The sequence below is a fragment of the Maribacter litoralis genome, from assembly GCF_003075045.1.
GTDB classification, from domain to species: Bacteria; Bacteroidota; Bacteroidia; order Flavobacteriales; family Flavobacteriaceae; genus Maribacter; species Maribacter litoralis.
Genome location: NZ_QCZD01000001.1, coordinates 1,095,760 through 1,153,430, shown reverse-complemented (window position 1 = coordinate 1,153,430; position 57,671 = coordinate 1,095,760). Strand labels below are relative to the sequence as shown.

58 protein-coding genes (2 of these 58 only partly in view) are annotated in these 57,671 nt (G+C 36.7%); 33 read left to right on the top strand and 25 right to left on the bottom strand.

The features are described from left to right. From DCS95_RS05175 to DCS95_RS05130, 9 genes are all read left to right on the top strand, one after another. Positions 1 to 683 carry the 3' portion of an SDR family NAD(P)-dependent oxidoreductase gene (locus DCS95_RS05175; RefSeq protein ID WP_116769732.1) on the top strand. 82 nt of this gene lie to the left of the window's left edge, so 683 of the gene's 765 nt are visible here — the last part of the coding sequence; its start codon lies off the left edge, out of view; the stop codon is at positions 681 to 683. A gap of 5 nt (positions 684 to 688) precedes the next feature. Continuing rightward, the gene (locus DCS95_RS05170) at positions 689 to 1,600 is read left to right on the top strand and encodes a helix-turn-helix domain-containing protein (protein WP_116770165.1); all 912 of its coding nucleotides are present in this window, start codon (positions 689 to 691) and stop codon (positions 1,598 to 1,600) included. Positions 1,601 to 1,650: 50 nt separating this feature from the next. After that, positions 1,651 to 2,679, top strand: a complete 1,029-nt coding sequence (locus tag DCS95_RS05165; protein WP_116769731.1) for an alpha/beta fold hydrolase — start codon at positions 1,651 to 1,653, stop codon at positions 2,677 to 2,679. A gap of 178 nt (positions 2,680 to 2,857) precedes the next feature. After that, entirely contained in the window at positions 2,858 to 3,298 is a 441-nt protein-coding gene (locus tag DCS95_RS05160) for a hotdog fold thioesterase (RefSeq protein WP_116769730.1), read from the top strand. A 217-nt stretch (positions 3,299 to 3,515) separates the two neighbouring features. Further along, positions 3,516 to 3,959, top strand: coding sequence for a class I SAM-dependent methyltransferase (locus tag DCS95_RS05150; RefSeq protein WP_244178387.1), 444 nt, complete (start codon positions 3,516 to 3,518; stop codon positions 3,957 to 3,959). Between the two features lie 1,227 nt (positions 3,960 to 5,186). Then, on the top strand, positions 5,187 to 5,531 hold the full coding sequence (locus DCS95_RS05140; RefSeq protein WP_116769728.1) for a single-stranded DNA-binding protein: 345 nt from the start codon (positions 5,187 to 5,189) through the stop codon (positions 5,529 to 5,531). Positions 5,532 to 5,607: 76 nt separating this feature from the next. Then, on the top strand, positions 5,608 to 5,811 hold the full coding sequence (locus DCS95_RS05135; RefSeq protein WP_244178386.1) for a DUF6876 family protein: 204 nt from the start codon (positions 5,608 to 5,610) through the stop codon (positions 5,809 to 5,811). Between the two features lie 221 nt (positions 5,812 to 6,032). Next, complete coding sequence (locus DCS95_RS20460) at positions 6,033 to 6,320, top strand: transposase (RefSeq protein WP_239986604.1); 288 nt, start codon at positions 6,033 to 6,035, stop codon at positions 6,318 to 6,320. Then, positions 6,218 to 7,213, top strand: a complete 996-nt coding sequence (locus DCS95_RS05130; RefSeq protein ID WP_244178407.1) for an IS3 family transposase — start codon at positions 6,218 to 6,220, stop codon at positions 7,211 to 7,213. Before DCS95_RS20460 ends, DCS95_RS05130 begins: the two co-directional genes overlap by 103 nt. A 175-nt stretch (positions 7,214 to 7,388) precedes the next feature. On the opposite strand, the gene DCS95_RS05120 is transcribed toward DCS95_RS05130, so the two are convergent. After that, complete coding sequence (locus DCS95_RS05120) at positions 7,389 to 8,621, bottom strand: site-specific integrase (protein ID WP_116769725.1); 1,233 nt, start codon at positions 8,619 to 8,621, stop codon at positions 7,389 to 7,391. A gap of 122 nt (positions 8,622 to 8,743) precedes the next feature. Between DCS95_RS05120 and DCS95_RS20630 the strand changes: the two genes are divergently transcribed. The 6 genes from DCS95_RS20630 to DCS95_RS05090 all read left to right on the top strand — a co-directional run bounded on the left by DCS95_RS20630 (position 8,744) and on the right by DCS95_RS05090 (position 14,722). Continuing rightward, entirely contained in the window at positions 8,744 to 8,989 is a 246-nt protein-coding gene (locus tag DCS95_RS20630; RefSeq protein ID WP_341865175.1) for a DUF6876 family protein, read from the top strand. A 12-nt stretch (positions 8,990 to 9,001) separates the two neighbouring features. Then, on the top strand, positions 9,002 to 9,199 hold the full coding sequence (locus DCS95_RS05110) for a hypothetical protein (RefSeq protein ID WP_116769724.1): 198 nt from the start codon (positions 9,002 to 9,004) through the stop codon (positions 9,197 to 9,199). Between the two features lie 432 nt (positions 9,200 to 9,631). Next, on the top strand, positions 9,632 to 10,012 hold the full coding sequence (locus DCS95_RS05105) for a BfmA/BtgA family mobilization protein (protein ID WP_116770164.1): 381 nt from the start codon (positions 9,632 to 9,634) through the stop codon (positions 10,010 to 10,012). Between the two features lie 11 nt (positions 10,013 to 10,023). Then, a complete protein-coding gene (mobB, locus tag DCS95_RS05100) occupies positions 10,024 to 11,055 on the top strand; it encodes a MobB family relaxase (protein ID WP_116769723.1) in 1,032 nt (343 codons plus the stop codon). A 5-nt stretch (positions 11,056 to 11,060) separates the two neighbouring features. Then, positions 11,061 to 12,641 (top strand): type IV secretory system conjugative DNA transfer family protein, encoded by a 1,581-nt coding sequence (locus DCS95_RS05095; RefSeq protein WP_116769722.1) that lies wholly within the window; start codon positions 11,061 to 11,063, stop codon positions 12,639 to 12,641. 110 nt (positions 12,642 to 12,751) lie between these two features. Further along, positions 12,752 to 14,722: an ATP-binding protein gene (locus DCS95_RS05090; RefSeq protein WP_116769721.1), complete on the top strand. Its 1,971-nt coding sequence runs from the start codon at positions 12,752 to 12,754 to the stop codon at positions 14,720 to 14,722. 25 nt (positions 14,723 to 14,747) lie between these two features. Here the strand turns inward: DCS95_RS05090 and DCS95_RS05085 are convergent, their stop codons facing one another. From DCS95_RS05085 to DCS95_RS20455, 3 genes are all read right to left on the bottom strand, one after another. Next, positions 14,748 to 16,313 carry a UvrD-helicase domain-containing protein gene (locus DCS95_RS05085; RefSeq protein WP_116769720.1) on the bottom strand — a complete coding sequence of 522 codons (1,566 nt, stop codon included), beginning with the start codon at positions 16,311 to 16,313 and terminating at the stop codon, positions 14,748 to 14,750. Positions 16,314 to 16,318: 5 nt separating this feature from the next. Beyond that, positions 16,319 to 18,199, bottom strand: coding sequence for an ATP-dependent nuclease (locus DCS95_RS05080; protein ID WP_116769719.1), 1,881 nt, complete (start codon positions 18,197 to 18,199; stop codon positions 16,319 to 16,321). A 72-nt stretch (positions 18,200 to 18,271) separates the two neighbouring features. Then, a complete protein-coding gene (locus DCS95_RS20455; RefSeq protein ID WP_244178385.1) occupies positions 18,272 to 19,459 on the bottom strand; it encodes a hypothetical protein in 1,188 nt (395 codons plus the stop codon). Positions 19,460 to 19,610: 151 nt separating this feature from the next. Here DCS95_RS20455 and DCS95_RS05070 point away from each other — a divergent pair, with 151 nt between their 5' ends. After that, positions 19,611 to 20,969, top strand: a complete 1,359-nt coding sequence (locus DCS95_RS05070) for an RNA-binding domain-containing protein (protein WP_116769718.1) — start codon at positions 19,611 to 19,613, stop codon at positions 20,967 to 20,969. 8 nt (positions 20,970 to 20,977) lie between these two features. On the opposite strand, the gene DCS95_RS05065 is transcribed toward DCS95_RS05070, so the two are convergent. The 9 genes from DCS95_RS05065 to DCS95_RS05025 are packed head-to-tail and all read right to left on the bottom strand — an operon-like array spanning position 20,978 to position 28,131. Beyond that, positions 20,978 to 21,349, bottom strand: a complete 372-nt coding sequence (locus DCS95_RS05065) for a hypothetical protein (protein WP_116769717.1) — start codon at positions 21,347 to 21,349, stop codon at positions 20,978 to 20,980. Positions 21,350 to 21,356: 7 nt separating this feature from the next. Further along, positions 21,357 to 22,187: a DUF4138 domain-containing protein gene (locus DCS95_RS05060; protein WP_116769716.1), complete on the bottom strand. Its 831-nt coding sequence runs from the start codon at positions 22,185 to 22,187 to the stop codon at positions 21,357 to 21,359. After that, positions 22,184 to 23,113 (bottom strand): conjugative transposon protein TraM, encoded by a 930-nt coding sequence (gene traM, locus DCS95_RS05055; RefSeq protein WP_116769715.1) that lies wholly within the window; start codon positions 23,111 to 23,113, stop codon positions 22,184 to 22,186. Before traM ends, DCS95_RS05060 begins: the two co-directional genes overlap by 4 nt. Beyond that, complete coding sequence (locus tag DCS95_RS05050; protein ID WP_116769714.1) at positions 23,110 to 23,718, bottom strand: conjugal transfer protein TraK; 609 nt, start codon at positions 23,716 to 23,718, stop codon at positions 23,110 to 23,112. Before DCS95_RS05050 ends, traM begins: the two co-directional genes overlap by 4 nt. Positions 23,719 to 23,738: 20 nt before the next feature. Then, complete coding sequence (locus tag DCS95_RS05045; protein ID WP_116769713.1) at positions 23,739 to 24,581, bottom strand: hypothetical protein; 843 nt, start codon at positions 24,579 to 24,581, stop codon at positions 23,739 to 23,741. Positions 24,582 to 24,583: 2 nt separating this feature from the next. Next, positions 24,584 to 25,165 (bottom strand): conjugal transfer protein, encoded by a 582-nt coding sequence (locus tag DCS95_RS05040; protein ID WP_116769712.1) that lies wholly within the window; start codon positions 25,163 to 25,165, stop codon positions 24,584 to 24,586. 4 nt (positions 25,166 to 25,169) lie between these two features. Continuing rightward, a complete protein-coding gene (locus tag DCS95_RS05035; RefSeq protein ID WP_116769711.1) occupies positions 25,170 to 27,572 on the bottom strand; it encodes a TraG family conjugative transposon ATPase in 2,403 nt (800 codons plus the stop codon). Beyond that, positions 27,565 to 27,843, bottom strand: a complete 279-nt coding sequence (locus tag DCS95_RS20450) for a hypothetical protein (RefSeq protein WP_116769710.1) — start codon at positions 27,841 to 27,843, stop codon at positions 27,565 to 27,567. Before DCS95_RS20450 ends, DCS95_RS05035 begins: the two co-directional genes overlap by 8 nt. Then, entirely contained in the window at positions 27,844 to 28,131 is a 288-nt protein-coding gene (locus DCS95_RS05025; RefSeq protein ID WP_073243663.1) for a hypothetical protein, read from the bottom strand. Between the two features lie 189 nt (positions 28,132 to 28,320). Here DCS95_RS05025 and DCS95_RS05020 point away from each other — a divergent pair, with 189 nt between their 5' ends. After that, a complete protein-coding gene (locus DCS95_RS05020; protein ID WP_116769709.1) occupies positions 28,321 to 28,953 on the top strand; it encodes an N-acetylmuramoyl-L-alanine amidase family protein in 633 nt (210 codons plus the stop codon). Between the two features lie 104 nt (positions 28,954 to 29,057). Here DCS95_RS05020 and DCS95_RS05015 read toward each other — a convergent pair whose 3' ends face one another. The 5 genes from DCS95_RS05015 to DCS95_RS04995 form a co-directional block, all read right to left on the bottom strand. Continuing rightward, complete coding sequence (locus DCS95_RS05015) at positions 29,058 to 29,720, bottom strand: P-loop NTPase family protein (protein WP_116769708.1); 663 nt, start codon at positions 29,718 to 29,720, stop codon at positions 29,058 to 29,060. Next, a complete protein-coding gene (locus DCS95_RS05010) occupies positions 29,704 to 30,456 on the bottom strand; it encodes a hypothetical protein (protein WP_116769707.1) in 753 nt (250 codons plus the stop codon). Before DCS95_RS05010 ends, DCS95_RS05015 begins: the two co-directional genes overlap by 17 nt. Positions 30,457 to 30,459: 3 nt before the next feature. Continuing rightward, on the bottom strand, positions 30,460 to 30,744 hold the full coding sequence (locus tag DCS95_RS05005; protein ID WP_116769706.1) for a helix-turn-helix domain-containing protein: 285 nt from the start codon (positions 30,742 to 30,744) through the stop codon (positions 30,460 to 30,462). Positions 30,745 to 31,027: 283 nt separating this feature from the next. Then, positions 31,028 to 31,867, bottom strand: coding sequence for an RteC domain-containing protein (locus tag DCS95_RS05000; protein WP_116769705.1), 840 nt, complete (start codon positions 31,865 to 31,867; stop codon positions 31,028 to 31,030). A 15-nt stretch (positions 31,868 to 31,882) separates the two neighbouring features. Continuing rightward, positions 31,883 to 34,285: an aminotransferase class I/II-fold pyridoxal phosphate-dependent enzyme gene (locus tag DCS95_RS04995; RefSeq protein WP_116769704.1), complete on the bottom strand. Its 2,403-nt coding sequence runs from the start codon at positions 34,283 to 34,285 to the stop codon at positions 31,883 to 31,885. Positions 34,286 to 34,486: 201 nt separating this feature from the next. Between DCS95_RS04995 and DCS95_RS04990 the strand changes: the two genes are divergently transcribed. The 5 genes from DCS95_RS04990 to DCS95_RS04970 all read left to right on the top strand — a co-directional run bounded on the left by DCS95_RS04990 (position 34,487) and on the right by DCS95_RS04970 (position 37,817). Beyond that, positions 34,487 to 34,894 carry a DUF7793 family protein gene (locus DCS95_RS04990; protein WP_116769703.1) on the top strand — a complete coding sequence of 136 codons (408 nt, stop codon included), beginning with the start codon at positions 34,487 to 34,489 and terminating at the stop codon, positions 34,892 to 34,894. A gap of 27 nt (positions 34,895 to 34,921) precedes the next feature. Next, entirely contained in the window at positions 34,922 to 35,848 is a 927-nt protein-coding gene (locus DCS95_RS04985) for a helix-turn-helix domain-containing protein (protein ID WP_116769702.1), read from the top strand. A gap of 90 nt (positions 35,849 to 35,938) precedes the next feature. Further along, on the top strand, positions 35,939 to 36,385 hold the full coding sequence (locus DCS95_RS04980) for a MauE/DoxX family redox-associated membrane protein (RefSeq protein WP_116769701.1): 447 nt from the start codon (positions 35,939 to 35,941) through the stop codon (positions 36,383 to 36,385). A gap of 509 nt (positions 36,386 to 36,894) precedes the next feature. After that, complete coding sequence (locus DCS95_RS20195; RefSeq protein ID WP_164674123.1) at positions 36,895 to 37,440, top strand: hypothetical protein; 546 nt, start codon at positions 36,895 to 36,897, stop codon at positions 37,438 to 37,440. 113 nt (positions 37,441 to 37,553) lie between these two features. Then, the gene (locus DCS95_RS04970; protein WP_116769699.1) at positions 37,554 to 37,817 is read left to right on the top strand and encodes a DUF6520 family protein; all 264 of its coding nucleotides are present in this window, start codon (positions 37,554 to 37,556) and stop codon (positions 37,815 to 37,817) included. A gap of 56 nt (positions 37,818 to 37,873) precedes the next feature. Here the strand turns inward: DCS95_RS04970 and DCS95_RS04965 are convergent, their stop codons facing one another. The 3 genes from DCS95_RS04965 to DCS95_RS04955 form a co-directional block, all read right to left on the bottom strand. Further along, complete coding sequence (locus tag DCS95_RS04965) at positions 37,874 to 39,898, bottom strand: zinc-dependent metalloprotease (protein WP_244178384.1); 2,025 nt, start codon at positions 39,896 to 39,898, stop codon at positions 37,874 to 37,876. A 277-nt stretch (positions 39,899 to 40,175) separates the two neighbouring features. Continuing rightward, complete coding sequence (locus DCS95_RS04960; RefSeq protein ID WP_116769697.1) at positions 40,176 to 41,585, bottom strand: RagB/SusD family nutrient uptake outer membrane protein; 1,410 nt, start codon at positions 41,583 to 41,585, stop codon at positions 40,176 to 40,178. A gap of 9 nt (positions 41,586 to 41,594) precedes the next feature. Continuing rightward, a complete protein-coding gene (locus DCS95_RS04955) occupies positions 41,595 to 44,648 on the bottom strand; it encodes a SusC/RagA family TonB-linked outer membrane protein (protein ID WP_244178383.1) in 3,054 nt (1,017 codons plus the stop codon). A 766-nt stretch (positions 44,649 to 45,414) separates the two neighbouring features. Here DCS95_RS04955 and DCS95_RS04950 point away from each other — a divergent pair. The 11 genes from DCS95_RS04950 to DCS95_RS04905 all read left to right on the top strand — a co-directional run bounded on the left by DCS95_RS04950 (position 45,415) and on the right by DCS95_RS04905 (position 52,388). Continuing rightward, entirely contained in the window at positions 45,415 to 45,672 is a 258-nt protein-coding gene (locus DCS95_RS04950; protein ID WP_116769696.1) for a helix-turn-helix domain-containing protein, read from the top strand. Positions 45,673 to 45,825: 153 nt separating this feature from the next. Then, positions 45,826 to 46,059 (top strand): helix-turn-helix domain-containing protein, encoded by a 234-nt coding sequence (locus DCS95_RS04945; RefSeq protein WP_164674122.1) that lies wholly within the window; start codon positions 45,826 to 45,828, stop codon positions 46,057 to 46,059. 61 nt (positions 46,060 to 46,120) lie between these two features. Then, positions 46,121 to 46,288 (top strand): hypothetical protein, encoded by a 168-nt coding sequence (locus DCS95_RS20190; protein WP_164674121.1) that lies wholly within the window; start codon positions 46,121 to 46,123, stop codon positions 46,286 to 46,288. Positions 46,289 to 46,328: 40 nt separating this feature from the next. Further along, positions 46,329 to 46,439, top strand: coding sequence for a hypothetical protein (locus tag DCS95_RS20675; RefSeq protein WP_425269153.1), 111 nt, complete (start codon positions 46,329 to 46,331; stop codon positions 46,437 to 46,439). Between the two features lie 1,653 nt (positions 46,440 to 48,092). Further along, the gene (locus tag DCS95_RS04935; protein WP_341865174.1) at positions 48,093 to 48,701 is read left to right on the top strand and encodes a Crp/Fnr family transcriptional regulator; all 609 of its coding nucleotides are present in this window, start codon (positions 48,093 to 48,095) and stop codon (positions 48,699 to 48,701) included. Between the two features lie 81 nt (positions 48,702 to 48,782). Then, positions 48,783 to 49,352, top strand: coding sequence for an NADPH-dependent FMN reductase (locus DCS95_RS04930; RefSeq protein WP_116769694.1), 570 nt, complete (start codon positions 48,783 to 48,785; stop codon positions 49,350 to 49,352). Between the two features lie 105 nt (positions 49,353 to 49,457). Continuing rightward, positions 49,458 to 50,186 (top strand): GNAT family N-acetyltransferase, encoded by a 729-nt coding sequence (locus DCS95_RS04925; RefSeq protein WP_116769693.1) that lies wholly within the window; start codon positions 49,458 to 49,460, stop codon positions 50,184 to 50,186. Between the two features lie 187 nt (positions 50,187 to 50,373). After that, complete coding sequence (locus DCS95_RS04920; RefSeq protein ID WP_116769692.1) at positions 50,374 to 50,994, top strand: hypothetical protein; 621 nt, start codon at positions 50,374 to 50,376, stop codon at positions 50,992 to 50,994. Positions 50,995 to 51,012: 18 nt separating this feature from the next. Then, positions 51,013 to 51,414 carry a DoxX family protein gene (locus DCS95_RS04915; protein WP_116769691.1) on the top strand — a complete coding sequence of 134 codons (402 nt, stop codon included), beginning with the start codon at positions 51,013 to 51,015 and terminating at the stop codon, positions 51,412 to 51,414. Between the two features lie 43 nt (positions 51,415 to 51,457). Then, positions 51,458 to 51,763 carry an antibiotic biosynthesis monooxygenase family protein gene (locus DCS95_RS04910; RefSeq protein WP_116769690.1) on the top strand — a complete coding sequence of 102 codons (306 nt, stop codon included), beginning with the start codon at positions 51,458 to 51,460 and terminating at the stop codon, positions 51,761 to 51,763. A 49-nt stretch (positions 51,764 to 51,812) separates the two neighbouring features. Next, positions 51,813 to 52,388 carry a Crp/Fnr family transcriptional regulator gene (locus DCS95_RS04905; RefSeq protein ID WP_116769689.1) on the top strand — a complete coding sequence of 192 codons (576 nt, stop codon included), beginning with the start codon at positions 51,813 to 51,815 and terminating at the stop codon, positions 52,386 to 52,388. A gap of 175 nt (positions 52,389 to 52,563) precedes the next feature. On the opposite strand, the gene DCS95_RS04900 is transcribed toward DCS95_RS04905, so the two are convergent. From DCS95_RS04900 to DCS95_RS04885, 4 genes are all read right to left on the bottom strand, one after another. Beyond that, positions 52,564 to 53,496 carry a PD40 domain-containing protein gene (locus DCS95_RS04900; RefSeq protein WP_116769688.1) on the bottom strand — a complete coding sequence of 311 codons (933 nt, stop codon included), beginning with the start codon at positions 53,494 to 53,496 and terminating at the stop codon, positions 52,564 to 52,566. After that, positions 53,489 to 55,012, bottom strand: coding sequence for a serine hydrolase domain-containing protein (locus tag DCS95_RS04895; RefSeq protein WP_116769687.1), 1,524 nt, complete (start codon positions 55,010 to 55,012; stop codon positions 53,489 to 53,491). Before DCS95_RS04895 ends, DCS95_RS04900 begins: the two co-directional genes overlap by 8 nt. 105 nt (positions 55,013 to 55,117) lie before the next feature. After that, entirely contained in the window at positions 55,118 to 56,206 is a 1,089-nt protein-coding gene (locus DCS95_RS04890; RefSeq protein ID WP_116769686.1) for an alpha/beta hydrolase family protein, read from the bottom strand. Between the two features lie 16 nt (positions 56,207 to 56,222). After that, on the bottom strand, positions 56,223 to 57,671 hold the end of the coding sequence (locus tag DCS95_RS04885) for an ABC transporter permease/M1 family aminopeptidase (protein ID WP_244178382.1). The gene runs 1,725 nt beyond the window's last position; 1,449 of the gene's 3,174 nt are visible here — the last part of the coding sequence; the start codon falls outside the window, past its right edge; the stop codon is at positions 56,223 to 56,225.

Genomic DNA, 57,671 nt, shown 5'->3' with positions numbered 1-57,671 from the left:
AAGGATTGGATGTGATACTAACCTATCACAGCAAACAAGAGGAAGTAGATAAAGTAGTTTCCGAAATCGAAGCAATGGGTAACAAAGCTTCATCTTTACAATTAGATGTTACTACATCAAATATTTTTGATAAATCCAAAGACGACATAAAAGCGATTTTGAAATCAAAATTTAAAACTACCCACTTTGATTATTTAATCAATAATGCTGGCGTTGGAGTTTATGCACCTTATGACAAAATCACAGACGCTCAATTGGAAAATATGTTCAAAATACACATAAATGCACCTTTCTTTCTTACTCAAAAATTAGCGTCACTACTCAATAATGGTGGTGGTATTGTAAATATTTCCTCAGGTTTAGCGAGGTTTACAACGCCTGGCTATTCTGCCTATGCAACAATGAAAGGTGGAATAGAAACATTGACAAAATATCAGGCAAAATTTTTTGGAGAAAGAAAAATTAGAGTCAATGTAATTGCACCAGGTGCGATAGAAACGGACTTTGGTGGTGGCGTTGTTAGAGATAATGCAGATTTAAATAATTATATTACGTCAACATCCGCTCTTGGCAGAGTTGGTTTGCCAGACGATATTGGAAGCGTAGTTGCGTTTTTGTGTACTGATGATGCCAAATGGGTAAATGCCCAACGCTTGGAGGTTTCTGGTGGTATAAATTTTTAAAAAAAATGCCAATACTTCATATAAAAAGCATTGCTGAATATCATAGACTAATGGAGTTGCCTAAACCGCAACATCCATTAGTTAGTGTTGTTAATTTTGAAGATATAAAACGGACGAACATAGCCACCAATTCAAGCATTACTTATGGATTTTATTCCATCGCATTAAAGCAAGTTTTCAATGGTAAAATGAAATATGGCCAACAAGAATACGATTTTGACGAAGGTGTTTTGGCATTCATTGCACCAAACCAAACCTTACGAATTGAGGTAGAGCAAGGTCTAGAATATAGTCATACAGGATGGTTACTTATTTTCCATCCCGATTTTTTATGGAATACAGCATTAGCAAACAAAATAAAAAAATACGACTATTTTGGTTACAAATTAACGGAAGCGTTACACCTATCTGACAAGGAAGAAACAATGCTTACTGGCATTATTCAGAACATCAATCAAGAATATAACTCGAATATTGATAAATTTAGTCAAGATGTTATTATCTCTCAATTAGAGTTGTTGCTTACCTATTCCGAACGTTTTTATCAAAGACAGTTTATCACTCGAAAAAAATCCAATCACACCATACTAGAACAATTTGAAAATCTTTTAAACGACTATTTTAAAAGAGAAGATTTAATAACTAGGGGACTACCTGCGGTTAAGAGCATATCCAGTTCGTTAAACCTATCACCTAATTATTTGAGTAGATTGCTAAAAACATTGACTGGAAAAAGTACGCAGGAATTTATCCACGAAAAGTTAATTCAATTGGCAAAAGAAAAACTTTCGACAACGGGATTATCTGTCAATGAAATTGCCTACGGATTAGGATTTGAACATCCTCAATCATTCGGAAAACTGTTCAAGAAAAAAACCGAATTGACACCTTTGGAATTTAGAAAAGCGTTTAACTGAAAAGTAATTCATAAACCACTACAGCTAACAAAGACGCATATAAAACATTCATGAAAACTACGATAAAATTAATACTGAAAATAATCAAATTGATTGGTAAAATTTTAGCTGGACTAATAATTCTTCTATTTATATCAGGATTGTGCTTCCGGTTATTTGGTTCAAAATCAGTTCCGCCAGGAAAATTAGTTGATGTCAATGGAACTAAACTTCATATAAGAGCAGAAGGTAAAAAAAATGATTTACCAAATCTTGTTCTTGAAGCAGGTGCAGGCGGTAATACAGATATGATGCATTGGATTGCAGAAGGGTTGAAGAATAAACTGCGAGTTATTCGTTATGATAGAGAAGGAAAATGGTTTAGCGAATCTAGCAAAGACAATATTACACCAGAATTTTATGCCAATCAATTACATCAATTACTTGAAAAAAGTGGCGAAAAGCCACCCTATATAATAGCAGGTCATTCTATGGGTGGTCCTTATAATCAAATATTCAGAGACCTATATCCTTATGAAGTAAAAGGAATGGTATTCTTAGATGCGAGTCATCCTGAACAATGGGAACGATTAGCACAAAAAGAGTTGTTTAGCAAAAGTCAAATAGTTCTAGTAAAAACTATTGCAATACTTGCTGATATGGGAATAGCAGGTGCTTACAATACAATATTTAAATCTGAACCTGAGAATGATGGCTTACCAAAAAACTGCCATATTCGCTCTCACAATCTTACTGCTTATTCAGGAAAAGTATTTCGTAGATACATTAAAGAAAATAACATAAATAATAAAATTCTTTTTAGAGCAGGTCAAACTAAAAGTTTAGATTCCTTACCTGTATTGGTCTTTACTGCAACCGAACAGTATAAGGAATCTCAAAAGGAAAAGTATAGAAGTGAAGGCATAGACCCAGATAAACAAATTGAAATATGGTTTAAAATGCAAAAAGAATTGAAAGAACTATCTACTAATGGGAAGCAATTTATTATTGATGCTAACCATGGTTCCATAATTACAAGAAAGGAAAATGCTGAAATAATTAATAAAGAAATACTATTAATGGCTGAAACTATTAAGTAGAAAAAAAACGTTTTACAAGCCGAGTTTAATTAATTGCTTGGTTATAGGCTACTTACGGAAATCCTCACAGACTTTTCTATCTGTGCTTTTTTGTTAACTTTAGTGCTTAAAACTCGTAACTAGTCTTATAAACAAGACTTTTATATTTAATCACATAAAAAAGTTTAGACAGAAAGAAATGATAGAGACAAACAAAGAGTTCATTAAACGAGTAATTGAAAAAGATATTCCTGTTCATAAATTTTTAGGGCTAAAATTGTTAGTCATAGAGAAAGGGTTTGTAAAAGTTAGTGTTCCTTTCAGAGATGAAGTTGTTGGAGATATAAGAAAAAATAGGTGGCACGGTGGAATTATTGCAACAATAATGGACTCTGTTGGTGGAATTGCAGGCGGAACTCATTTCAAATCTTTCGACGATAAATTAGCAACAATTGATTTAAGAATAGATTATCTAAAAGGAGCAGAAGCATCATCTATAATTGTAGAAGGTAAAATTGTTAGATTGGGAAATAGAATACTTGTGACCAAAATGAAAGCCTTCCAAAATGATGAATTAATTGCAGAAGGAAAAGGTGTATATAATTTTATACGAATTGATAGTTCATCGAAAAAAAAATGAACTTGAAAGAAATTTTGCAATTTTTAGAAAACAACAATCCAAATCTAAAAATCAACTTTGACTAGGAGGACTTCAAAGAGCCTTACCCTTGCGAACATTCTATTTTGAGAGTTGAAGGAGAATTAATTGACACAAATTCTATTTCCCAACAACTTAAAGGGAAAGGATTTAAAAGTGAAATATTACAAGACAAAATTTGTTTTTAAAATTTAAGAATATGTCAGAATTTTGGGAAGAAAACTTTGTTGATAAGCAAGAAATATGGGGATTTGAACCAGCTAAATCTGCTGAACTAACAAAAAATTTATTTATAGAAAAGTCAATAAATAATATACTTATTCCTAGAATAGGTTATGGACGAAATGCACAGATTTTCAAAGAAAACGGAATTAACGTTACTGGAATTGAAATTTCCAAAACAGCTATTGCTTTAGCTCAAAAACATTATGCTACTAATATAAATATATTTCACGGTTCCGTAACTGAAATGCCTTTTGACAATAAAGAATATGACGGGATATTTTGCTATGCACTAATTCATTTACTTAACAAAGAAGAAAGAACAAAACTGATAAGTGATTGCTACAATCAACTGACAAAAAACGGATATATGGTTTTTACGGCAATTACGAAAAATGCACCAAATTTTGGAAAAGGATAATTGATTGAAAAAGACCGTTATGAATTTCACAAATGAGCAAATATATTTTATTATGAAATAGAATCAGTACGAGCTGAATTTGAAAACTTTGGACTTTTAGAAATTATTGAAGTAAATGAAAACCAGCCAATGTTTTTCATAAAATGTCGAAAAGAATAAAATACTGACCACAAGCCGTGTATAATTAATTTGCTTGGTTCTAGCCTACTTACAAAAATCTTCACGGAATTCTATTCGATATGTATTCTCTAAATTAGTTGCTTAACACACGAAACTAAAGAAACGCGATACGAGATAGAAATCAGTTTTTATAATCCGGTCAGCACATTACCCTGCATTTTGCGAAAAGTTACATTTCGGGAAAAGAGCCGCACTCAAAAAAATCTTGGATACAACTTCAAAGATTCCGTTTTCCATTCTACTTGCCCACTACTCATTCACAAGAAAAACGGGAAGTGGTCAAACTCTAATACAATCTACATCTTTAAAGTTAAGTCCGCTTTAAATCGTACTCGAAAAGGATAATTCGATTATATTATTCGTTCAGCACTTTACCGCTACATTTCGCGAAAAGCTACATTCCGAGCAAAGAGCTTTACTACACAAGTCTTGGACACAATCCCCAATTTTAGCTTTCCATTTCGTTAACACTTCTCGCTACGCTGGGAGGGAACACTTCCCGCTACGCTGGGAGGGAACACTTCATTCCTGAGCCAAAATCGTGAATTAAGTCCGCTTTTTCATCGGAAAGTCAAAACTTCGATTTTCTTAACGAAATTTTCGGTAAGCCCTTCTTGAGTGCTTCCTCGAAAATTTCTAAAATCAAATTTTGCCTTACACATTTTAAGGGGTTTATAATGGATAAAGCCTTTGTTGTTTTTCGGTACAGCGAAAAACAGGCACGACATAACCAATTCTAAATTAACCCCAGTTACTTATTTCGCTTAACTGTCGGTACGCTCAAACGCAACCACGTTTAAAAGAATTGCTAATGCCCTTATGGAACTTGTAAAGACTAAACAAGTTTTAGTGAAAAATAAGGTATCTACTTCCTTGAAATTCCAAGGAATTTACTACGTCGCAAACACACCTGATTTATTCCCGAAAAGTCTTGACAAAACCCACTCTATCCATTGTGCGATGCACAGAAGAAAAGAACAAACACCCCTTAAAATTTAATCTGTTTTAAATCAATAGGGGAAATATAAATCACTTAAATATTTTATTATGAGTAGTATTAAAAATCACGTACAGTTAATCGGAAACGTTGGACAAGACCCAACAATTACGAACCTTGAAAGCGGAAAGAAAGTCGCCCGTTTTTCTGTAGCAACCAATGAAAATTACAAGGACAGTAAAGGCGAAAAGCAAACGGACACCAATTGGCATACGGTTGTAGCTTGGGGCAAGACCGCTGAAATTGTAGAAAACTATGTAGGCAAGGGAAAAGAAATCGGGATAGTAGGAAAACTTAAAACAAGAACCTACACCACCGATGATGGGAACCAACGCTATGTAACGGAAGTTGTAGCCGATGAAATCCTATTACTTGGTAGCAAAGACGACAAGTAATATTTAAAATTAAGAGGGCGTAACCGTCTAAAGATGCGCCCTCTTTTTCATTATTAACTCTTTAAATCAAATTAAAATGAAAGCACAAGTTAACGAAATCAAAGAAGGATTACAACATTTTCACGGTACGGAAATGTTCTATCAAATCCCATTATTAAGAACTCGATTTACGGACGGACTAAAATATTTATCAGAAGTCGCTGAATGTTTTTGGCTCATTACGGACACTTCCGTAATTGCTAAAAGCCTAATGAACCGAAGCGAATTTTATCCCAAGTAAATCGTTATCCAAAGTGTCTCTAAAAGGGTTTTGGGAATCAGTGTTTTACATTATTTACTTTTTAAAACAGCTTTGGATAACGATATTGATTATTTGTTAAAATTCTTTAGCCATTCCCTAAGTTTCGAGTCCTTTTCCCAGCTCGCTTCGTTTATGGACTTACTATATTTAACCGGACATAGAGTTAAGAGCGTTTTAGTTATTAAAATTAACTTTGAAAAATGTCAAGAGAAAAAAGAAATTACACTGCAGAGTTTAAGGAAAAAGCTGTAGAACTTAGTTACGCACGTGGTAGCGTTGTCGAGATTTGCAGGGAACTGGATATCCCTACATCTGTATTGAGCCGTTGGCGCAGGGAATCGGATGCCTATGGCAGGAACAGTTTCCCGGGCAAGGGAAACCCCAAATTAACGGACGAGCAACGGGAAATTGCAGAATTGAAGAAGAAGTTAAGGAATGCCGAACTAGAAAGAGATATCTTAAAAAAGGCGATAGCCATCTTCTCCTAGAGCGACAGGAAAAATATAGGTTCATAAAACACCATAAATTTAAATTTCCAGTCGGGAAGATGTGCAAAATGTTCAAGATAAGCAAAAGCGGGTATTACGATTGGTTGGGCAGGGTTCCTTCCAAAAGAGTGATGGAGAACGAGGCCATATCATCTACCATCCGAGATGTTTATGAGGATAGTTTTGGGAGTTACGGGGCACCGAGGATCAAAGCGGAGCTCTGGAAAAGGGGATATTGCATCTCAAGACCTAGGGTAGCTAGGATAATGAGGGCAAATAACCTGTTTGCCAAAAGAAAGCGTAAATTTCAAACTACGACCCACAGCAAGCACAACTATCCAGTTGCACCCAATATATTAGATCAGGATTTTACCGTCTATAGACCGAACCAGGTTTGGGTATCGGATATCACCTATATAAAGACCAAACAAGGCTGGATGTATTTAACAGTAATTATAGATCTGTTCCACCGGAAGGTCGTTGGATGGTCGATGGGCCAAACCTTAAGTACCGGCGACACTATAGTCCCTGCATGGAATATGGCCATTAAATCGAACAATATCACAAAAGAACTTATATTCCATTCCGATAGGGGGTCTCAATACGCCAGTTCCACTTTTACAGATATCCTGAAAAGATATAATGGATCGATAAAACAAAGTATGAGCAGAAAAGGTAATTGTTGGGACAATGCAGTAGCTGAATCGTTCTTTAAGAGCCTAAAGGTAGAATGGGTCTATGAACATAGCTATAACCTAAGGTCAGAAGCCGAACTATCTGTCTTCCAATGGATAGAGACCTGGTATAACAGAAGAAGAATACACTCCTCTTTGGGATATAAGACTATAGAGGAAATTGAAATAGAATTGTATAATCAAAAAATAGCAGCATGACTCTTATCTAATTGTCCACTTTTTTGTTGCAAGTCCAGTGGCTCTGGATTTCAAAAAGAACCTGTCAAGATCTAAAAAGATACGTTCGTACTTGTAAAGCCCATACCCCATGGCATCCTTCATCTTCAGGAAGCTATCAAAATAGGGGGCAAACACACTTTCATATTTAAGTTGCTTATCCATAAAAAACACCTCCTTTCTGCTCATAAAAATTTATCGATACCAGGGGTACATCAAGTGCACACTGCATAAGACTGTTTATATCTATGCGTAAATAGTTCATGGTGACCTGCGTGTCGGAGTGTCCGAGTGTTTCGGATATGACCGGGAGCGAAGTTCCGTTTCGCAATAGCTGACTGGCCAGGGTATGCCGCATGGCATGGGGGCCGAACTTGCGGCCATTGATATCAACGCCAGATGCTATTATTGTTCTACTTATCGCTCCACTGATGAGCATACTGTTCACGGGACGGTAGGGGGCACTGGCGGTCAGGAACACTTGCTGAAAATCGGATATTGGTCTTCCAAATTTCAGGTAGTTGATAATGGCTTCGCCCACATCGGTTAAAAGCGGGAGTTCTATTATTTTCTTTGTCTTGCACTGCACCAGGGATATGAGATTATGTTGCCAATCCAAATTCCCAAAGGTCAGCCCCGCTATGTCCGAAGAGCGGAGGCCAAGCCGTGTGGCCAGAAGGAGCATTGCATAATCTCGTTTGCCCACCGCACTGGATTGCTCTACCTTATTTTCGATATGCCTTATCTCATCGGCATTGTAGACTGAGGGCAGTTTTTCACGCAACGGATAATTGTTTCTTCCAATGACATATTCCACATTTCTGTCAATGTATTTCTGTTGATACAGGAACCGGCAGAATAGTCGGATAGTATTTAGATACCTGTCCTTGCAATTCTGGACCGATGATATGAAGGTAAGGACATCATCTTCACCAATGGCCGAAACTTGGTCTACCGCCCTTAACGTAAGGTGGGAAATAAAGTAACTCAAAATACGACGGTGTTTATCAAGGATAGGTTTGCAGCGACGCAGCCTTTCTTGGGATACTATAAACTCCAGGGCAACTTCCCCTAGTTTACCGGGCAACTCGTGATGTACGTAGCGTACACTTCTATTCCTGATTTTTCCATAAAAGAGAAAATCATCCAGTACATGTACACTACGACGGATTGCACGCATGTGTGAGTCGCTCATTGGCGGGATACCGCTTAAAAATTTCTCACCAATTCCAGCATGGTAGTTTGTCAAAAGGTTTTTATCCATGTACTGCTCAATTCCATTACGCCAGAACTGATGGTAATCTTTAATTCGGGGTTCACTGTAGCCTTCCTCCCTGAGGTAGGCTACACAATCCCTGATCAGGGATTTGATTTCTTTTTCTGTGTCCATTTGTTATTTTTTTTAGTGGAATGCAACATTGCACCCACTTAAGAATAACAAATATTATCACGATAATACTATCACAACTAATACTGATTTACAGATGTTTATAAGATTATTGGGTAATAACTTTGGATAACGTTTTTCTTGGGATAAAATTCGTTATCACGAGTCGTGATAACGAATTTGTAACCATAGACTTCAAAAGATTATCCGCAGAAAAACAGGATTTTACAGGCTACGAAGCAGAGATAATTTATACCGATGGCAACGATAATATTTTAGAAAAGCACGGCTATCGGGCTACCAATTTTCCACTCGATGAACTGCGGTTATTTTTTGTAAATGATACGCTGATGTTACCGAGCGAATACTAAAATTTTGAAGTTATGATTTACATTAAATTTCAAGATTTGAGCGAGGAAAAACAAAAGGAACTCTTACAGGTTTCGAGAGAACACGTTACACATCTTTATGGGGAATCCATAAAAAAATATGTGGAAGAAACTGGTGCAAATTATGAAAACTTGATTGATGAGGAAATGATTAAAAATCTATACTCATACAGTTATGTTTTCAATATCTGAAACTTTAAAGTTTTATATAAAACACCTCTGAATTTTTAGAGGTGCTTTTGTATGTAATTAGTATCAAGTCAATAAAAAAACGTATCTTTATTTCGCTGAAATTCAGCATTCAAAATTACGTAGGGTTATCCACTTTTCGACTTTCGCCGATAACCGTACACATCGAAAAATAACATATCGGAAAATCATTTTCCCTGAAAATGGCAATCGGCTTTTTAGCCGGGTTGTATGGATTTTTGTCACGCTTGCGCGTGACGAAAAGGAATAGCAAGAGGGTAACACGCTGCGCGATGTTTCGGATTCCTTTTCGTTTTCAAATAGCTGATTATCAGCGATTTGAATATATATTAATTTCCTGACAATCAGAGATTTGCGACAAACGAGCTGTAAATGCCCATTTTTAGTAAAGATTTTGCGACAAATAGGCGAAATATGGACTCATTTATTGGAATTAGATTTAAAAAGGAAACTGCAAAACGTTTCCAGACTTTCTCACGCACTTACTTCAAATCGCACACCGAGGCAATGTCCACGATGCTTGATTTTTTCTTCTACAATGAAATCTCGCCAAAGGAAAAATTGGGTCGGACGGGGCGAACCATCGAAGCCAAATTACTTAAAAGAATCGATGCTGTAATTGCCATAATGAGGGATGTGGAAAAGACACAAACCAAACCTACGGTAGCGATGATTCAATCTCTTTTTCAGACAGAAGAACCAAATGAAAAGCCTCTGATTGTGGAAAAGAAATATGCCAAAGAGAAAAAGGAAGTACGCTTTCGTGAAAAGAAAAACCCAAGTAATCAACTTTAAATTTTTGAGCTATGTACATCACAATAACACCTCAAAAATTAGGCGGCACTTATAGTCAGGGTTCAGCGGATTTTGTAGGCTATTTAGAGAAAGAAAATGAAGGTTTAGAACAACGAGATATGGAACACTTTTTCAATCAATTTGGCGACGAGATTTCCGCTGAAGAAGTGGTCAAAGAAATTGATGGAAATACCGCAAAATTGAAAAAGAAAGAACCCAAGTTTTATTCGATTACGGTAAGTCCTTCAAAATATGAATTGCGAAAACTTCAGAACGGTAGCCGAGATTTAAAAATCTACACTCGTGAGCTGATGAAAGATTATGTTTCCAGCTTCAATCGAGAGATTCACGGACGACCCATAACCATAGATGACATAAAATATTATGCGAAAATTGAACATCAACGAACCTTTAAAGGCACAGATTTTCAGATTAAAGAGAATCAACCTTACGCTTCAAAAATCCTTCAGCTCAAAACGGATATCCGAAATATTCAAGAAGTACTAGCCGAAGGGAATATCAAAAAAATGGAAAAGGAAATTGCCAAACTGGAACGCCAAGCGCCACATCAACAAAATGGAAAACGCATAGTCCAGGGAATGCCAAAAGATGGAAACCAAAGTCATATCCATATTATCGTAAGCAGAAAGGATGCTTCAAATTCTATAAGCCTTTCCCCAGGAAGTAAGCACAAAGCATCTGAAGTAGAGATGCACGGAAAAAAAGTGAAGCGTGGTTTTGATAGAGATACATTTTTCGCGAAAGCGGAAAAAACATTTGATAAGACATTTGGATATAAGCGCAATTACGCAGAGACCTACAAAGCTAAAAAGACCTTTGTAAAGAACCCAAACCTATATTTTTCCGCTTTGATGAAACTGCCTGCCAATGAAAAAGCATTGGCTTTCAAAATGATTACAAAAACAGGCTTGCCAGTAATACCGAGCATTCCAGTAAGCCAAGCACAAATTGCACTTCGGGTTTTTAAACGGTTAAGACGTGGTGCGGAAATAGCTATTAAATCAAGTTCCATCGGAATCTAAGTATTATGCAGATAGATAATATCATAACGACACTTTCAATTATTGGTCTGGCCAGTATGGTTTTCTATGCAATGTTTCGGGTAAGTAAGTATGCGTTTCTTTTGAATATCGCAATACTGTCATTTCTCGTATTCTATGTTGCTGCTGGAAATGAATTAACATTGAATTTGTTGTATCTAGTTTGTCCGCTACTATTAATTAATACAGGACTATACGTTTTTCTTCATAAAACAGAAAGCTCGCAAAACGGAGATAGTAAATACCAAGTCAACTTTGCGACCACCAAAGGAATTTTCAAATTAAATAACATCAAACGTGGCGCATCCGTCATCGGATCCGCTGGAAGCGGAAAAACCGAAAGTGTGGTTTATGGATTTCTGATACACTTCCAAAAAGAAGGTTTTTGTGGAATCATCCACGACTATAAAGATTTTGAATTGACCGAAATGGCATATCCACTTTTCAAGGATAGCGATATTCCGTTTAAGGTCATTTCCTTCGATAAAATCATCCATAGGGTAAATCCTATTGCGCCACGTTATTTAGAGAACGAGGAAAGCGTTAATGAGGTTTCAAGGGTCTTAATCGAAAATCTACTAGAACAAAGAGAAAGCGGAACTACGGGAACAACAAAATTCTTCAACGATGCTGCGGAAGGTTTGATTGGTGGATTGATTTGGAAATTAAAAACGGAATATCCAAAATACTGTACGTTACCCCATTTGATAGCTGTTTATCAATTTCTTGATACAAAAAGCCTAATCCAGTTTCTGGAAACCAACACCACCTCAAGGGCGATGGCAGATGCTTTTATTAGTGGCAAAGATTCTGAAAGACAGACTGCTGGTGTAAAAAGCACCTTGGCCAATGCGCTGAAACGAATTAGTACACAACGTATTTTTATGGCATTGTCCGCAGATGAAGTGCCACTCGATATCAACAGCGAAGAAAATCCAGCGGTAATTTCGATAGTCAACAACCCAAAATTTGAAACTTCGTATTCGCCAGTAATAGCCACAATTATACACACCATTACGAAGCAAATGAGCGTGCGGAATTCTAAACCGTCGTTCTTGCTGATGGAAGAGGCGCCAACCATTAGATTATTGAATATGCATCGTATTCCAGCAACCTTACGTAGTTACAACATCTCAACTATTTACGTGATGCAAGACAAGATTCAGAACGATATGATGTATGGCGATAAGGCAAGCAAGGCGATTTTAAGCAATCTGTCCTATCAGTTTTTCGGTAAGGTAAACGACCCAGATACCGCCAAATATTACGAACGCTTTTTTGAAATCATTAAAGACCCAACCAAAAGCATAAGTCGTGGTCATAATCTTGATTTTGATACTCGCATCACTACAGGCGAAAAGGAAATCCCAAAGATTAGGGCAGATGTTTTCTTTAGGTTGAAACAGGGCGAATTTATCACTTATGCCGATGGTAGGGATAAGAAGGTACAGTTTAAATTAGCCGATATTCAAAGGGAACTTCCTATTGAAACTAAACAGTTTTCTAAAGCTGATTTAGAAGCTAATTTTGAGCGGGTTTATGAAGAAGCGAGGTCGATATTTAATTAACAAATAATAACAAGCCAAGGAAAATTTCTTTTTTCTATATTAAACTGATTGGATAATATTATATTGAGCATTTATAAAACGAATTATGTTCAAGCTAAAAAACATAGAATATGCCAAAAATAATTGATGTTGGAGTTGAGCAAGACCATATCGAATCTTTAACTAGAGCGAGTGGAATAACAGCAATTTCTGAACTTATATGGAATTCTCTTGATGCCGATTCAACAGAAATTAAAATTGAATACGTTAAAAACAAACTCGGTGGATATGAAAATCTTACAGTTATTGATAACGGACTTGGAATTGAATATACAAGAGCTCAAGACGTATTTGGCAGATTAGGTGGTTCCGAAAAGAAACTGAAAAACACAAGTCCAAGTGGACGACATTATCACGGAAAGGAAGGAAAAGGAAGATATAAATCGCTTGCGTTAGGGGATTTAGTTAAATTCACGAGTGTTTATCAAAATGGAGAATCATTGAAAGAATTTACAGTTACGTTTGACCGCAATAATTTATCTCATTCAAACTTTAGTGATTTAAAAACACTTCCAAAGGGAAATACGGAAACGGGTTTTAAAGTTGAGATTCAAAATGTAAATCAAGAGAATGTAAATCAAGCACTAGATGTTAAATTCAGAAAAGAAATAGAGCAAAAGTTCGCTTCTTATTGGATAAACTATAATGATTTCAATATTTACTTTAATGGCAACAAACTAGAATTTGAATCTTTAATAAAAAATACAGACGAAACAGACTTTCTTGTAGAAGACGGAGAATTATCATACCGTTTCTTAATTAAAGTAATCGAATGGAGTTTTGACATAAAAAAGAAAACATATTTATGTAACACCAAAGGTGTTCCATTCAAAGAATTGAATCTTGGAATTAGGTCAACAATTCCTATTTCAATTTTTATACAGTCAATTTATGTAGAAAAGTTACATAGAGAAAATCTAATTGATTTAGAAAATTTTGACGATATATTGCAAGGTGCTTATGGAGAAGCTAAAAAATTTGCTCGTGAATATGTTAGAAAACGACTTCATTTATATTCAGGAGAGTTCATTAAAGAATTAAAGTCAAAAGGGCTTTATCCATACAAAGAGAATGCTGATTCACTTGTAGAGGAAAGCAAAAGACAAGTTTTTGACATTGTTGCGCTTCAAGTCAACGAATACTTACCAGACTTTGAAAATCAAGATGATAAAAGTAAAAAGTTTACGCTTTCACTTATCAAAGAAGCATTAGAAAAAGATTCTTCTTCTCTTCAAAGAATTTTAACAGAGGTAATAGAATTACCTGATGAAAAAAGAGAGGAGCTTGTTGAGATTTTAGAGGAAACCTCATTGTCAAGTATTATAGATACTATGACAGAGATTAAAAACAGATTACGTTTTATCAATGGTCTGGAAGAATTGATTTACAATAAAGAGTTAAACAAAAATGTTTTAGAAAGAAAACATTTGCATAAAATCCTCGTTAACGAAACTTGGTTATTCGGTGATGAATATACTTATGGAGTTGATGATATTACGCTCAAAAATGTTTTAAAAGAATATTTGAAGCATTTAGGTAGAACAGATTTTGAAGAAATTGTAACTAGCGAATCCAATTCTGAACTACAAATTATTCCAGATGTTTGTCTTTGGAGACAATTTCCGCAAGGACTTCCAGGACACAAAACTAATTTGATAATTGAATTAAAAAAACCTAAAGTTGATGCTGGAGTTGAAGAGCTTATGCAAATAAAACTTTATGCTTCTAGAATCTGTAATGACAAAAGATTTCCGAAGGAAAAAACTAAATGGAAATTCCTTTTAATAACTAAAGACATCAAACCAGACATTGAACCAGAGTTAGAACAAACCGATAGAAAATATGGACACGTAGTCGCTACTGATTTATATGACGTTTACGTTTTGACTTGGGGACATATTCTTAATGAAGCCAGAACTCGATATGAATTCATAAAAGATAAGCTGAATATAAATTTAATGGATAACCAACAAAATTTGGATTATCTGAAATCAAAATATAGCGAATATTTACCTAATGAACTGAAAAAAACTCATTCTTAGAATAAATTTCAAAATGATTTATCAATTATAATAACTCAGGAAATTTTAAGGTTGGAGTATCTATTTCAACCCCTAAATTATTCAACTTTTCCTTTGTTACATCTGAAATGGGCTCTAAACAAGCAATGCACAACACCTTTCTTGCTCTACTGAAGGCTACATAGCCCAATCTTGGATAGTCACTTGTGCCTTTGTCCGAATGTGCATCCCTGGTTGCAGTATCAGTTTCTAACCAAAGATTTAGTTCTGCTTCATTTTTAGCAACAGCGAGTACAGCATCTAATTCAAGTCCTTTAAATCTATGAATGTTTGAAACCATTATAGCTTCTGAATCGGTGTTAGAAACGATAATTTGCCTTAGATTATCCAATTTAAAAGGTATGTTGTTTTCAATAGTAAGGTCAAACTCATCTTTAACGAAAGCAGCAAAAGTGTTTTCGTTTGTTATAACTTCCGCACGAATGGCTCTTATTATTTGAACCGCCATTATCCTTAAATCAAATGGCGTTAAACCTTGTTCTTCACAAAAGGCATTTTGGGTAGTTCCCAAAGAGGATAGTAATGTGTCTTTGATTTCTGAAACTGCTGAAACCTTAGCAGATTTATCTGGGGCAAGAACATTTCCATTCAAAGCGGCGATAGCCTTATTTACGACATCATTCTTTTTGGCTATTATACCTCGTTCTTTATGTGAAATGTTTTCGTTTTCACATCGAGCAAAGAATTCTGGAAGCATTGCCGTAATATTTTGGGTCGCACTTATAAATTTTACAGGTGTGCCAAGTATCTCGTTATGACATTGTTGTTCAAAAGTATTGTCCTCGTAAACACGTTTGCTAAAATTATTCAAGAATGTTACAATCGTATTTACTGAGCGTCTATTAGTTTTATTTAATAGGGTCTCATATTGGTTCGTTCTTGAAGCTTTGAGAATCGGGATATTTTGGAAGTTTCTAATTGAAGAGTCAAAGCTTTGAATATATTGTTCTGGGTCGCCAACACAATATATTATTGTCTTTTTTTCCTTTCTAAGAGATTCTATTATTGAGAACATTTTATTTCCAGTATCTTGAAATTCGTCCACGTACAAATATTGTATTCTGTTAGCCAACATTTCTTTTATTCTCTGGTTCGTGATGGCTTTTTCAGCTAAATTGAGGGTCTGGTCATAGGTAATGTATCCACTTTTGTGTAAGGACGTAGTCAATCTACTTTTAATATAATTTTTAGCCTTATAGTCTGGTGTTTCACCACTATTATCAAACATCCTTTTTAAAACATCATCAGTTCCACATTGAATAAACAATTTTTCACCATTGACATCTTCGTTATGTAAACTCGAATACGGAATCACTATAAATCTATTCAAAAAGGAATGTATGGTGCCAATAAATAAATTAGGTGGTATGGCTATTCTCTTACCGAGCCGTTTTTTTATGTTTTTTGTTGCCGAATTGGTATAGGTAACAACTATCATATAACGATGACGTTCCAAGGATTTTAGTGCGTGAATTATTTCGTCTACCATTCCGTGGGTTTTTCCAGCCCCTGGACCAGCGATAACAAGTTTTGGCTTACTTACATTTCCCATATCTATTACATCAAAGGGTCTAAAAATTTAATACCATCTTCAATGTATTTTGGTATTGTAAAACCGCTATGGTCTTCTGCCAGCGATAGTGAGAGTTGCAAAGCAAATTCGCTTTTAAAGCCTTCAATTAAAGCAAAATACCCTTCGACATCAATATCACTTGTACCTAATTCTTCTACATATTTTTTCCCAGAGTTAGACCGTACCAGTTGAACAACTTTACTCAAGATTTTTTTACCATTTCCAGATTTATTGCAGTCAATTAAATCTTTTTCAAACGTAGATAATTCAGAAATTTGAACATCAACTTCATCTACAGCATCATATTTGTCTTTAAGTTCTTGAGCCCTATGCTCTGTTTGTGTTCCAATATCGCTATCAGTTAAAACTAAGCACCTTGTATGAAAACCGTTTACGATTATTTGTATAAAATTTTTGAAGGCAAGTCCATTTACATTAACCACAGCAGTTGCAGATTGGTCAATAGTTTCGGCAGTTTGGATTTTATAGAATATAGGAAATAGAAGTTTTTCAGAAATCCCTTCTACCAATGCCAATCGTCTTGAATAAAATAAATTGACATTCTCACTATCAAGATATTTTTTGAGATAGTTTACTTGTCTTTTTTCTTCGGCAGTTGTTCCAAAACCTTCCAATATATAATGAGGTTGTACGATGCCGTTTTTATAATGAAGCACCACAGTATTTTCGAAATCTATTTTGGTGGTAATATGGTTAGAATGTGAAGTTAGAATGAGCTGTATATCCTTTCTGTAAGTACCGTCCTCTTTTTTTATAAGCCCTTCAAGATTAGAGGCTAAATGATTCTGAAGATTTGCGTGAAGATGCGCTTCTGGTTCTTCAAGTCCGACAATTCTGAAGAAAGTGGACTGCATTCGCTCAGGATCTTCTATGAAAGAGAGCATTAACGAAATAAAAAGAAGGTTGTTTCGCCCAGTTCCATTACGTTCGATTTTTATGGGGTTATCGTTGTAAATTAGGCTCAGTTTCCTCAATAAGTCTGATACATTTGGCAGAGAGAATATAAGGTCTACAACATTATTGGATGTTTCGGTACTCAATGAAATTTTATCAAGTTGCTCTGAAATCCGAGTCTTTATTCCTGAAATAGCTACATTACCTTCAATTGCTCGCTGAAGACCTACTAACTGTTTTTTTAAGTCTTGATATTCGGTTTCTTCATTTGCATTAAGCACTCTAAAAAGTAATCCATTATTCCTACTTGCGGAAAGTTCTGATTTGGCATCTCTGAGTGCATCCAATAGCTCAAACTTAAGTTGGTTTAAGTGATAGGTATTCGCTACGCTCTCATTTTGATTTCCACCGTGTATACGATAGTGGTACTTTGAAATGGGAAAATTTATCAGATTAAGAATTTCGCTTTCTGGTATTTTAGTAAATTTCTCAGACCCTAATTCATTTTCGTAGTCCTTAAGAAACTGCCTTTGCTGGGTTATTTCTTCAATTGTATCAAAAGATGATATTGGTGCAAACGTATAGGTAAGAGTAGCTTCTGTAAATTCAGAATTACTCATCCAGTCAGTTATAACAGCTTCTTGTTTTATATCCCAATCCTTAAGAGTTGCTTTTATTGTAATTTTTGGATAGGAAATATCCTTTGGCTCAATAGAAGTATCAAGAATTTCTTTTTTAAGCCTCAGAATAGTCTCGTAATTAAAGTCTGAGACCTCTAACATACGCCTTTTGAAAAAAGACACTTCTTGGCTAAATATTAAACCTAAAGAGTCTAAAAGATTGGATTTACCGATGTTGTTTTCACCAATAATTTGCGTTACCGGTTTTAGTTTAACAGTAAAATTTTTAAAATTCCTATAATTTGTTACTTCAAGTTGCGATACATACATATGGTAGTCGAAAGGTTGGTTTTAGGTTATAAAATTAACAAAGTTAATCCTGCATAAAAAGAAGAATAACTTTTAAAGTCCAAATCCTTTAAAATCTTCCTTCCTGTAAGATTTACTATTTGAGATAGTTGGCTTTTTAAAATACCCTAATTCGTCTTGTACTTCCTTCGCGTGTGTAATAAAATCTTCACTCATTTCAGGAATGTAGTGAGAGCAAATATCATAAACATCGTGTCCGTCACCATTATTTCCAAAACCAATGCCAATAACCATTTTTACAGTTGGGTTTTCCATTCTAGCTACCATACATCTAAACTCTAACTCATTTTCTTTACCTTCCCAATTCTTAGGTGTTAATGGCATAAAAACGTAACAATGTTTAGCATCTTTTAAAGGTTTTAGCATCCTTGCACTTAATTTTCTTTGAATTGCATTATCGAGTATTCCACCTAACTCTATTCTATTTATCCGCGATTCTAGATTAATTACTCTAATGGCTTCCTCAAATTCATTCCTACGTTCATCTGTTGTATCGTCGGAAATATGATAGTCGTGCAATTGAGCAATCATATAATCCCAAATTTTACTTTGAGGTAAAAGTTTTTGCCACTCTACATATTCTTCGGATTCTAAGTAAGATTCCCATAAGCCACCATCTGATACTATTGAATCAGCTTTTTCATCAATATCAAGACCAGTCTGAATGTAGAAAGCAAGAAAATCAGATTCTTTGGGCATTGAAAAGTATTTCCCTTTTAAAAATTCCACTTTGTCATTAAGGTATCTTGTAAAATCGGTTATAGTGTCCAATTCGTTTAAAAGAATAGAGGTTGATTCTTCATCAAAAACGTGAATGTATCCTTGACCAAAATCCCCAAATGGTAACGGAAATGTGTTATCACTTCCAAAAGCAATTGCAATTCTAAATATTATTCTTTCGTTTTTAGGTGGTAGTGAAATTATGTTTTTTCTGTTTTTCGCAAAGACTTCGTTAGTAGTTTTGAGAAAACGCTCAGCCCCATAAATTTGTTTTGCTGAATCTTCCACAGCCTTTTTGACCCAACGCTCGTATTGAACTTTCTTATCAGTATGGCTAGATACCCTAATATCCTTTACAGATATAATTAAAATATAATAGCCACACACAACTAAAACATCACACAGCTCTTTATTCTTTTTACCTATTGGATTGGGGAAATTCCAAAAAGGAAGAAATGATTTTTGGCAGAGGTCAGTTACGTATTGTTCAGATGATGTCATTAAAAAGATGTGTGTATAAACTAGTTTCTACAAAGAAAGAATAAAATATGATTTCCGAATTTAAAAATATCAGGTACCTTATCTCAAGGTACTAAAACCTATTTTCACAACTTAATATTATTATCTTTACTGTCCGATTTTATTTGAATTAATGACCGAAACAAACCGCATAGAATACAAACGAGAACTGTCTGATGGACTTGAAAAAGAGGTCATTGCGTTTTTGAACTATCGCGAAGGTGGCATTATATATATCGGTATTGATAAGGAAGGGAACACTTACGGTCTGGCTGATGCAGATGGCGACCAGTTGAAGATTAAGGATAGGTTAAAAAACAACATTCGCCCTTCCGCCCTTGGTCTGTTTGATATTGTGAGTGAGGAAAGGGACGGCAAGAACATTCTGAAAATCATAGTGGCCAGCGGTCCAGAAAAACCATATTATCTTAAAAAATACGGGATGAGCGAAAAGGGTTGTTTTATTCGCTTGGGTTCAGCGGCTGAACCGATGCCCCAAAAAATGATAGATGAGCTGTTTGCTAAACGTACCCGAAATTCCATCAGCAAGATTAAAGCAGGACGGCAGGATTTAGGCTTCGGACAGCTAAAAATTTACTACGAAGAATCTGGGTACACCCTTGGTAAAGCTTTTGCAAAGAACTTGGAACTACTTACGGAAGATGGTGCTTTTAATTATGCCGGCTATCTTTTGGCAGACAAAAATAACACTTCAATTAAAGTCGCCAAATATTCAGGCATAACCAGAACAGACTTAATAGAAAGCAACGAATATGGTCACGAATGTTTAGTTAAGGCTACTAAACAAGTGATAGATAAAATTGCGGTCGAGAACAGAACAACCACAAAAATCACATCAAAAGAAAGACAACAAGCCAACCTTTGGCATCCCATCGCCTTGCGAGAAGCAATCATTAATGCGTTTGTGCATAATGACTATACCAATGAGATTACCCCAAAGTTTGAGATTTTTACCGATAGAATCGAAATCACATCAGCTGGTGGTCTTCCGGAAGGATTGAGCAAGCAAGAATTTTTTGAAGGCTTTTCAGTTCCACGAAATAAGGAACTGATGCGAATTTTTAAAGATTTAGAACTGGTTGAACAATTAGGTTCTGGCATCCCTCGTATTTTAGAACACTATGGAAAAGAGAGTTTTAGTTTTTCCGATAACTTTCTTAGAATGACTTTTATTGCTAAAGAAGTTGCTGATGAATCTACTATTAGAGAAGATGGTCAAAAAGGTGGTGTAACAGGTGGTGCAACAGGTGGTGCAATAGATGCTATAGATATACTTACTAAAAGACAAAAAGAAGTACTTAAACTTATTGCAACCAATACTACTATTACTTATACTGAAATAGCTGAAGCTTTAGGCATCAATGAATCCCCTGTGGGCAAACATATAAATGCGCTCAAAACCAAAGGGTTTATAAAACGCCACGGTGGCACACAAGGCTATTGGGAAATTAATCTCGAAAAAAATCAGTAAGTATCCTTTTAAAAAGGCGATTTATCCTTTGAGCCTCTCGCATCCGCCAACCATTTGCCATTTTGCTTAACCAGTTTAAAAAGGCCCGGTGTCTTATCATAGGCTGTAGTATATTTTACCCAAGCCACGTCACCCATAATCGTATCCTGCAAAACTGTAAAGTTTGAATCATCCTTTACCGTCGCATTGAACATATTTATAGTATTCATATAATTAGAATATGCCTGTGGTGTTGAGTTGGCTTTTAAAGCTTCCTCATCTTTCTCATAAAAGCTTTCGATGACGATTTGGGATGTGGCACTCGGTTCCGAAATTTTAGTATCAGAATCGGCACAAGAAAGGAACAGCAGTACGAGCGAGAAAACGACAATTTTTTTCATAATATTCTTAATTTGGGTTATTGATATATCTATGTGATATTTTCAGTTCAATGTTTCGTTCGCCATCCTTTTCATTCAATTCTAAAATCGCCCTACGGTCATTAGATAATGAAAATTTGGGCAATACATAAACGAAGCGCACAGTTTCACTTTCTGCAATTTTTGAAGGCAGATTGTGTTTGTACGTTGGTTCTTGATACAGGCGTTGCAACGATTTTCTTTTCCCTTTTTGTCTTGTTTCAATCGAAAGGTTTAAGAAATTCAAATCGTAATCCAAAGTAGAATTATTCTCAATCTGGATAACGAAGTAGAGTTCTTCCTTATCAAAAACAACATTTTCAACAGTCAAGACAATGTCTTGCGTTCGCTTCTTAATCCGACCGATACGCTGGTTTCCGTTAAGAAGATACGAGCAGAATTTTTGATAGTAATACGTTCTATTATCTACACGTTCTTCAGAAGATTCAGCAAGAATCGAATCGACCTTAATTGGTTTCTCATTTCCGATACTATTGGATAGCGGAATGAAATAATTGAGCTTAGATAGCTGTTTTTTATATCTTACAATATACGAAAAAATTGAACCATTTCTATTGACTACCAACAGATTACTTTCCTTCCCAGGCTTTGCCTGAAGAAGTCCAAAATACTGTTCTTTTTCACGATTGTAAGTAAAAACAAAATTATCTGAACCGGTTATTCCTTGCCGAATAGGTTCAGGGAAGAATAATGCAACGTTTTTGGTGTCGTTGGCATATATGGTATCGAGAACTGTAGTTGTTTGCGCTTTCGCGAAAGCGGAAATCAGTATCGCAAATATTAAAATTGTTGCTCTCATAATTTAGGTTTTAGAATTAATTTATAATTATTCAATACCGTAACTTTTACGTTTCGGTTGTTACGTCTGAGTACTTTGGATATACCACCAACTTGTGGTACGGTAGGAATGTTGATGTCGCCAATAATATCGTCCAAGACTTCGGTGGTGGCTTCTGCCCGAAAATTGTTCTGTACGTAAATACCTTCACTACCATCAGATAAATCAAAAGCTTTGAGTTTTGTAGGATGGTGCTTTATGTTTTCAATTTCAATGAGCGCACGATTAGGTTGAAAGCTTATAAAACCGAAAATAGTTGTGTTCTTTGGCATCAGCTTACCATTGATGGTAGCTGTTTTGGTAAGGCGCATTCGTAATCTGGTATTCGCTTTGACTATTTGGTCGCCATCTACTACTACGTAAATTGTTTCATCAGTATTACCGATGATTGAAAACTCGTTGGGTTTTGGCGATGCGGCAAAGAACAATTGATGTTCTAAGCCTAATTCTTTGGCTTCAATTTTTTGTTCTCTTTTTACTTCAGTAGAATCAATTTTTGATACCGCTTTGCGAACTGTTCTTTTCTGTCCTAAGTTTTGGTATCGTTTCGATGAATATTGAATTTTGCCAGCTTCATAGATGCTATCTACGATACGCTCTTTTTCGCGTTCTGGTAAATCTGGGTCGTAGAATCCCAAGGAATCAATGAGCTTTTCATCGTAGATGCTGGGCGCGTTATTTTCACGAACTTTCTTTAAGTCATTTATAGCATCCAGTTTAGAGTCGTATTCTTTTTGGTTTTCCTCTAAATCAGGCACTAAGGTCTGTTTTAGGTTTTCAGTTTCAGTATCATCATCGCCCAATACCATTACGGAATAGGAAATCAGGAATATGAAAATCACAGCCAATACGGCAGCGAATACTATTTTATTCTTTTCAACTTTCATCGTTTAGTTTTTTTTAAAGTGTTCTCGAAGTAATTTGTAATTAGAAGTCCGTGCGGATTATTGGGAAAGTTACGGTCAACCATAATCAGGTTTCCTGTTGAAACCAATTCGTAGGTGTCGATAATTGAGCCTCTATTGATTTCAAAAATGGTCGTGGTTGTAAAACCATACGAGCCATTGCTTTCATTAATCCTTGAGTCGATGCTCAGTACTTTTTGAACCAATGAATACTGAAGTAATCTATTGTAAACACCATCTGCTTTTTTCTGTCGGTAGAGATTGTCCACAGAACTGTTACCCAGCCACAATGCCTTTTCCAAGTTTCGCTCATAATTACTGGCATCTATGTTATAGAAGTAATTATGAAACAGGTCCAAATGCGCCAAAGCTTCAACCTGAAAATTCTCTTTTTGCGTCACTAGCTTCAGCGGAATGATACTACCATCTGTGTTGATGGCAAAGGCGCTATTGAGCGCTTTTTGATTTGTGTTGAATACCATCCAAACTGAAAAAGTGCTGGATAGTAATGCACAGACAACAACTGCCAAAACGATAAACCGATTCAGTTTTAGGACGTTGTAAATGTTCTTGTATGGTGTTTTCATATTTTTATTTTTAATCTGCCTTAGGCAGTAAATAATCTGAGTGTAAAGGACGTTGCTCGTTTGTACAATTTGAATTTCAGGAAAACAATAAATGCAACAGAACCTAATTGAACAACAGGCGCAAAAAAGCCTTGACCTGTATCAGTTCCAAATAAATTGACCCAAAAATTGGTGTTGATTTCCGTATAAATAGCGTTAACAAATACATTGACTAAAAAGAATGCCGGCACTAACATATATACAGCAGCATACAACTTGAAGAATGTATAAGCAAGTGAACGGAATTTTTCAAATACTGCAAGGCTAATGACCAAAGGGAAGAACGCTTGCATTATCCCCAAAAGGAAAAAACGCTCTGCCAAAAACAACGGATAAATGAATAGGTCAAGAATCCAAAGTATAGTGCTTAGAATAAATGCCAATATCTTAAACCCATACAATGGTGTTACTAAAGCTTCGTATAAAAGGGTCATTGCTGAGCTCGCAGCATCAAAAAGACTTACGTCTTCCTCTAAAGGAATGTCCTGCATTTGTAATGGTAATAACGCAGGTGCTGTGCCCCTATACTGCCCCTCGATGGCTACCAATATCCCATCAAAGAACCCTAACACCTGCGTTGAGAAAATTACTAATATGACAATGGCAAAATTCTTCATCAAGTCCCCTGGGCTCAATCCCCAAGTATAACCGTCTTTATCCGCAACACCTTCATTGTACTTTTTCAGGATGTTAACCAGAAAAAATAGGACAGCGAGCGTTTTCATTCCGGCAATAGTGTATTGCGAGAAGTTGCTGCTCTGTATGGTCTGGAACACCGCATCGATGTATTCCAACCCAATCCCTAAAAGTATAGTTGCGGTCATTTTTAGTAATCTGTTTCTCGGTTATTTACTTTATCCTGCATTTTTCTGAAAGAAATAATATCTCGATACCGTTTTGTTTTAGTGGTAATGGTAGAAACCATTTGTTTCGATTCTTGCTCTTTAACTTTGAGTATTTCGGCACGTTCGGCATCGCTCATTTTTAGGTAATCGCTGGATAAAACTTCATCAATAAAATCTACCGTTTCTAATGAGTTTTGGACTATTGCATCGAATGATTCCATAACTCTTGAAACTTCATCGGGTTTGATGTAGGGCGAGTTTAAAATGTCCTGTAAATCATTTTGCATTACATTGATAAGACGCTGATTATTGTCTGCAATTTCTTGGACAGCGTTGAGTTGTTGAACTACGCTTGATACTTGCTCGATGGCTTCTTTAGCATCCTTTAGGAATTTTACAGACTTAATCATTTGAGCGGTCTGTTTACCTGATTCCAATAGTTGTTTTACCAAACTGATAAAATTGGTATTGTCATAAGTGGGCATTCCTTGTGCGGTAGCATTTCCCGACATAAATAAGGTCAAGGCTACTGTCATTACTAAAATTTTGATTTTTGTCTTCATAATATTATGTTTTAGATGTGAATTGAATTATTGCTTTTTGCATATCGCTATGCTCGTTGTAGAGCTTCATTATTTCTTCGTTTTCCTGTCCATCGGTTAGGTAGGCTGCATAGACTTCCTTCGGAACTTCGAGACGGAAAATGTTACTTTCCCTGCCTATCTTGATGAACATTTCGGTGTATTTGCGTGGACCAGAAAGGTTGTTTTTGATGGACTTTAATTGGTTCAAGTCGTGACTGGATAGGTTGAGACGTTTGACCAGTTCATCATAGCCTTTTTCGTTATTTAGGCTATAAATAACTTGTGTGTTTTCCAATATACTCGCCGATGTTGAATTGTTGGGCAGCTGATTTATCGACTGAAGAATAATCCCAATCGCACCATTTTGTTTACGTATGGCTTGGTAGTAGAATTCTACGCTTTCCAGAACATTTTCAAACTTCAATTGTTTGGCAAACTCGTCGAAAAGGATGATACCTTTTTCAGCCCTATTTTTCCAAATGGTTCTTTGGATGGCTGACTTAATTAGCTTCAACATTACGGACAGGATTTCCTTATTGTCCTTAACTTCATCCAGTTCAAAAACAATCAATCGTTTGTCCTCAATTTTATAAGTCTGGTCTTCACTCACTTCAAACAGAAAGCTATATAGACCATCGCCGACGTACTCGGACATTACGTGCAAGAAGCTCGTAACATTGAAGTAGTCGGGATGGATTTTTAAGGTGTCCAGAAGATCATTCTGATTCCTTTCTATAAAACTGTAAAAACCATCTAAAGAGTGATTTTCTGAAGTGCTATCGTAATAGTGGCGTAGTATCTTTTTAACCGATACCGATTGTGCTTTTGTAACCTTTAAATCTGAAGCAAACAGTTCGAAAAGGAACACCGATAAATCTTCCAACCGTTCTGGTGTGAGGTCATTTGTATCACTTATATAAAATGGATTGATACCAAGGTTCTTTCCACTTTCATAGCGAAGCACCGTATATTTTTCAGGATAGAGCTTTGCGAATTTGGTGTATGAACCGCCTAAGTCTATAATGACCAGACGAACACCACTTTCAAAATACTGGCGCAAAATGTTATTAGCCAAAAAGGATTTTCCTTCGCCTGTTGGGGCGAAAATGGCAAAGTTCCGTGCCTTGATGCGTTTTTTCTTTTCATCCCAGACATCCTTCAGGACGGGAATGTTATGTTCACGGTCATTAAAGATGATTCCGGTGTAATCGCTTTTATAATTGGTATTATTGATGAAAAGGCAAAGCGCGTGTTTTAAATCGGTTACATATAAATCATTATTCGAGAAATTGGACGAGAAACAGCAGTAACTATTTAGAATATAATTCTTTCGTTCTTCGCCTCTTGGATAATACGGGATGATATCCAATTCCTTAAATTCAGTCTTGATTTTTGAAGTTATCTTGTCGAGCTCTTTGGCTTCTTTTGCCCAATAGACAATATTGAGATGACCACGAATAATTCGGGCATTGTCATCAGCATTGATTTGGTCAAGGATGTGCTGGATTTTACCAAGCACCACTTTATTCTGTGAACCAAAGTTTGAACTTTTGTTGAGTTCCTCAATCTTTTTATCGAGCAGTTTGCGCCACTTTTGCTTGTCATCCAAATACAAGATTTGATTGACAATATGGTTCTCATTAAACGTAAGCCCTAAGCCATCAATAAACCCTTGATGAAACACAAAATCGTCAGAAGTGAATTTCTCATTGGTTTTGCTACTCTGCACACTTTCGCCAAAGCACAGTTCGCTGTTGATGGCAAGGGCATCAAAATGGTTTTCGCCAATATTGACGCTTTTTTTATCTAATATGATGTCCGTATCAAAACCCTCATTGAAACCGTTGAAATAACAGTTTGTGAGGTGCTGTATCTCATCCGCTTTAAGCGGAAGGAATGCCATTTTTCGGCTATTGTTGATAAAGGAAACAGAATCGCTTACAGAGTTTACGAAACTCTTAATGTTATCATCCAATTCCTGTACAATTCCCTTTGAAATTTTCCTAAAGGGATTGACATATTTAGGATTGTTTAGAGCCTTGTTTTTGGTCAAAATAAAGAACAAGTAACACTTATGCTCAATATGCCCACGACCTTTAAAATGTTCGTGGGTAGCCTTTTCCAGAAAAGTAGAATTCGGAAGTTGTTCCGAAGTATAAGATTTCTTCAGGTATATATCCTGCTTGTGAACCACAGTACCAACAGGCAAAGACTTTAATGCCTGAAACCAAGCACCGTGCATATCCTCAAAATCCTTTTCAGATAAGGAATAGATTTCTGGTAGATTACCTTTATAGCACAAGACTACGTTGCCATTATTGGCAAATACGATATTGTCCTGAATATCTACAATAGGTTGATATGCCGAAAGGTTAATCTTATTCATAATCGAAGCCAGAGTTTCTTTTGTTACTAATGATTTTTGGGAAAGCCTTTGCCATTTGGAATAGCTGTGGATTGTGGGCTATTCGTGTCAGCGCCACATAAAGGGAAGCATTGAATACCAGTACACCTATTATTATCCCAAAGCTGAAAGAGAATATGATGATGAGCAACGAAGCCAAAATGGAAACCATCATTAAGGCAAACAGGGAAATGGGCAGCCCAAAAATGACTGCCCGTTTCCTAATGTTTTTATAGACCTCGAAGCGTTTCATCTATACTACGATTCCTATTAAGTATGTGAAGATGCCTACAACTGCGCCAGCAATAAGTACAAAGACGAGTACTCTCGTTATTCCTTTTTTCAGGTCAGCATTTTCCCCAAAGAAGTGTCCAGCATTAAATAGGAAACCAACTAGAAATATAACCCCAAGTAAAATTGGAAAGATGGTTCTGATGGTATCGCCAACATCATTAACAGAATCTTCAATTCCCCCAATTTGAGCAAAAAGTGATGTTGAGAGCAGCGACAAAAAAGTTGCCAAATAGATTGATTTTTTCATAATAAAAGGTTTAGAATTTTTATGTTGTTTTCGTTATTAGAAATTTACATATATTTGAACATAAAATACTGTAAATCAGTAATTTGTGAATAAAATATTATTTGATTCTATTTGAATTCGGTTGTTATTATTTAGCATCAAATCCTATGGATTTTTAAAGGGAAGTTGTTGATAACCTGAAAATTAAAAATGAAAAAAGTGCTCAAGAACGTCAGTTTTGTCTTTTTGCTTCTAAAAATGTGCATCGTTTTTGGACAAGAAATGAGTGCTCAAAAAAGAATAATTATAGACGTTGGACACGGTGGAAAAGATGCTGGTGCAATTGGTATAAATAAAATTCAAGAAAAGGACATCGTATTGGATATTGCGAATGCCATTTTGAAGCTAAATAAAGAATTAGGAAAACCTTTAGATATTTATTTGACCAGGTATAAGGACACACTTATTTCATTATCTGATAGAATAAGGCTCGCCAAAATCTTAAAAGTAGATTTATTTGTGTCGTTGCATTGTAATCATTCGGATAATCCAAATGCAAGAGGAATTGAAGTTTACACGTCGAGTAAGCAAGGGGAACATTCTAAAGAATCTGTTTTTGTTGCTTATCAAATTAAAAAGACGCTTTGCAAAGTAATTGGGTATAAGAGTAGAGGTATAAAGTTTGCAAATTTTCAGGTACTTCGGGAAACAGTAGGTAATTGTATTTCTGTTCTCTTGGAATTAGGCTTCCTATCTAATAAAGAAGAAAACGAATATTTATCAAATACCACAAACATAAAATTTATGGCGTTGGCCATTTTACAATCCCTAAAAAAACAGTAGCGTTGTGAAAGACATATTTATAGAGTTGACAAAGAGTTTGAAAGTTATTATTGAAGAGTTTATTTCAGAAGTGGTTTTGTTATATAAATCCTTTAGAAAGTAAATCACTTCCTTTTATCCCCAGCCCCTTTATCAAAAGCAATCAAATTAAACAGTTCTCGCATCCTGCTACGGACACGATTGCCATAGCGTTCTTCCAATTCTTCAGCATTTAGGTTTGTAGTAGCGTGGGTTTTGACTTTGTGTTTGGTTTCAAGGTAAAGTTCGTATCGAGACAAAAGGACCTCGCCCATCACATTCAAATCTTTACCATAGAATCGTCCAGCAGGCTCAATACCCAAATCATCAAAGCAATAGAATTTAGTGTTTCCATAATCTTCAATAGTCTTAAAGCCCAGGTGGTTAAAACTAAAAGCGACATTCCTACACGGAATCATTTCGTATGGTCTTTGCAGCGGTACGATGTCTCGCAATAATTTCATTAAACTTGTTTTTCCGCAGCCTACTGGTCCAGAAAGTAAAATGCCCTTGTCAATGTCGATTTCATACTTTTCACAATTGTCCTTATCCTTGATAAAATAATGGCAGAGCTTTCGGATGATTGTGATGTCTTCATCGTAGATTCTGAAATTTTTCCCGAATAATTGTCTGCCTTTGGCATTCAAGTAAATCAAAATCTTATCAAAATCGTAGAATACACTTTTGCCATCAAATTTTCCTAGCGAATATTCCACGCCACCTTCGGTAATTTTAGAGGGGTTGTCCATAGTCTTTGTTTTTAGTGGTTCGCAAGTTGTCCTTGATTTGGGACGCCTCTTTAAAGTTTGGTTTGTTTTCCTCAGCGAAAAGTTCAGTTCTATCCATCCAATTTGTGGCTACGGCGCGCCAATCTCTAATCAGTTTTCCATCGCTGGTTTTCCAATTGCGAGTTTCATAGTGTTCATAGAATTTTTTTCCTTCATCAGCATTAAAACCTTTTTCAATAAAAAAATCAATAACGGCCTGCCAGCCCTTTGGTTGTTTTATACTGTTTACTTGTTTGGTATTGTATATAGTAGATACCAATGCTTGTCCACCTATGGGACGGTGCGAGTCCACAACTTGTCCGTTTATGGAATGGTGCTGTCCCGTAAGCGGTACACCATTGGGACGGTACTGTTCCGCAACCTGTTCTAATATGGGACTGTACCGTCCCATATCCGGTTCATCACTTGTCCCGATAATGGACATCTTAATTTTACTGCCCTTGTATGGATTGTTGGAAGGAAAGTAGATTAGGTAGTCCCATGCATCTAAATCGGTCACACATCTGTGGTATGTGGATTTTGAGCCTATTTTAGAAGCAAGCATCAAATCCCTGCGGTTCACGTAAAATTCATCCGCAAATCTAGAGCTGTTCCATTCTTGGAACAGCGCCATATACAAACTGATATGCGTAGGATTGAGCCGGTCATCAAAAAAGAACTTTTCAAAAGCCGCATTGAGTAGCTTTATGTAATTCATCCCCTAAGAATTAAGACCGTGTTGCACACGGTTGGCCTCCATAACCTTATGGATTTCTGTAGAATCATAATAAATGAGACCGCCTATTTTAATGTAGGGTAGCGTGCCGTTGATACGGAGATTTTGTAGGGTTCCCGGGCTTATTTGTAAAAGGTCTAGGACTTCAGCTGATTTATGATATTTTTTGATAGTCCCGGAAGTTTGTTGGGTGAGAAGTTTTTTGATGTCAGCGAGCAATTCTAATTTGAATTCCCGGAGGTCGTCTGTTGTAATGATACTTGTCGGCATAATAAAACGGTTTTTAATGAAAGGGACCATCAAAAGTTTTTATTTTAACTGATGGTCCCGATCGTGATTTGACTTTCGTTTTACAAAAGTGCAACGCCGTTTTCGATAAAATTCAATAGCTATGATAGAGGTGGGAATGTTTTTTTTAATATAAATTTTGGAGGATGTTGGTTCATTGCGATAGGGAAACGACCGTCCACATACATAAAATACGTTCAACCCTCATGAGGTATGTCCATAAAATAAGATTTCCCACCTTGGGATAGAGGTGGGAGATTCGGATTCAGTCATCAAAGGCGTCCATCCGCTTCTGGAGCATTTCGATGAGCTTATCCAAAAACTTGGTCCTAACGGTCTTTCTAGAACGGATTTCTATAAAGGTGTGGTAGTAATTACCGAGGTCTATGTTATAAAAATGTTCGAAGTGTGCCGCCAGTTCTTTGATATCCACGGTCCCACTGTTTATGGAGCTACTGGAATGTAGGGCGTAGATAAGCTCGATCAGGTCGGTCTTGCTACCGGTCCAAAAAAGTTTAGAAGGTCGTTCCATAGGTTTATCTTTTAATTCGTCGATGCTAATTGTCAAGAAATCGATTTCACCTTGTAGGTATACGATAAGCATATCATAAGCCATGATGTTCGCTACGGTACCGTCCTGACAGGTGGAAAAATGAACGTCTATCAAAAAGTGAAAGGATTCTAAGGGCAGCCGTAGGTCACGGTTTCCCCGAACAAAGTATTGTTCATCCAAGGAATTGGCACCACGGCGGTAGTAATTATAAAATTCAAGATTGTCGTTAAAGAATATCTGTAGCTTTTCGATCTGGTTCTTCAGGTATTTAATCTGGGCTGCATTACTGCCCCTGGGCCTTTTGCTCTCAATATTGAACAGTCGGCCATAATAGATCAGTTTACTGAAGAATTGTGGTTTGATATGCTTGAAGAAATAAATTTCGTCCACGAGGGAGGAAAAGGTCTTCTCATTAATCTGTACCCGGAGTTTTTTGAGGTACTTTTCCACTTGTGATATCCCGGATTCCGCTTTAAACAAAATATCCCCGTTACCGTTTTCCAGTTGGTCCAGTTGGTTCTTGAATTCCGATAACAGTTTTTGATATTTCATAGTGATGGGGTTTCTTCATTGCCCTTCCATGATGCCAAGGAGTTCCAAGGTATAGTTATCCTCGGTCTGGAGGTAGGCATATTTGTCATACACCTTTGCACCAAGCTTCTTTTTCTCGAAAGCTGCAGTCATACCCATATCTATTTTCGGTAATCCAGATGCAATGGCACGATCGATTGTCATCAATAATAGCACCCTATAGGTACTGAATTCATCAATTGTGCTATAGTCCAAGCCAATGAAAGCGGGAACATAGACACAATTCAAATTGGTGTAGCATAGCATTACCCCAATCCACTCTTCTGGCTGATCAAGAAAGCTGACTGTTATGAATTCCCAATTGGGGTGTTCGTTCATCTGCTCGAATAACCGTTGCGGGAATGCGAAGGTGTTCAGACCAAGATTATTTCGATGTACATTAGCGAACAGCTGTTTCACCTGTGCCAGTTGGCTAACAGAACAACGGGTTACCGTTTGAATTTTCAGGTTGTCCAAAAAGGGTTGGATGTCATTTCGGTAATGTCTACGATTTCGGGTGGAAAGTTTGGCAGTATAGGCGTCCAAGCTAGATACTCCGTTCAGTTCTACCGTACATGAATCCGGCATTTGGACCCGAACGAATCCATGCCCTTGTAGTTGCCTATGCCATGGAGTTTCTTTGGGAAAATCCCGCATGACAATCATGGAGGAGCCTTGTTCACGTTGTTGGTCTTCCATTAAATGCACCAGTGCAATCATGGCATTACGAGCCATTGGGTGGTTTTCATCCCAAAACATGTGGCTCCCTTCCGTGAACAGTGATCCAATGGAGCTCACCATCGATGTGAGATGATAGGGATTTGTCTTCCGCTCCGTTTCAATGGTACGTGAAACTTGCTCGTTCGCCAACATATCGTCCTTCCATAAGGAATGTGTCAGGAAGGTGGCAAGAACGATGCTTCCTTTTGCATCCTTGATGAATACGTACCGAAATATCCAATTGTATTCCTTTCTCGAGTTGTTCTGATAGGACTTTTCCAAGAAGGACAGGCCTTCCCAATCATAGACACCGTGTCCGCCCATTAGTCTGTCCCACAGCACTTTATCTATAGTATTAATGTTGTCGTATACTTCGACGATTACCCCTTGTGTCGGTCGGATCTCATTTTTGATTTTTGGTGAAAGATTAAAGGCATGGAACACCCATTCGCTATTCGTCTGGGTTTCCTGCAATGCTTTTGGGAAATGGTGGACCATGGCCTCCACTAAAGCTTCTATCTCCTCCTTTTGATTATGTCTGGAAATGGTGATTCGCACCCCAGTGTTCTTTACCGGTACCGCAGGAAAGATGCCCAAGTTGACAAAAAATCCTTCATTCATCAATCTGTTGACAAAGTTATACCCTGTCTTGGGCATTCCGGTACCAATAAAGAAAACAGGAGAATTATTATAATCGATAAGGGGAAGATCGGTTTCTTTTAAAAGAGAGTTGAAATAGGTGATACGTTGGTTTAATTCATCTTGGAGTGTATATATTTCAGGGGATAAGTGGATGTTTGCAGAGGCAATGGCCGCAGCGACGGAGGCCGGTTCCAATTGCGCGGAAAAGGTCAACGGTCCGCCGAAGGTCTTAATTTTTTTATAAAGTTCCTGATTTGAACAAGCCAAAAGGGCACCGCTCGCCCCAAAGGTCTTGCTCAAAGTACCAAAAAGTAGAACATTGTGCGGTAGTTCGCCCAGTTGGTCCAATACATATCCGGTACCGTTTTTCCCGACCCAGCTCATTCCGTGTACATCATCGAAATAGAAATGTAACTGTGGATATTTCTTACCCAGAGCCATCAGCTCCTTCACCGGAGCATAATCCCCGTACATGGAATATATACCGTCCGCCATGTACCAAATGTGCTTTTTGGAGTGGATGTGTTTTTTTAATTTATCCTCTAACATGTTAAGGTCGTTATGGCGGATCATCTCTATGGGAACACTCCGGGTCTTTAACATCTTGGCGGCGTTCTGAACACTCCAATGCACTTGATGGTCTAAAATAATGACATCATCATCATCCACGGTACTGGGTATGACACCCATATGACCCAAGGTGCTGTTCTTGGTTATGATGGTCGGCGTTCCGTACATCTGTTCCACCTTTGTTTCCAATTCATGGTACAACGGATTGGAGATATAGGATTTGGAAAGTGGAAATTGTGTGCCATAAAGTTCAATGGCCTCAATGGCCGCTTTTTTTAAACGATAGTCTTGTTCCAGACCCAAATATCCTGTGGTGCCAAAATGGAACATGTCCCGGTTTTTTACCCTTATTTTTCTTCCTGAAAAAGAACTTCCCTCTGCATATAAATGCAATACGCCTTCCTGTATTGCATCCGTAAATACTTCGTGTACCGTGTTCAAAAAATTGTGATGTTTGATCTTGGCCATAGTCCTGAATTTTAAGATGAGGTAAAATGTACTTGATTTTGTAGGAATCTCTTTTATGAATTAAAAAATTACTCCTTTTTAGATAAGTAATATTCCTTTTAGGATAACTAAATAGCCTTTGTTTAATGGGAATAGCAGGGGTAATCGAAAAGATGAACCCATTATTTTTGTAATTTCAACGTAATTACCAGTTTTCCAACCATGAAAAAGCACCATGAAAACAAATATGCGGTCTATATACTGACCAAGAACCTCATACATATTATGTATAAAAGGGGGGAAGGCATAGATCTTAAAGTGGCACAGATTGTTGTCAGGGACCGGATGATGGTTCAAGAGGGACAGGCAATGCCTGTACTTTGTGATATTCGGGAATTACGGATGGTCAATAAGGAAGCGCGGGATTTCTTTGCCATCGAAGGGTCTTTATTGATCAAGGCATTGGCCTTTTGGATTGCGCCACCGGTTACCGATACCATCAGCGAATTCTACCTGAGCACCCAGCGAACCCATATTCCCACCAAATCATTTTCTTTAAAATCAGAAGCCTTGGATTATTTAAGGACCGCCCTTTTGATAGCTGTAATGGTATGGCTTATACCCCTATAGAATATTTAGGTTTTTAAAAAAAAAGAGATGCAGGACACTGATGATTTCCGGGTAAAGCGAATTAACCAGATGTTGTTGGAAATGGCCAAGGGCAATTTTTTCTACAGTTTGGAACCCTCTGATAAAAACGATAATTTAGCTTCCCTTATGGTCATGATCAACATGGTGAAGGAGGAAATTCAGGCCTCGTTCATCCATCAAGGATTTGTCAGTACTGACCGGACACCCCAATTTTTAATCCAAATGTCCCTGATCATCGATGAAAACGGCATTGTCGAAATGGCCAACCAAAAGGCCTGTGGCATATTGTTGAGAATGCGGAACGCTATTTTGGGAAGCCCTTTTACGGATCTGTTGACCGAAAGTTCCCAAAAGAAATGGAATAAGAAAATGAAAACCTTTTTAAAACGGAAACATTTGGATACGTCCATCAAACTTTCTTTTAAGACTAAAGAAGGCCTATTAATATCAAAAAATTGTACCGTAACTAACTTTCGGACGCTTGATGGAAATTCATCCAAAATAATAGTGAACACAGTACTTTTTTCCAATGCTGAACCCGATGTGAAGGGACTTTGGAAAAATGCCGTCGAGCCAGGGAAGGAATCCAAAAGACGAAAGATAAGGTTGAGCCATGGTGATATTCAAAAGATCAGGAATGTACATGACATGATTCTAAACAATTTGGAGAGTGACCCGCCCCATTTGAAGGATCTGGCCCTTCAGATGGGAACCAACGAGTTCAAATTGAAATATGGGTTCAAGGAGCTATATGGCACCACCGTATTCAAGTTTTTGATTCAGGAACGTTTGCGAAAGGCAAAGACACTGATTAAATATACCAGTAAATCCCTTAAGACCATTGCACATATGGTAGGTTTTAAGAGCATTCCCCATTTTTCAAGGGCATTTAAGGAAAAATATGGACGGACTCCTAGTTCCTTGAGAAGTTGAAATACTTAGTATTAAAATCCTTGTCGGATAATCAATCCTCCCACAGAAGTAAATAGGGCACTCTAAATTTACCATATCAATACAAACGATATGGTCACCTTGGAAAAACTTAGAAAAAATATACCTTACATCTCAAGCATGCTGTTTGTCGTTTTGTTCGTATATGCTGCTTCAAGTAAGTTGTTCGACTACCAACAATTTCAGATACAATTGGGCCAGTCCACTATTCTAACGGCGTATGCGGATACCGTTGCTTGGATGGTCCCGACCTTGGAACTAGTCCTATCCTTTTTCCTTCTATTTGAACGATACCGACTTTTTGCCCTATATGCGTGTTTGAGCCTTATGACCATGTTCACCGTTTATATTATTCTGATTTTGTACTTCAGTGATTTTGTTCCCTGTTCCTGTGGTGGGGTTCTTGAAAATTTGAGTTGGAAGGAGCATGTGGTTTTCAATGTTCTGTTTATTATGTTCGCCTTGTTCTCAATTCTGGAACTAGAAAAACGTAGAAATTCTAAATGTGAAATGATATGAAAAGAATTGCGGGATATAAAAAAATAATCGGTGTTGTATGTTTGGCAATAGGGTCGGTAGTTCTTTTGTTCCTATTGTCCGAGAAGGAAGTTCATCGTAACAATGCGTTTACGAGAAGGTTTCCCCCACATCCAATTTTAAAAAAAAGGGACTTTGAACTTGGTCATAATTCGTATTATATCGCTGGCCTTGATAGGGGTATACTCTATTTAGGAAATCCTACTACGCCCCTTTATTTACTAAAAATAAACCTCTCATCCAAGGACACCGCTCAATTCAAAATTGATATAAAAGAAAGTAATCTTCCTTTTCGAAACATAAAGTTTAGGCTATATCCACCATACTTTTTTATGCTGGATGGTACCGTACCGTGTATTTTTCGAGGGAGGATCAACGAATGGATTGCTAGGCCCTGGTCGCTGGATTCCGCTTTTTTTGATGTGGCGATACCGGTGGATAGCCAACGTCTTATTATAAGGTCGTTTGATGGAAATTCCCACAGTACAATATTGGGAATCATAGATAAGGACACGTCGACCTCCGTATCATTAAAGCATGGAATTCTAGAAAAACAAATAGATGGGGTATTCGATGTAGATGGTATATTGACTTATTCTACTGAACCTAATCTTTTAAGCTATGTCTATTATTATCGTAACGAGTATATCATCATGGATAGTGATTTAACGGTACTGAAGCGTCAACAAACCTTGGATACCGTACATAAAGCACACCTCCAAGTCGCCCCTAGCAAGCAAGGTGCAGTCACGGAAATGCAAGCGCCTCCATTAATCGTAAACAATAATTCCTCTTTGGACGGAGAGTTGATTTATACCAACTCCAACCGTTTAGGAAAATACGAGGATGATAACATGCTTGACCAAGCATCCATTATTGATGTCTATAATTGGAAAAATGACATTTATGGATATAGTTTTTATCTATATAAGGAAAGAAGCGAAAATATCAATGAAATCAAGGTAAGCAATAATACCCTGTATGTTTTGGTCGGAAACCGCCTATCCACCTATGAAATTCGGAATAGTGATAACTGAATAATTCAGTTTGCTAAATAATACTGGGAAACCATTTATAAAACTACCGGCCGGTAGCGGGGCAAGATCGAAAACCCGTTAATAGAGTAGATCATCATTTAAATTTTTATATCATGAAAAAGCAAAAGTTCAAATTTCTGATTCCGGCGCTCGCCATTGTATTCGCAATGACTGCAAGTGCCTTTACCGTTAAGGATAACAAACTTCTTGACGAGAATAATGCGATTGCAGGGGAATATTACCTGAATGCTTCCAATCCATGTGAACCAATTTCAGTATCTGGATGTGATACCTCAGGACGAAAGGTCTGCCAATATAATGGACAGACTGTTTTTCAAGCAGGCACCAATTGCCTGATACAATTGAAAAGACCATAAAGGTCCAATCAAAAAAAGGGAGTCAATTGACTCCCTTTTTATTTTTGTACAATCCGCTATAAATCAGGATCGATTTTCATTAGACATATTTTTAAATGTTCCTTGTTATTACCACCTTCGATTTTCTTTAGCGCAGATTGAATTTGTTTCGCAAGGTCCCGCAAATTTTCGGCGTAAGTACTTTTGAGAGACTGGCTTGTGCTACGTCCTAATTGTAGCACTTTTATATTATCATAATTTGTCTCCGATTTCAAGTGATTTATCAATAACGTGATATATTCCAACTGCAACTCTTGTCGACGTTTTGATATTTGGATTTCCTTTTCATGTAATTCATGGAAAAGGCCAGCTTGTAGTTCCGCTAGGAGTGGTGCTATAAAATTTCGATATTCCGGTCGCTTTTCCATAAATTCCAACCTTCGCATTCTTTGCACGTTCAACACATCCGATAATAAATTGATTTGATGGATCATGAGTATGTCCGAACCTGTGGAATAGGAAAGTCTATTCACAAAACTTGGGCTACTCAGCCAATCCGGTACTAAAAAAGCATTTTCAATCAAAAATTTCAACGCTCTTCTTTGTTCATCGATGGGCGTAGGTTCAAAAACATCTCCCTTTTGAAATCCAGCCTTATTATAAACGGTAACCCCCCCGATTAAGGATGTGACGTGCTTCATTTCATCGAGCCATAGTTCCAAAGTCTTGTCATATAGCCTATCCAATAGGTCATCATCACGTTTGTCCCTATTCAATGCAGGTAATAGCTCCAAGACCTTTTTGATATTTTTAAGACCCAATTCGGTACTCCTGACCGGATCGTTATTATCAACAACTTCATTCGTATTTCCTGGACCGATTTTTCCATAGTTGTCCGAATTAAAGCGGAACCAGGCAATGCTGTCTTTCTCCCTTATCATGGCATCCAAGAAGGGGAGTTCATCATCAAGATGTTTTGCGCCGAGTAACATGGTATAGCCCCATTTTATATGGTGAATATCCATAGGTCCAACTTTCTGGACAAGAAGCGAAGGCGGAACATGATCTTCCGGCTGTGCAATATAATTATGACGTGCATAGGTCATTACGCTTGGGGTATGCCCCATTTCCCTGAGCCAATCGACATCCCCCATTTTATCGACCGGATAAGCAAATTCCCCAAAATTTGCATCCATAATACCAAAGGCATGGCCTGCCTCATGTGCGGTAACGGACTGAATGAGGTCTCCCACAAGGTCATCTGAAAATGGATAGTTCAAGGTTCTAAGGTCCAAGGGTGCACAGCGCACCAAATATTCGTCGCTAAGACTTTGCAAAGAGCTACTTATCAATATATCAGCCTTAAGAATTTCCCCGGACCGATGATCGGTAACAAGGCGAACTGAAGAGCCGGATTCCATCTCCGCGCTCCTGATTCCCGAATAATTGGCCCACCGAATCAGGGAATAGTTGACACTGTTCTCACTCGATATGGAATCAGGTAGTTCTTTAACTTCAATGGCATTTTTGAACCCGGCGGCTTCAAATGCTGGTGACCATTCCATTATCCCTGCCCTAAGGTACCCTTTCCATTTGTCCGGTATGGATGGATCGAAATAAAATATAATGGGCTTTATCGGTTCACTTATTGTTTGCTCGGGGTATTTTTTTTCCAACCGCCATCTTGAAATAGTCGCCTTATAATTTCCATTTCTTCGAATGCTCCAGTTAACGTCCAACATATATCCCATTCTATGGTCGAACAATCTGCCTCGCATTGGATCCGGCAGAGTATAAAAGCTATAATCGACGGAAATGGACCTTGGACTATCCCCGGATATAAGGGTCTGACTCGTTCTGATAATGGTCTCCCCGTCCATAAATTCGACACTTTTGACAAATGAAAGATCTCGCAGTATGGTTTCTTGTGAATAAAATCGGAACCATTTGATTTCCAAATTCAGTACTAGGTTCGTAGCATCGATTACCAGTTGATCATCCTTACTTTTTTCAGTGATTAAAGGAAATTTTCCGAGAACACGTTCTTCTATGGTATAATCGCCATCTATTGGTATCAACTCACCCATGACTGATTTTGCCATTTGTTGTGAGAGTACCACTTGGTTTCCGATATGGGACCATTTAACATGTAACTGATCCATATGGTGCCGTACGAATAATATGGGTTTGTCAATGATGCTTTTATCAAGTTCCAAATAGAGCTTATCATTTTCCAGATATGCTCCTATACCATTGTTGGTCTGCCCATTTAGCGGGCAGACCGTTAAGAAAAGAATGGTTAGACATAGGAGGGGAACTAATCTCGAACAACGTCTACCAGACTTTTCTCGAACAATGGAGCTAACCCAAAAAAATAAATCAATACCCTTCATTCTGAGGTCCGAGATTAGGGTTTAACAATAACTCTGACTGTGGAATTGGAAGAACCAGTGAACTACTTTTCCAATCCGGTTTGATAGGTGATAAAATAGGCGTGGCCCTTCCAGTTCGTTTTAAATCAAAGAAGCGATGTCCCTGTTCCGTAAAGAATTCGGCTTTTCGTTCTTGAAAAATGGCATCCAATAATTCATTCGGATCGCTTGTTGAGATTGACGGCAATGCGCCCCTGTTCCTTATTGCATTAATATAGTCCAAGGACAGTCCTATATTTCCTAGATGGGCATGTGCCTCTGCTGCAATCAAATACAGTTCCGGTAAACGAATTAAAATGGAATTTTCTTCCGTATCTGCCGTAGGTGTATTACGTTGATATTTATTCGGGAAGTACCACGTGTTGTATCCGTCCGAAACTGTTCCGACCCAAGCTATAAACCGTGCATCGCCAGCCTCGAAGCCATTACTTAATTGGGTTGATAGGGTTGAATTGGGTGGTGGCCCACTTGTGAATACAAAGGTGGAAGCCTCCTCAGTATTGTTTCCGGGAATGCCTGAATCCAATTGCCATAAGGTTTCGGGACTGTCTTTTTTGAAGACGATGTCAAGATTGTCAGTTAAGGAGTAGGAGCCACCGTCCAGCACCTCCGTAGCTTCATTCATAGCTTTTGACCACTGCTCTTGATATAAGTAAACCCGAGCCAAGAAAGCACTATTAATGGAATGGTTGGGGCGGTAAGAGCCAATTGTCCCCTCAGAATTTGAAAGCAGGGCTTTAGCCTTGAGCAAGTCGCTCTCGATTAATGGGAACACCACCGAGTTTTCCAATCGAGTTGTTTCGCTATTGATTCTGTAGTCCGTTGTCACAATATATGGGATATTCCCAAATAAATTGGTCAAGTTAAAATGGATATAAGCCCTTAGAAAATAAGCTTCCCCAAGAAACCGGTCCTTATCTTGATTTGACAGTACGTTAGACTTTTCGACCCCTTCAATAATACTGTTCGTGGCATAGATCAATTCAAACGCCGTATTCCATAAAACGGCGACCGAACTGTCCGAGGCCGGAACACGACTATTGGTAAATCCTTGAACACTGGGTAGATCATTGCTGAACAGTTCAAGTTCATCCGCGTAATGCGACATTAGGTATGATGTTCCTGAAATACTTCCCGTCGAAAAGGCTTGATTACGTAATTGACCATAAATATGTGCAAATGCCGCATCGACCGTTGCGGGATCCTCAAACACCAATTGCCCTGTCAACTGATTGGTGGGTGGTTCGATATCCACAAAATCCTCACAGGCGATCATACACATCAGTACAATTAGGCTCAAAAAGAATATTCGTTTAGGTAATCTCAAATTGTTAGCATTTAAAGTTTTATTTTTCATGTTATCTTTTTAAAAGGTTAATCGCGTTCCCAAGCTGATGATACGCAGTGGAGGCACGGTAGCACTGTTTCTTGTTTCCGGGTCCAGCCCTAGGTAATGGGTAAAGGTCAATAGGTTTTGACCTTGTAAATAAAGTTGGCAGTCATAGCCGTGGGTATCTTTCTGCATAAGGGCATAGGTCATCGAAAGTGTTTTTAAACGTAAAAATGAGGCATCCGAAATCGAAGTGTCACTTTGTGTAAACTGTTGAAAAGCTTGATTTTCATCGAATGACTGTCCGGTCGTAAATCGCTGTATGTAGCGCTGATCACCTTGTGCGGACCATCTTTGAAGGACCTCGGTCGGTTGATTTGATAGCCCTCCCGGTATTGTTCCTCCCGTAGACCAGTAGTTACGTCCTAACTGTTTGCTAAATTGAAAGAGCACATCCATTTCAAATTTTCCTAACGTGAACCTATTATTGAAACCTCCAAAATATTCAGGATCAAGACTCTTGACTACCTGCTGATCATCTTCAGGGGATATAATACCATCATTGTTGAAGTCCTCGAATTCATATAATCCGGATGTGGGATCTACCCTGTTCAATTGGTACACTTTGGCGATGTTCACTGGTTCACCGACCACCAACGAATTCGAATAGGTAGAACCTTCGAGATTGGGAAAAGAAACCAGTCGGTTCTTGGGAATAGTGAAATTAATAGAAGTTTCCCAGGCGAAATTTTGAGTCCTGATATTTAGGGTGTTCAGCCCAATTTCCCAACCTTTGTTCTCGACGGTAGCCTCTAGGTTTGCGTTAACGGAATTGAAACCTGTAGTACTCGGTATGGGTATGCCCACCAATTGGTTGGAGGATCGGTTTTGATAATAATTACCGTTGATACGCACGCGGTCCATGAAAAGTCCAAGTTCCAATGCCAGTTCCAATTTTTTATTCGATTCCCAACTAAAATCCGGATTGAACAATCGCGTCGGAAATATCCCGACTACATTTTGATAGTGTACTCCTCCAAAAGAATAAGTGTCCAGATATTGATAGTCGCCTATTTGGTCGTTGCCCGAGGTACCATAACTTCCCCTTAGTTTTCCATAATTCAACCAAGTATTTGAATTTTTAATGAAATCTTCCTCCGAAAAATTCCATGCAGCTCCAATGGCTCCGAAATTAGAGAATCGCCTATTCGGCCCAAATCGGCTGGATCCATCCCTTCTTCCTGTTACATTTAAGATATATTTACCCCGATGATTGATATTGACGCGTCCAAAAATGGCTTGATAACGATACTGATTGTCACTATCCGTTAAGGCAAAGGTATTCGAGGCAGCAGAGACGCTTTCTATGAAATTGTTATTGGCAAAACCAAATCCTAATTGTGAGAATCGACCAGTGTTCTGATTTTGGTAGGAAAGTCCTGCCAATGTTTCTATGCTGGTTTTTCCAAATTCGATGCTATAATTTAATTGAGGTTCCAATATCCAAGAGGTCCTAGATCCTGTGTTATAGATGGCAGCGGAAGATGCACTGCCAATTCCAAAGGCGGGATCGTAAATCGTTGAGGGAATAGTCTTGATTTCCCTTAAATGGCTCTCCGTATAGCCAAGGTTAAGTTTTAATTGTAGATGTTGAAGTAAAGTATAGTCAAAAACCCCGTTAGTGATTAGTGTTGAAGCATTTGTACGATATATCCCCTGTAATCTGTACAATGGATTCCGCCACGTCGAGTTTTCCCAGTTGAGGGTTCCGTCTTCGTTGTACAATCTCGGTGCATTGGGCGCCAAGCTGAGTGCCGAAAACGTAATATCGTCCGATGGAAGGTCATTCTCGTTCCACGTAAAATTAGTAGAAAACTGCACGGTCAATTTTTTATCTTGGGAGGTATGCCCAATATTGGCCAGACCCGATATCTTTTTGTTGTTGAAATCCCCTGGGAAAACACTCGTCTGCCTATGAAAATTACCGCTTACCAAAAACCGGGTCAGACCATTACCTCCAGAAAGCGATCCTTGGAAATTATTCAAATAAGAGGTTTTACCGAAAAGTACTTTTTGCCAATTTGTTTGTCGGTCAAGATCCCAGGTACCATTTACATCGTAGGCATTGAAGGGTAGGGGTTCGGTTCCATCATTGGAAAAGGCTTCCCTTCTCATGGTCAAGTATTCCGCTGTACTGAGCAAATCCATAGTTCTGGATACCGTACCTAAACCTGATTGGACGTTAAGGTTGAATTCTGTCCCTTCCATGTTCCCTCTTTTTGTGGTGATCAAAACAACACCGTTAGCACCTCTTGAACCATATATTGCTGTGGCATCGGCATCCTTTAAGATTTCTATACGCTCAATATCCATTGGGTTTATGGTATTCAATGGACTAAAACCGAGCCCAGGCAAGATTCCGGATGCAGCTTCCTCCCCCAAACTGGAAGAGGCATAGGGAACTCCATCTATCACATAAAGCGGATCGTTTCCCTGTGTCCGTATACTGTTCCGACCTCTGATTTTGATATCGAAGCCTGCTCCCGAGATTCCAGAGGTCTGTGTGATTTCTACCCCCGACAATCGCCCTTGCAATGCTGCCAATGGGTTTGAAACCGGCTGCTTTTCCAGTGCCTCGGCACCTACTTTGCCAATACTCCCCGTACGTTCTTTCTCGGTCACGGTATAATACCCTGCATTGAGGACCACTTCATCCAATTGGGTAACATCTTCCTCCATGACAACATTGATTTCCTGTCGACCATTTATGGAAACAAACTCGGTCTTAAAGCCCATGGCCGAGAAGTTTAGAAGGCCATCAAGGTTTACTTGGATACTGTAGGATCCATCAAATTCAGATATTGTTCCAGCATTCGTTCCTCCAATTTGGATGGTTACTCCTGCGATGGGCAGTCCGTTGGTATCGGTAACGGTTCCTGAAATGGTGGACTGCAAATAATAGGTCTCGTTATAGGCTTCCTTTTCGGTAGGGGTTTTCGCCTTCATTTTTAAGCTAAGAAAAGGGGATAAGAGCAAGTATGCGGTAAGGAAGGTTAAGAAGCTATTCTTTATAATTGGTATTTTTTTCATAATTTAGATAGTTGAGTTATACAATCGATTTAAGTTCCGTCAACAGCCTTTAATGGGATATTGAAGGGTTGATTTTTCCAAGGAAACCTACCTTTGAATTACGTCTAAGCCTGATGCGTTGATGTAAAGCAAGGATTGTCCTGTCCAAGTTCCATATAGGTTTGGATGCTGGATTTTTTTAAAGTGGATGGCTAGAATTGCGATGTATGGCCGGATGCCATAATATTTTTTTGATCAGCTTTGGGAAAAGGGTTTTCGTTAACCGGAAAAGATGAATCGTAAGCCCAAAACTATAGCCAAGTAAAAATTAGACTGGGTTTTTTGGCTTTTTTTGGAACAAGCGATCAAATGAGCTACACTTCATTCCATAGGTTGGAACGCGTAATAGCTTTCGCACTTCTTTTAAATTTCCAAATAATTGATTTGCCATGATTCCCCAGATGGTTTGGCGACACATTCATGAAAAACTAAAGAAGAAACGCTAAGAAAAAGTTGGGCGTGAAACTCAACTTATCTGATAGAGGTACTGGTATACCGTGCAGAGATAAGAGAGCTCACGCCCGGGTCGTGAGCCAATCTACTTATCATCTCCCTGCAAAAATTACCAGTTTTCTATCGGAGATTCCAAGCGATGACTTCAAATATTTTCTATACGAAGAATCGCAAAAATACCAACTTTTATTAGTTGGATTAATCTAAGATATAAAAAATAATCACATTTATGTGATTGTTAGTAGTTTTTTTTCTGATTCATTTTGAGTCCTGTATGAAAAATATAAACGATAAAGAACTTCTTACTAGTATTTCAATAGTTTTGAAAGAACTAAGAGCAATAGAAGGTTTGACACAACAAAATGTTAAAGATGATACAGGGATACACATAGGTAGAATAGAAACTACACGAAATGATCCTTCTTCAAGCACAATTTTTGAATTATGTAAATATTTTAAAATTTCTCTATCGCAATTTTATAAAAGATTGGAAGAAATTAACCCTAATTTAAATATTAATAATAAATTTTAATTTTCTAGTAAAAAATGAGTTTAAGTTTCTCTATAAACCATTCATGATTAATTTTTTACATTGTTGGGAAAGGCCACCAAATATTCACACAATTATTAAAAATACGGTCGTTCGACCGAGAAATTTTATCATCTAGCTCTTTTCTTTACAAGTATGTCTGAAATTAAAATGGAAATTTGCAATTTTATTCCTAGAGAGTGGTTGCTTCCATGGTTAAATGAAGGTCAATCCCAGAGTTCTCTCGCAAATAATCACAATATTGATGAAAGTACCTTTAGAAAAATAAAGAGTAAAAATGGATATAGAATTCCTGTTGAAACTCTAAACAAAATCTGTGAAGCTAAAAATCTAAAGTTATGTGAGTTTTTTCAGAAGGTTGGTGTCTAATAATAACCTTTCATCGCTTTTAATGCTATATTTTAATTACATAATCGGATTAAATCCGATTATGTACCTTCTTTATTACATAGGCGCAAAAGAAACTGTACTTGTCGACATCATCAAAGAAGCTGGTGTGCGTTCTAACAAGACGCTGAAAATAAAAATAGAAGTTGAACGAAAGCCTCTTTTGAATTTTAGCACCGCAAAAAGTTTTGCTCCGTCCATTTTCATTTAACGTGAAAAGTTTTACCAAATCAAGTCTATTTGCAGGTAAAATGCATGCGCTGCTTTTTAGAAAGTGGCTAAATAGGGTTAAAGGTAGAGATTGGTATGACTTAGAATGGTATATAAAAAAAACCTTAGGATGTACATCATTTCCTAACTAGGGCGGTAGACACAAACGATTGGCAAGATAAGCGTATTTCCAATGAGCAGATTATCGAGCTTTTGGATACCAAGATTAAATCCGTTTCTTTTAGCAGTATTAAAGCGGATGTAGTTCTGTTTATTCCAAATGATGATGTTTTAAACATTTGGAGCCCCGAATATTACAAAGATTTAATAGCGGAAATTAAATTTGAGAATACGTGATCTTAGGAGAAGGTTACTATTTGGGAATTGCTCAGTAAAAGAATAAAAATGATTGCCTTCTATTTAAGCATATGGAGCCCCTATAGACCAGTGCTATATAACTAGTTGACTAATTTGGGATTGAGATATCGCGAAATAAAGAGTTTTTAAAGACCTTGGGAAGAAAGAAGGTTGGTTTTATACCCTTCACAACATCTTCATGATTTCAGCATAGCACCTCATGCACCAGATTTAGTTCTTCATCGGATTAGACAACCCTTCTTTTAGGCATAGACCATTCTATCTTTTGCAATATAAACCGCAATTTTCGGTCCTTTCCATTGGCGAAGGTCACAAATTCGCCCGGTCTTAATCGAAAAAAAATATCCGCCCTCCGTTTGGAAACCTCTTTTTCCCCTTTGGGGATCAGGCTTTCAAAGCTCAATCCATTGCGATTATAGACACTGTGGGTTGGTTTTTTTAATAATTTCGAAAAAAAGTTCGTAATATTTGGTGGTGTTCGGGTAGTTGCCCCAATAGTCCTTCCATATATCGGTTTTGCATCATTTCCTATAGTGGTAACAGGTCAATTACCAGGTCAGGTATACCTCTAAAAATATGCCTTTACCGGCAACTGATGACATCGAACCCCGCTTTGAGATTATAGAGATTTAAATGACAATCTTGCACAACGGAATCGTTGGCGCAAAACCCCTTTTTGTTTTCGGAATGAATGGCACAATTTCCATGTCTTTACTTACCTTTTTTCAATTACCCTATCGTTAATTTAAGTTGTAGTCATATAAAATATCACATGGCTTTATTTTATAGCTGGAAATGGACAGTTTTAATTAAATAGTTCTGATAATTAAAATATCCATTTCTATTTATCTACGAGGCTATTTATGGTTTATAAATAAATTCTTTGTCCTATAATTTAAGTTTAATTCACATTTATAATATGCGAGACCAATAAACTGAATCTTATCGGTTGAGGAATAAATAATATAGATTGTTATGTTTTGTATCCATTTATTGAAGTACCTTTAGTTATACGAATGATTTCGAGGCAAAAGTTACCTATTCGGTTACCTGATATTTTAAAAAACTTGTAATTATTTGATAATAAAGGTATTGAGGTGTGGAGGGTTAGTTCTGCCACCCCGACTTTAACATTTTTGTTAACACTTTAACCCTGATAATCAATTGATTATCAGGGTTTTGTTTTTTAAGAACTTTTCTTAAAATTTACTTTTTCACTCTAAAATCACCTGAATAAGTTAACAAATCGGTCAATAGAATTTTATTATGTTTCTTAACCTTCGGTAAATAGGTTGCTATAGAAATAGGTTCGTCGGGGAACAAGGATTAGAACATTTGCCCAAATCACTCTAATCAGTTGTTTTTTTGGTAGGTTTTAGCGTTTTAAATTTGTCGTTAACAAAATTCTAAGTAGAAACAATTGAATTTTGTTAACTTACTTATTCATTCATTTGATTTTGCAGGCAAAAGACAAACTTATAGCACACTTGAGGGGAATCATTCAATTATCCCCTAATGATGAAGTCATTGTTAGAAATAGCTTCAAGGAGATATGTCTAGCAAAAAAGGAAGTTTTACTATTTACAGGGGAAATATCCTCACACATGCAATTCATTTCAGAAGGATGTCTAAGAGCCTACTATATGGATGAAGAAGCAAAGGAGCATATTGTTCAATTTGGTATAGAAGGATGGTGGGTGAATGATCTTTACAGCTACCTTACCAATACTCCTGCTAAACAATTTGTACAAGCTTTGGAAAAAAGCACCGTGCTACAAATACATCGCGACACCTTAAATAGCCTCTATAATGAGGTTCCCGCCATCGAACGTTTCTTCAGATTAAAATTTGAAAAGGCATATGTTGCTTTTCAATATCGTACGATTGATGCTATGGCTAAAACAGCTGAGGAACGTTATTTAGAATTCCGAGCAAAATACCGGGATATTGAACAAAGGGTTCCCCAGTATATGGTTGCTTCTTATTTAGGTATTACCCCTGAATTTTTAAGTGCACTGCGAAAAAATTTGAAATAAAACTACTTTCTTAAACCACCTTAAGATTATTGCCTTTTGTTACCGATAGGTTTGTACTGATATTCTAAAATTCAGTACGAAATGAAAAAAATAATCGCATTTGCAGGAAGCAACAACCCGGCTTCAATAAACGAAAAATTGATAAAATACATTATTCAGGAATTTCCGAAGTCCCGAATTGAATTCCTAGATCTTAAAAAATATACATTACCTATTTACAGTCAAGAAATAGAACAAAAAGGCATCCCAAATCAGGCCAAAGAACTTTTTCAACTATTTACCTCCGCAGAAGGATTTATTCTAGCCTCACCTGAGCATAATGGTCTTCCATCGGCTTTTTTTAAAAACACCATCGACTGGCTTTCAAGAATAGACCAGCGTTTCTTTGGGGACAAACCTCTTCTTCTCTTAAGCACATCACCAGGGGCAACTGGAGGTAGTACACATTTAGAAATCTTAGTCAATTTGGTACAGCGTTGGGGAGGTAAACTTATAGGTAAATTTTCTTTGGGCAGCTTTCAGCAGAATTTTAATGATGACACCAAAAGTCTTAATAATCCAAAAGAAGAATACGTTTTGAAAAATCTTGTAGAAAGCTTTTTAAGGAATCAACCTGTTAGTGAGGAAAATGACCCTAACGATATAGAATAACTAATGAATAAAATAACCACTCAATTCAAATCAAAGGGGGGGGTTATAGATAAATATCAACTCCCTGTGAATTTAAGTTACACGAATTAAAAAACACATGACAAAATGAAAAAAAAAATAATTGAACATTTATTCGAGTTTTGGAAACATATAGGCCATAATGGTTGCTTTCTCAAAAAAGAAAAGGGTTTTGACTGTACCAATCCTTCTGAAAACTCATGGCCCAGTAAAATTTTCAATGTCAACGTTGAAAAGTTAGACCTAAAAGTTCTCCAACAAAATATACAGTCCAGAAAGCTACCCAATTCAGTAGCGGTGTATGAACAGGATTTCCCTGGAAAAATACTGACATCCATTGGGTTTGTTTTGACTTCTACATTAAAGGCCATGGCATTGACAACTAATGAAATTTCATATGAAAACATCAAGGCTTCCGATTTTCTAGAGGTATGTTCGGAATATGATGCTGGGCTATTCGCAAAAGTAGCATCCAAGTCCTTCGGATACCCCGTTAAAAGGTCCACGATAATTCCCCTATTTGATGACCCTGCATTTAAACTTTTTCTAGGAAAACACCAGAACTCTTTTCCGAGTTGTGGTATGATTTATTTGGATAAAAACGGTATTTCTGGTATCCACATGATTGGCACAAAGGCTGAATACAGGGGATTGGGACTTGGAAAAAAGATGACACAACTTTTAGTCAACGAAGCCTTAAAGAACCAAAGCAAGAAAGTATACTTAGTCGCTTCGGAAGCTGGAGAAAGAATATATGCCAAAATGGGGTTTGAAACTTATGGTGTTTTGGAAAGTTATGGGTTACAGATGAATTGAATACGAGATGTAATTCTTTATGACGGGGTAATTGTTTGTATCAACAAATGTAAAACAATTACCCTTTTTAATGTAATCAGCCGAATAAATCTGATAGTTTACTTTCAACCCACTTCATTTCTTAAACTACCTTAATATACTCCTAATTGCTTGACTATAAATTTGTTGTGAATAAATATTAGCAACAATGTCTAGAAAAACATCTTTACTCATTCTGATTTATTTGACCGTTTTAAGCGTTGCGGGTCAAGAATTGAACTTCTCACCAGATTTAGTATTTGGCAACCGTTCTGTAACCTATAAACATCTAATTAAATATTCGATCAACCCAAGACTATCTGTTGACAATTTGACACTATTCGATACCGAATATGAAGAGGATGCCAACAATATCTACTTTGTCAGGAATAATCTCTCTTATCATTTCAATGAAAAAATTAAGCTCAACACAGCAATAGGGATTAAAAACCCCGGAGCATTCTGTACAGTGTCTTTAGGTTTTTCCTCGAGAATTACCAATTTTTCCTTTGCCTATACTGCTGGCAGTACATATCAAAAGGGGTTTTCATTTGAGCAATCCGTGGTATTAAGTTATACGCCGGATATAGGTCAAAACTATAAAGGCTATATGAATCTGCTTGCAACCGCAAACATAAATGCTAACGGATATATCAGAGGATTGCAACAGTTTAAAATCGGAATACGAAAAAAACAGCTGATAACTGGGTTGGCTTTAAATCTGGATCAGTTCAACAACTCCCGAAAAAAACTACAAAACATGGGCGTATTTCTAAAATATAATTTTTAACCTTAAATATTCAATTCAATGAAAAGAAACAAGAACCTTGGAATTTTTATCTTAAGATTGACGATACCATTTACCATGTTGATTTATGGTATCAATAAAGTAATCGAAGGCACGGGATTTATTGGTAGTCTCTTAGAACAATATGGTTTACCAAAGATGATGGCAAATGCCGTATTTATTGGCGAGATAGTGGCACCTTTAATGCTAATGATAGGATTCAGGGCCAGATTGGCAGGATTGATTTTCTCCTTTAATTGCCTATTGGCGATTGTTATGGCACAAACCCAAAATATATTTAAATTGAACGAATTTGGAGGATGGTCATTGGATTTATTGTTTATTTATTTAATTACCGGAATTGTATTTTTCGTGAGTGGTGCTGGTAAATACGCTCTGTCAACTTCCAGTCATTGGGATTAGCCCTTTGTTTAATTAATTTTAAGTTAACTATTAAAATAAATCAATGCACGCAATAGTTTATAAATTCAATATTGTAGATGGCCTGGCAAATGAATTTGAAGTTGCCTGGGAAAAATTGACAAAAGCATTTATGACCTATTCAGGTGGTCTAGGCTCTCGCCTTCATAAAGATCAAGAAGGCAATTACATTGCTTACGCCCAATGGCCCGATATGGAAACGTGGGAGAAAGCACGAAACAAGCTTCCCGAAAACACCGATGAACTTATCCAAGCAATGAAGAAAAGTTGTGAAAGTACAGATGTGCTTTTCCATTTGGATGTTACAAAAGATTTATTGAAAACGGACTGAAAAAATAGGGCACTAAAAAAGATTTGACAAATTCATAACTTAGTGTCCTATGGAAAATGACATAGTCAAACTTATTTCAAGATTTCTCACTTTAAACGATGAAGAGCGTAAAGCTTTTATGGAATATATTCCAATTAAAAGCTTTAAAAAAGGCGATATACTTTTAAGGGAAGGACAAGTTTCAAGAGATTCTTATTTTATTATAGAAGGGTGTATTAGAAAATATTATATAATTGATGGAGAAGAACGCACCACAGAGTTTTATGAGGAAGACGAATCTGTAGCCTCATTACAGAGCTATCAAAACAAAACACCAGCTAACCATTATTTTGAATGTGTTGAAGATTGCAGACTTGCGGTTTTAAACTATGAAAAAGAGCAGGAGTTATTTAAACGTGTTCCAAAATATGAGGCTTTATGCCGAATGTCTATGGAAAATGATTTTGGAGAACAGCAGGAAGCCTTAGCTAAATTTATAACGTCTAGTCCTGAAGAACGCTATAAAAACCTTTTGGAAACTAGGCCAGATTTATTACAACGTGTGCCACAATATCATTTGGCGAGTTATTTGGGTGTGAAACCTGAATCTTTAAGTCGTATTAGAAAACGAATTGCTAAAAAATAATTACAGTTGTTACTCAACCTAATATTTTAAAAGATTTAACTTTTCTAATGTATTCTTACACCAGAAACAATCATCACCCTTAGTTAAAAGATCCAAAGCTATAAGTAATCTGTATTTGATATCTATTCTTTTACTTTTACTAGCGGTTTTACGAAAAATGATAACAGTAGTTATTTCATTGTTTTGTTCGTAATTGCTCAAAGATTTTAGAATCAACCCAATAAACCTCACCTTTTTCAACACCTGCCCATCCTTTTATTTCAGGATTATTGTATTTTCTAGAGAAGATAAAATATTTTCCGTCAGAAGACATATACGGACAATAATAACGCCAGTTGCTATCATAATCTAAGGGTATTTCTTTCGGTTCTGTCCATTCACCATTATCATTAAATGTTATTTGAAATTTACTTTGTCCATTAGTAATGGCATATTTCTCATCTGGTGAAACATAAGTAATTAGTTCCTTCTTTTCTGATTTAGTGTTAATAATAACAGGTGCTTCAAATTTTTCATTTCCTAAATATTGTGCGCGATATGTGTTCATCCCTCCCTTATCACTTGGCCTGTTTGAGCGAAAATACAAACTCCCATCATCCGTAACTACAGGATAGGTTTCAAAATATTCGGTAGAAACTAAAAAATCTACTTTAGAGGCTAATTCCCATTTACCATTCACCTTTTTACTTTTATAAATGTCTGGAGGTATGGTGTAAAGTTCTTCTCGAGTCACATTATTCTTATAAAGTTTTGTGTCTACCCCCAGAAAATACATTGTCTTACCGTCTGTGGTAATTGTGGGGTCGCAAGCAACTGAAACTAAGACACTATTGTCATACATTTTAATGGGCTTAATTTCAGACCACTTGCCATTAATTAATTCGGAATGGTGAATAACAAAGCTGTTGTCCACAATTCTTGAAAAGAACATTTCTGTATGATCATAATTAAAAACTACATTAAGTTCGATACTGTCAGTATTAACAATTGATGGCGCAAATAATTTTGGAATTGTAGAAGGAGGCTTCTCATCGAAATATGAAATAGTATTGTTTTTACAGCTAAAAAATGTTACGATGATTAAGAAAAGTGATAAAAATTTATTCATTGACTTTAGCTAATAATGAAAGTTTTTCTATTGAGTTGTCACACCAAAAACAATCGCCTTCTTCTGGTTTTAACTCTAAAGCTTTTGTATATGCTTCCATAGCTTTATCTATTTCATTTGTTTTATAATAGGCATCTCCTAGCGAGTCCCAGCTATTCCCATCTTCAGGAAACATTTGTGTGTTAAGCTCATAAATAGTTATCGCTTTTTCCATTTGATCTTTTCTGTAATACAAGCCTCCTAAGCTATTTAAATGTCTTGGTGAATCAATAACACCCTCGAATTTCAGTCCTAATTGCTCTCTTAATTCGTTAACACGACCCTTGTATCCTTCAGTAAATCTGTAAAGTTCACTAACCGTGTATTTTGGTAGTTCTTTTGGTTTATAGGTTGCATCAAATAACATGTTTTCAATTTCCATGGTCATTCTTCCTATAGGTCTAACAAATGCATTAGACGAAAATAGTATCACAACGTCTTCTTCTGGAAACCATACAAACTCGTTATAAGAAACGCCATTAAATCCATTGTGGGTGATGACTTTGGTGTCTCTTTTAGAGGTGTAAACAGCCCAGCCATAAGCATAATGACTCGACTCATCTTCATATTCAGATACATAGGGTTTTGTGAGAATTTCAAAAGACTCCTGAGATAATATTTTATTGGTCTTTAATGCTTGATACCATTTGTACATGTCATTATTCGTTGAATGTACACCACCATTTGCAAGTACTGTTCTTGCGATTTCCCCATCTTGTTTATACTGTGCAATATGAGAGCCTTCATTAGAAACATTAAGCAAATATTCATTAGCAACAGTTGTGTTATCCCAATCTGGTAATAGATATCCTGTCTGTTTCATTCCCGATGGTTGGAATAAGTTTTTATTTAGATAGGCTTCATAATCCTGACCAGAAACAAGTTCTATAATCCGTCCTAAAATACTATAGCCTGAATTTGAATAAGAATATTCTGAACCTGGAGTAAATAACAACTTCTCTTGAAACAGATTTGAAAAATAAATATCTCTTGTTATGAGATCGAAATCATCGGTACTACCATGGCCAAAACCAGCAGTATGGGTTAATAACTGATGTATGGTGATGTCTTTTTTATCATCAGTCAAATCATCAAAGTAGGTACTGATAGAACTATCCAATTTTAATTTGTTGTCTTCAGCTAATTTCACAATAGCAGCACCTGTAAACTGTTTTGACACAGAACAAATATCATACACCGTATTAGGATTGTTGACTATATTGTTTTCTTTGTTGGCGAACCCTAATCCTTTATTGATAATAATAGTATCATTCTTAGCAACCAAAACTGCACCAGAAAACCCATTGAGTTCACTTTGTTTTAAATAATGATCGATACGAATACTTAACAAATCAGATGGATTTTCTTTTGATGGATTTGATTGGCATGCAACACTTAAAATAGCGGTTAAACCACCTAAAAAGAGATAAGATTTATAAACAGCTTTTGAAGCGTTTATCTGTAATTTCTTGTTCATCTTAATTAAGTTTAAAATTTTACTTGATTTTATTAGTTAATATATTTTTAATTCTTGACTTGCTTATTAGTAGAAAGAAACTAAGATCTGTCATTTCTATTTAAATCAGTTATCAATAATCCAATTAGAAATCCTATCTAAAAAACCATCTACAAACTTCTTTTCCAATGTTGCATATTCATCTCTGCTCCCTGTTTTTGCCTTTTGAAAAAAATGATTGGCATTATCAAAAGTTGTAAAATGATAATTGGTACCTGATATAAGAAGTGCGTTTTCCATTCTATCCTTATTTTGATGAATAGGTACCTGAAAATCTAAACCTCCAAATAGACTTAACACTGGAACTTTCAATTGTTCTAAATCCTTTGACGGGTCATAGTAAAGAAACGATGTTAGCGAAGGCAACGCATAGATTATTTTAAATTCATCAACTTTTGCAATAGCTTGTTGTTTTATTTTTAGACTATCAACTACATCTTCTGAAGACGAAATCTCAAATAAAATGGATTCGGTGGTTTGTCTGAACAATTGGTATGCATCATCAATATTCATATCATCTTCAATAGCTCTCATTAGTTTATTGTGTGCAGACACATCAGATTCAATTAAATTTTGATGTAAATCTGTATGTTCATAATCTTGTCTCACTTGATAAGTAACCACTTCTATTAATGGTACGGATGGCGCACCCATTAAAATCACCTTTTTTACAGATTCATTTTTTACAGCAACTTTTCCAGCAAGGATGCCGCCTTGACTGTGCCCAAATAATATGAAATCATTGAATGGATGCTCCTTTGTGGTATTGAAATAATCCATTATGCTTTCCAAGTCCTTTGCATGGTCGTTAATGGTGCTGTTTACAAAATCACCGGTGCTTTCACCTACACCTCTATCGTCATAACGGAAAGATGCTATTCCCTTTGATGCCAGATGGTGGGCAATAACTTTAAAAATTTTGAAGCCTTCTAATGTTTCGTCTCTATCCTGGTCTCCACTTCCTGAATTCATGATGACTAAGGATGATGTATTTAATTTTGTTGGAATCGATAAGGTTCCTCCAATTTTAACGTCATCCGCTTGAATGATTAAGTCAATCTCTCTCGAATTTTGATCATTACTGTCAATTTTCTGGGCAACTATATTCTGATGCCACAGAAAAAAAATAATTACTATAGTTATTAATTTTTTCATTTTTTAGTAGTTTATCTCATATCGTTTTAAACAGCTCGTCAATTTTAGATTTAGCGCTTTCACCTGGTGCAACTTTATAAAGCTCACTTAACAAATCTAATGAGGTTGGTTTTTTGGGGTATTTGTTATTGTTTAAAAAACTCCTAAGAGCCTCATTTACTTTATCTTCCCCAATCAACTCACTAAGTTTCACCATGGCAATTGCACCTTTAGAATAAGCAATATGTGCATATCCAGGCTTCACTTTATAAAGCGGTTGGTTGTCATACAATCCTTTCTCGTTATCATAAATTTGCTGACGAATCTCTAATTGTTCCTTCATTTTTTCATGACCATGCATTTTCTTATACAACATCATTTCGGTGTACATCGCCAAAGTTTCCGTAAGCATAGAGGCGCCTTCTCTATAATCTGGATTTATTTGACTAGTTCCCCACCAAAGATGTGATAATTCGTGTCCTGCCAATTCATTAATGACATCTTGTTTTTTATCACCTTCTAGGTTGGTATGAAATATCATATCTTCAGTCATAAATATTGCAGATGGATAAGCCGTAGCTGCAAAACCTTTAGTGAATGCCGATATTTCAACAAAACTGATGGTTTTAAAAGGGTATTCACCAAAATTATCTATGCAATAATCAAGGGTGATTTTAGCGTTTTCAATAAGATGTTCTACATTCTCAAAATGCTTTTTTGAATAGTAGACATTAATAGTTTTGTCTTTATGTTGAATCGATTTATGCTCATATTCGGCAGAAGCCAATGCAAATCGAAAAGGAATAGTATCAGCACTATATACAGAATAATTTCTGTTATTTTCACTCCATTGCTTTATTAAGTCTCCAGTACCTAAAGCTGTTTGAGATTTTTCAGTAGAGATAGTCATTTCTAAATTGATGAAATCTTTTTTAAATATCTCTGGGCTTTCCAATGCTTTCAATTCTGAAGCTTTGCCCAAATCAACTTCACTACGTTTCTCTACATCATCAATTTCTCTATCATTTTGATACCCAAAAGTTGGATAGTAATTACTGATTCTCATAAAAGAACCGTTATTTACAATGGCATTAAAGGATTGGTGTCCGTTTACTGCAAACCATTTGTAGGACAAACTAAAGCTTAAACTAGCTTCTTCGTTAGGCTGCAATGGTTTATCCAAACTAATCTCTTTGACGTGTTCTTTAATTTGTGTTTTCTTAAAACCACTTTCGAACAAAGCTGTTTCAATTTTTAAATCCGAATGAAAATTGACTAAAACTTTATGAATAACCTTATTGGTTTGGTTGCTTAATACATAACGTCCATTTATTTCATAGGCGTTTTTAGATGGATATAGGTTGATATTTGTGGTTACATTTTTAATTGTTGGCTGTGGTATGGCTTCATATTTTCTATAAGACTTTTCATAATTCACCGCTTCTAAAATTGTTTGATCTTCATTTTTTGGCATATAACCTTTCAT

Bases quoted from the DNA above. Each gene is read 5' to 3' on its own strand.
- DCS95_RS05135 (WP_244178386.1), top strand. From the start codon at position 5,608: ATGAAAGCACAAGTTAACGAAATCAAAGAAGGATTACAACATTTTCAC.
- DCS95_RS04990 (WP_116769703.1), top strand. From the start codon at position 34,487: ATGAAAAAGCACCATGAAAACAAATATGCGGTCTATATACTGACCAAG.
- DCS95_RS04905 (WP_116769689.1), top strand. From the start codon at position 51,813: ATGGAAAATGACATAGTCAAACTTATTTCAAGATTTCTCACTTTAAAC.
- DCS95_RS04950 (WP_116769696.1), top strand. From the start codon at position 45,415: ATGAAAAATATAAACGATAAAGAACTTCTTACTAGTATTTCAATAGTT.
- DCS95_RS20450 (WP_116769710.1), bottom strand. From the start codon at position 27,843: ATGAAACGCTTCGAGGTCTATAAAAACATTAGGAAACGGGCAGTCATT.
- DCS95_RS05160 (WP_116769730.1), top strand. From the start codon at position 2,858: ATGATAGAGACAAACAAAGAGTTCATTAAACGAGTAATTGAAAAAGAT.
- DCS95_RS05140 (WP_116769728.1), top strand. From the start codon at position 5,187: ATGAGTAGTATTAAAAATCACGTACAGTTAATCGGAAACGTTGGACAA.
- DCS95_RS20675 (WP_425269153.1), top strand. From the start codon at position 46,329: ATGCATGCGCTGCTTTTTAGAAAGTGGCTAAATAGGGTTAAAGGTAGA.
- DCS95_RS05065 (WP_116769717.1), bottom strand. From the start codon at position 21,349: ATGAAAAAAATTGTCGTTTTCTCGCTCGTACTGCTGTTCCTTTCTTGT.
- DCS95_RS05085 (WP_116769720.1), bottom strand. From the start codon at position 16,313: ATGGGAAATGTAAGTAAGCCAAAACTTGTTATCGCTGGTCCAGGGGCT.
- traM (WP_116769715.1), bottom strand. From the start codon at position 23,113: ATGAAAGTTGAAAAGAATAAAATAGTATTCGCTGCCGTATTGGCTGTG.
- DCS95_RS05150 (WP_244178387.1), top strand. From the start codon at position 3,516: ATGTCAGAATTTTGGGAAGAAAACTTTGTTGATAAGCAAGAAATATGG.
- DCS95_RS04915 (WP_116769691.1), top strand. From the start codon at position 51,013: ATGAAAAGAAACAAGAACCTTGGAATTTTTATCTTAAGATTGACGATA.
- DCS95_RS04995 (WP_116769704.1), bottom strand. From the start codon at position 34,285: ATGGCCAAGATCAAACATCACAATTTTTTGAACACGGTACACGAAGTA.
- DCS95_RS05005 (WP_116769706.1), bottom strand. From the start codon at position 30,744: ATGCCGACAAGTATCATTACAACAGACGACCTCCGGGAATTCAAATTA.
- DCS95_RS04980 (WP_116769701.1), top strand. From the start codon at position 35,939: ATGGTCACCTTGGAAAAACTTAGAAAAAATATACCTTACATCTCAAGC.
- DCS95_RS05090 (WP_116769721.1), top strand. From the start codon at position 12,752: ATGCCAAAAATAATTGATGTTGGAGTTGAGCAAGACCATATCGAATCT.
- DCS95_RS04920 (WP_116769692.1), top strand. From the start codon at position 50,374: ATGTCTAGAAAAACATCTTTACTCATTCTGATTTATTTGACCGTTTTA.
- DCS95_RS05110 (WP_116769724.1), top strand. From the start codon at position 9,002: ATGATTTACATTAAATTTCAAGATTTGAGCGAGGAAAAACAAAAGGAA.
- DCS95_RS04955 (WP_244178383.1), bottom strand. From the start codon at position 44,648: ATGAAAAAAATACCAATTATAAAGAATAGCTTCTTAACCTTCCTTACC.
- DCS95_RS04910 (WP_116769690.1), top strand. From the start codon at position 51,458: ATGCACGCAATAGTTTATAAATTCAATATTGTAGATGGCCTGGCAAAT.
- DCS95_RS20190 (WP_164674121.1), top strand. From the start codon at position 46,121: ATGTACCTTCTTTATTACATAGGCGCAAAAGAAACTGTACTTGTCGAC.
- DCS95_RS05015 (WP_116769708.1), bottom strand. From the start codon at position 29,720: ATGGACAACCCCTCTAAAATTACCGAAGGTGGCGTGGAATATTCGCTA.
- DCS95_RS05020 (WP_116769709.1), top strand. From the start codon at position 28,321: ATGAAAAAAGTGCTCAAGAACGTCAGTTTTGTCTTTTTGCTTCTAAAA.
- DCS95_RS05095 (WP_116769722.1), top strand. From the start codon at position 11,061: ATGCAGATAGATAATATCATAACGACACTTTCAATTATTGGTCTGGCC.
- DCS95_RS05105 (WP_116770164.1), top strand. From the start codon at position 9,632: ATGGACTCATTTATTGGAATTAGATTTAAAAAGGAAACTGCAAAACGT.
- DCS95_RS04930 (WP_116769694.1), top strand. From the start codon at position 48,783: ATGAAAAAAATAATCGCATTTGCAGGAAGCAACAACCCGGCTTCAATA.
- DCS95_RS04960 (WP_116769697.1), bottom strand. From the start codon at position 41,585: ATGAAAAATAAAACTTTAAATGCTAACAATTTGAGATTACCTAAACGA.
- DCS95_RS05040 (WP_116769712.1), bottom strand. From the start codon at position 25,165: ATGAAGACAAAAATCAAAATTTTAGTAATGACAGTAGCCTTGACCTTA.
- DCS95_RS05060 (WP_116769716.1), bottom strand. From the start codon at position 22,187: ATGAGAGCAACAATTTTAATATTTGCGATACTGATTTCCGCTTTCGCG.
- DCS95_RS04945 (WP_164674122.1), top strand. From the start codon at position 45,826: ATGTCTGAAATTAAAATGGAAATTTGCAATTTTATTCCTAGAGAGTGG.
- DCS95_RS05170 (WP_116770165.1), top strand. From the start codon at position 689: ATGCCAATACTTCATATAAAAAGCATTGCTGAATATCATAGACTAATG.
- DCS95_RS05045 (WP_116769713.1), bottom strand. From the start codon at position 24,581: ATGACCGCAACTATACTTTTAGGGATTGGGTTGGAATACATCGATGCG.
- DCS95_RS04970 (WP_116769699.1), top strand. From the start codon at position 37,554: ATGAAAAAGCAAAAGTTCAAATTTCTGATTCCGGCGCTCGCCATTGTA.
- mobB (WP_116769723.1), top strand. From the start codon at position 10,024: ATGTACATCACAATAACACCTCAAAAATTAGGCGGCACTTATAGTCAG.
- DCS95_RS05165 (WP_116769731.1), top strand. From the start codon at position 1,651: ATGAAAACTACGATAAAATTAATACTGAAAATAATCAAATTGATTGGT.
- DCS95_RS05070 (WP_116769718.1), top strand. From the start codon at position 19,611: ATGACCGAAACAAACCGCATAGAATACAAACGAGAACTGTCTGATGGA.
- DCS95_RS05035 (WP_116769711.1), bottom strand. From the start codon at position 27,572: ATGAATAAGATTAACCTTTCGGCATATCAACCTATTGTAGATATTCAG.
- DCS95_RS05050 (WP_116769714.1), bottom strand. From the start codon at position 23,718: ATGAAAACACCATACAAGAACATTTACAACGTCCTAAAACTGAATCGG.
- DCS95_RS20455 (WP_244178385.1), bottom strand. From the start codon at position 19,459: ATGACATCATCTGAACAATACGTAACTGACCTCTGCCAAAAATCATTT.
- DCS95_RS05120 (WP_116769725.1), bottom strand. From the start codon at position 8,621: ATGGACACAGAAAAAGAAATCAAATCCCTGATCAGGGATTGTGTAGCC.
- DCS95_RS20460 (WP_239986604.1), top strand. From the start codon at position 6,033: ATGTCAAGAGAAAAAAGAAATTACACTGCAGAGTTTAAGGAAAAAGCT.
- DCS95_RS04925 (WP_116769693.1), top strand. From the start codon at position 49,458: ATGAAAAAAAAAATAATTGAACATTTATTCGAGTTTTGGAAACATATA.
- DCS95_RS05025 (WP_073243663.1), bottom strand. From the start codon at position 28,131: ATGAAAAAATCAATCTATTTGGCAACTTTTTTGTCGCTGCTCTCAACA.
- DCS95_RS04985 (WP_116769702.1), top strand. From the start codon at position 34,922: ATGCAGGACACTGATGATTTCCGGGTAAAGCGAATTAACCAGATGTTG.
- DCS95_RS04890 (WP_116769686.1), bottom strand. From the start codon at position 56,206: ATGAAAAAATTAATAACTATAGTAATTATTTTTTTTCTGTGGCATCAG.
- DCS95_RS04900 (WP_116769688.1), bottom strand. From the start codon at position 53,496: ATGAATAAATTTTTATCACTTTTCTTAATCATCGTAACATTTTTTAGC.
- DCS95_RS04965 (WP_244178384.1), bottom strand. From the start codon at position 39,898: ATGGCAAAATCAGTCATGGGTGAGTTGATACCAATAGATGGCGATTAT.
- DCS95_RS04895 (WP_116769687.1), bottom strand. From the start codon at position 55,012: ATGAACAAGAAATTACAGATAAACGCTTCAAAAGCTGTTTATAAATCT.
- DCS95_RS05080 (WP_116769719.1), bottom strand. From the start codon at position 18,199: ATGTATGTATCGCAACTTGAAGTAACAAATTATAGGAATTTTAAAAAT.
- DCS95_RS05010 (WP_116769707.1), bottom strand. From the start codon at position 30,456: ATGAATTACATAAAGCTACTCAATGCGGCTTTTGAAAAGTTCTTTTTT.
- DCS95_RS05000 (WP_116769705.1), bottom strand. From the start codon at position 31,867: ATGAAATATCAAAAACTGTTATCGGAATTCAAGAACCAACTGGACCAA.